This is a genomic window from Microcoleus sp. AT8-A3, assembly GCF_036705675.1.
In the GTDB taxonomy this organism is placed as follows: Bacteria; Cyanobacteriota; Cyanobacteriia; order Cyanobacteriales; family Microcoleaceae; genus Microcoleus.
In genome coordinates this window covers 128,607-186,277 of record NZ_JAUBVD010000005.1, presented here as the reverse complement: position 1 = coordinate 186,277, position 57,671 = coordinate 128,607, and the positions used below count along the sequence as shown (strand labels likewise).

The window sequence follows — 57,671 nt, the reverse complement described above, 5'->3', positions numbered from 1 at the left end:
GCTACTCATAGTCTGTCAGATTATAGTTGTCATGGCTTCATCTGGCGCCATCTATGGATATTACGGAGCAATTTGGTAAAAAAGTTAGACATTTCCGAAAGCTCAGAAATCTTTCCCAAGATCAGCTTGCAGAACTATCTGAATTACATCGCACCTATATTGGTTCAGTTGAACGAGGGGAACGGAATATAACGCTGCTTAATGCCAGCAAAATAGCCAAGGCATTATCCGTTAGTCTAGCTGAACTGGTAACTGCTGATGACTGAAAGAAGACTAGAGCAAATTTTAGCAAGATACCAAAAATCATTTACCGAAAAAATTTATGCAGAAGAGAATGAAGAACACGATATTTTAATGGATGTGTTTGGTATTTCTCCAATAATAAAAAAAGAAAATAGGCAATATTGGGGGCGTGAGTTAGGTATGTGTTGGCAATCGTTAGTTACTGAAACGTGTAAAACATATTGCAGTAGCTTTAAGCCAGCATTGAAAGTTGAAAGCGATGAGCCGTGCGATCTGATTGTTGATGGGTACGCAATAGATACAAAATATCGTATTGGCTCAGGAGATTCTGGAACACTGAAAAAGTTCAAATCTTATGGCGAACTACTTCGTAATCTTAATTACGAGCCCGTCTTTTTAATACTTAGACAAGATAATTTGCCCGCAGCTATTACAGCGTGCCAAAAAGGGACTTGGAAAGTTTACACAGGGGACGATTCGTTTGAGTTTATACAAACAATAAGCGGGTTTGATTTAAAGTCATTTCTTATTGAAAAAGTGGGAGAATTCCCTGTATACCGCTGAAACTATCAAGGCGCTTGTTGATAATCTCTATGTAGTCAGGTACTATTTCAATGCCAACATACCTAATGCCAAATTCTTGCGCCGCCAGCAATGTAGTTCCAGATCCTGCGAAAGGATCGATTAGAATAGAATTTTCCAAACGCGGTACAAATATTTCGACCAGCTTTCTCATGAGAGCGATTGGTTTAACTGTGCAATGGACGTTAAACTCCTCGGTTTTCTCACGCTGTATACCTTCTAAAATATTTGACTGAAAACCACCGAACCGATCTTTAGTATAAAATAGACCAGTACCATACTCCTGTAGAGTTTCCAAGTAATTATTGACCAGTGGTTTTTGAAGTACGCAGATTGCTTCCCATTCGTTCCTCAGACAACTGTGCCAACCATCCCATTTTTCAGAATTTTCATATCCTTTCTTCTCTAACTGTTGTTTGATATTGACACCCTTAGGGATACCGCTCGATCTTTTATAAACAAGAATATCTCTCGCATAGAAACCAGCACTTTCAAGTGCTACTTGTACGTGAGCAACAGTCCGCGTGCTGTTGAAAACTAAAACTGTCGCACCCGGTTTGCAGATCCGAAAAAGCTGCTCACCCCACTCAAAGCACCACTTTTCATAATCCAGAGTGTTGTTACGATTCCTTTGATACCATTTTTCATTTCTGACTCCACCTGCTAAACCACTGCCATAGGGAATGTTTTTGACAAGGGTTTTATTTCCCTTGCCATTGACTCTTTCAATACGCCTTTGAATTTCTGAGTCATCCCATTTATGACCAATAAATTCATAATTATAAGGTGGGTCAGTGATACAGGCAGAAATATAATTTTCTGGCAAGGTCTTCATCACTTCACGACAGTCGCCCACCAAAACTTCATTTGAGGGAGTTTTTTTCATGAGTCAGGCAGTTACTAAAGTGGGAAATCAACTCTTAATTATGCCACATTTGCAGTAGATAGTGAATCTAAATGAGTCGTGAAACACTCTTCTCTTTCCAAACTTCGCGTTCTTTGCGTCTTCGCGGTTCGTAAAAAAAAATCACAACTCATTTACACTCCCTATAGGCAGTCTAAATCATAGATTCATTCCAGCTTGTTTTGCTGCATCCAAACATATAATTAGTAATCCACCAGAAATCCCTCAATCCTGACTACTTCAAATAAACCACCGTCACACCTGCACCTCCTTCTTTTTGACTGGCGAGCTCAAAGCGGGAAACCTGCGGGTGATTCGCGAGGAACTCGTGAACCCCGCGCCGCAACTGTCCCGTACCTTTACCGTGAATTATCCATAGCACTCCGTATTCCACAGCCTTGGAAAGAGCTCTGTCTATTTCGATTTCTGCGTCTGAGACTCTCGCACCCCGTAAGTCGATCGAATTATTAGCAGTGCGAATGGCAATTTCGGGATTGGGTTTTGCAGGTTCCGCCGCTGCTTGCTTGGCTTTAGCCGTAGCGAGTGCTTGGGCTTGGGCTGCAACCTTGGCTAATTGAGCTTTCGTTTCCGGTTTTTGACCGTCGAGGGATTCAATTTCTCCTAGTTTGACAGTCATTTTCATAATCCCAAACCGAACGCTCAACTCTTCGTTAGCGTCGGGGCCGCTGAGGACTTCGGCGGTTTGGCCCAAGCTGGGAATGCGGATGCGATCGCCCACTTTCGGCATAAAACTCGGTTTGGGTTTAGCCGGTTGTTGCCGAGAGGGCAGGTGTTTTTGGGAAATTTGATTTAAGGTTTCTGTCGCTTGTTGGGCATTTTGAGCCGTCTGATTGCCCGACTGCAAGCGACGAATGATTTGAGCAATTTCTGATTTTGCCGACCCTATCGCCTCATTTACTGCCACTTCCTGAGCTATTTTTAGTTCTCGCTCCCGCTCTTGCAAAGCGGCTGCTTTTTGAGAAACTTCTCTGTGCAATTTTTCGGTTTGGTGTAGCAGTTGAGTTGCTTCTCTGGCCTTGGTTTCCTGTTTCCGGCGCTGTGCTTCGAGTCCAGCAATTACTTGATTGACATCTTGAGACGCTCCCCCGACATAGGTTTGAGCTTCATCGACTATGGATGCTAGCAAACCCAGTCTTTTGGCAATGGTGAGGGCGTTGGAACGTCCGGGAATTCCCCACAGCAAGCGATAGGTTGGCTGCATGGAATTGTCGTCAAATTCTACTGAGGCATTTTCAAAGCGGGAGTCTTGATATTTGAGGGCTTTGAGTTCGCCAAAGTGGGTAGTTGCAACTGTTAATAGGGAATGTTGGGCGAGGTATTTCAACAGGGCGATCGCCAATGCACTGCCTTCTGAGGGGTCTGTTCCCGCTCCTACTTCGTCTAACAAAACTAAAGATTTGGGAATTGGTAATTGGGAATTGGTAATTGGGATTTGGGGTTGGGGAATTTGTAATTTAGGTTTGAGAATTGGGAGAGCAGAAACAGTGTTCTGTGTATCTATGACTTCTTCGTCTTGCTGTTGGGAATTAGTAATTGGAAGGTTGGAATTTTCTTCCCCTTCAGCCTGCGATTTATTGTGTAAAACTTCTAAAATGCGGCTGATGCGGCGGATATGGCCGGAGAAAGTAGACAAACTTTGCTGCAAAGATTGTTCGTCACCAATATCAGCCAAAATATTGTCGAACCAAGGCAATTCTACGGGTTCGCGGGCGGCAACAAACATTCCTGCTTTCGCCATTAAAGCTGCCAATCCCAAGGTTTTGAGGGTGACAGTTTTGCCGCCAGTGTTGGGGCCAGTAATGGCGACGACGCGGATGTGCGGCCCGATCGTTAAATCGACCGGCACGACTGGAAACCCTTGCTCGTGCTGTTGCTGCCAAACTAATAACGGATGGCGCAACTGGCGCAGGGTAATTTGCGATCGCAGGTTGCGAATTAATAATTGACTGTTTTCTTCTTTTTCCTCATCTTCTTTTTCCTCATCTTCTTTTTCGGGATTTTTTGGTGCTAATTCTGGCTCTCCCAATTCGATAAATTTCGGCGGATTTGCTTGCAGCCAAAAACTATAACGCGCTTTAGCGACCGCTAAATCTAAAGTTGTAACTACAACCACCAATCTGTCTAAATCGGGTTTTACTGCTGCGACTTGCTCGGTGAGGGCGCGGCGGACTGCTTCTTCTTCGGCTTGTTCTTGCCTGAGAAACTGCCGCATTTGGTTGTTAAGATTGACTGTATTGTGGGGTTCTACGTAGAGTGTCGCGCCACTGGCCGAGGAGTCGTGAACGATGCCCGGTATGGCATCTTTTTGGGGAGCTTTGACGGGAATGACAAAGCGTCCGCTTCTTTGGGTAATTAGCTGTTCTTGTACGGCGTTGGATTGGCGCTGCAAAATCCCCTGCAATATTTGATAAATGCGATCGCGCAACTGTCGCATTTGAACTCTAATTCCTGCTAATTTAGGAGTTGCTCTGTCTGCTACTTGAGCGCGATCGTCTATACAGCGATGGATTTCTTGCTCTAGTTCGGGATAAGTCCGCAATTGGGCTGCTAGTTCTTTGAGCGTCGGCACATCTGCCTGAGAGTCAATTATCCGGCGCAATTGCCTTGCTCCGGCGAGGGTAGTAGCAATTGCCAGCAATTCTTCGCCGCTGAGCAAACCTTGGAGTTCGGCTCGTTGCAGGGAAGTGCCGATGTCTTGGATTCCTTCAAAACTCAAAGCACCGCCAGCGCGGCTCTCTAACTGATAAGCTTCCTGAGTTTGGGCGAGGAGTTCGGCTGTTTGAGCTTGAGTTGCCGGGATTGCGAGGTCAAGGGCGGCGGCGACGCCGAGTTTGGTGGCCGCGAAGGTAGCCAAGTGCTGACACAGGCGCGGCCATTCTAATAGTTCTAGTGTTTCGGCTTGAATCAAAGTTGAGGTGGTGTTGGTAATTGGCATTCTCAGGCGCTGACCGAGAAGGTGAATTTAACGATACTATTAATTAATTTTAAAGTTTTTTATTGTTTCCTGGCGCAATTTGAGAAAGTATCTGCGATCGCCCTCCGCAGTCTTTCGGCCGACAGCTCTGATGTAACATTAATTACGAAGGAGAAAATTTGCATTTTTGCATTACCCGTCTAAAATTATACCTTCTCGTGATACCATTCCCCAAAAAATCTACAACTTTAGGCAAGCTCCCAACTATTATACAGTAAGTCAATCGATTTTAGATTTTAGATTTTAGATTTTAGAATTGAAGCATTGACTTGCGCGAGATAAATACGTTCGGCAAGTTTCTCGGATACAGGTTTTTAATTTCTCCACGGATGAATCACGTGGCGGGTATCCTGGATGTTTTCGGTCATTACCAATTTTTTACTCTAAAATATAAAATCTAAAATGGTATGGGCTATTTTGGGTTTTGAGGGAGCGGGTATGGGCTGTTTTTTGATGTAATTGAACTATTTTGGAATTTTAAATCTGTCAGCGCAATTCTGGCGGTTGTATCCTAAAAAGTAATTTGTGGAGATGATAGAAGTATGGCAAAGATTCTGGCGATCGTCGCGGATACTGTGACTTTTCAAGTTGTGAAAGAGTTACTCAGCCAAGAGGGACATCAGGTGAGAGTCGTTTCCGACGACAAGGAGGGTTTAGACTTGGCGAAGGAATTGTCCCCCGATGCGATAATTTGCGACGGGACTTCGCGTCAAATCAACTTCTTGGAGGTGTGCCGGCTGGTGAAAGCCGAGCGAGAATTGGCGGCAGCCTATTTTATTCTGCTGACAACACCGGAGCAATTTGATGAAGTTCAAGCATTGGATGCGGCCTTTGACGATTTTCTGTTTAAACCGATAGTTAAGCAGGAATTATTGGCGCGGGTGCGCGCGTCTAAGCGATCGCACGAGTTGAGGGCGCGGTTGGAGTTAACCCAGCAAGAATTGGATCTGTCGCGCGATCGAATGCTGCAAAATGAAAAAATGTCTAGTTTGGGCGAATTGGTGTCTGGGATAGCCCACGAAATTAACAACCCCATTACTTTTATTTACAGCAATCTAACTCACGTCCAAAGCTACGCAGCCGATTTAATTGAACTGCTGCGATTGTATCAAAAAGAGCTAGTCAATCCCGGAGCGGAAATTATGCAAAAACAACAAGATATGGATGTGGAATTCGTTCTGGACGATTTATTGAAAATTGTGAGTTCCATGCGTACCGGGAGCGATCGCATCCGCCAAATAATTTTGTCGCTACAGGATTTTTCCCGCAGCGATCGATCGGGCTGGCAGTTATTTGATGTTTCCGACGGTTTAGAAAATACTCTGTTGTTGTTGCAGCACCGCTTGCCGGCTCGCGAGGGAAGGCGAGACATCAAGGTGATCAAACAATTCGGCAATTTGCCACAGATTGAGTGTTATGCAGGTCTGCTAAATCAAGCTTTTCTGAATATCATCAATCACGCGATCGATGCTTTGGAAGAGTCGGCTCAAGAGTTGGAGGAGTTGGAATCAATCAAATTTAAGCCCGTGATTTTGATAACCACTCAGGTAGTCGATGGTCAGCGAATTTCGATTGAGATTGCTGATAACGACATCGCACATAGCAAAGATATCACAGCCCAAATTTCCGATCCATTTTTGGCAGCAAAACCTGCGGAATCACCCATATCATCGGGACTTGCTCTCAGCTATCGGATAATTGTAGAGCAGCACAAAGGAGAGTTCAAGTGTTTTTCCGAACCGGGTAAAGGCACTAAAATTCAGATAGAGATTCCGCTGCGTCACAGTTAATTAGGAATGAGAATTAAATAACTTACAATGCGTGATGGTTCTTGTGGGATGGGCGTCCCGCCCGTCCAGAAAGGGCGAGCTAAGAGTGCCCAACCCCTAGTCCCCACAAACTTGTGTAAATTATTTAATTCGCGATCCTTAATAGTATTTACCGTTGGTGGGGGCGGATTTTTGAGATTGTTGGTTTTAGCCTGAGATTATGGTGAATCCGCCCCTACAATGACTGCTTTTTTTTAAAGGTAAAATTTTGTAGAGGGAATGGCAGAAGTTATCGAGAAGAGACTTGAGTTGATCTTCCAGAGATTTGAAGGAGAGAGGAAGAGAATAGAAATATGAATAATTCCACGGAGAGGGGCAACGACGGGGGGTTGCCCCTACAAAACACGGTTATGTAGATGTTGTGTGTCTAGGAGTGAAATAACTAAAGGGAGACTTGCGCGCCTTGAGTATCGAGGGCGATCGCCCTTACCTCAGCCTTTACCCCAAATTCCATCCAAGCAGCCGCCATCCCTTTCTCAACCGCAACAGCGTTAGCCACATCCGTTAAAGCTAAAAGCGTTGGCCCCGCACCGCTAATTACCATTTCATAGGCCCCTGCATTCAGGGCAGCTTGTTGCACCGCTTCATATCCCTTAATCAGAGATTGGCGGTAAGGTTGGTGAATTTTGTCTTGGAGGGCGCAGCGCAGCCAGTTTTCATTGCCAGTTTCCAAAGCCCGCACTAGCAAACCGAGGTGTGCCGCATTAAAAATCGCGTCAGCCTTGCTGTAATCTGCAGGCAAAACTTTGCGGGCTTCGGCTGTAGACAGTTCAAAATCGGGGATGGCTACCACGGGCACAATATTTGGATGCCAGGGAATATCGCAAATTTCCCAGGAACCCCCCCCCTGCCCCCCCTTGCTAAGGGGGGGTGATTGTGTGAGCCCCCCCTTAGCAAGGGGGGGTGATGGTAGAATTTCCGCATCTAAGGGTGATTGTTCTGTTAGCCCCGCTTCACGGAGAGAGAATTCTTCTCTTAGCCCCCCCTTACTAAGGGGAAGTTGTTCTCTTAGCCCCCCCTTACTAAGGGGGGGTTGGGGGGGTGCATTGCTAGCAGCTTCGGTAAGTGCGGGTGATTGTTCTGTTAGCCCCGCTTCACGGAGAGGGAATTCTTCTGTTAGCCCCCCCTTACTAAGGGGGGGTTGGGGGGGTGCATTGCTAGCAGCGAGGCGACATCCTCCCAGTAAAGCGGGGACAACGTTGTCGGGATGTCCTTCAAGTTCGATCGCCAATTGCATCACTTCCACCTGACTCAAAGGCGCACCGGCTAACTCATTTGCACCGACTAACCCACCGATAATAGCTGTGGCGGAACTTCCTAAACCTCTAGCCAGCGGCACTTGCATATCTATATGTATGGCTACGGGCGGCGGCGATTGGTTCAGGCGATCGTATAACTTTATAAATGCTTGATAAGCGAGATTGCTGTCATCTGTCTTGACTTTGGCGGCTTCAGAGCCTGTAACAGTAATTTTTAGTTTCTCGGTTGCTGAGGGTTCGAGTCGGGAGAATTGGAAGCGGTTGTAGAGGCTTAAAGCGGCGCCGATGCAGTCGAATCCTGGGCCTAAGTTGGCGGTTGTGGCGGGTACGGTGACGGTGACGGTGGAAGTTTCGAGCATTTTTTGAATAGTTAATTTGGAATGTTTAACCGCCGATGAATGCGGATGAACGCAGAGCGAAGGATATTATACTATGTTTTCAAAAGCACTCTATTTTTGCAGCATTTCAAGATGCTTGATGGCATCTTGATAATCGTTGGTATTGCCATCTTTTTGATATAGTTCGGCTGCTTTCTGATAATCAGCGATCGCCCCGTCTTTGTCTTCTAAGAACTCGCGGACTCTGGCGCGGTTGTAGTAGGCATCGCCGTAGTTGGGGTTGATTTCAATTGCGCGATCGAAATCTGCTTTAGCTGCTGGGTAATCTTTGAGATTGCGGCCGTGGATGATGCCGCGTTTGTTGTGGGCTTTGGCGTAGTTGGGGTTGAGGCGGATGGCTTCGGTGTAATCGGCGATCGCCCCTTGAATGTCTCCCGCCTCTGATTTGGCTAAAGCACTATTGAATAAATCTTCAGCAGGATTTTGAACAATCGTTTTTTGAGCTATTAATATTGCTGAGGATTTAGCAGAGACAGCAAGGGATATATTACCAAAGATAGTAAAGATTACTAGAGTAGCAATTAAATTGTAAAATGATGATTTCATAATTTAGGCAAAAATTTGAGCGACAGAACAACTAAAACCGGGCAACAAAGGCGAAGTTAGTTCATCATTGCTCAACAGCGTAGCAATGAGCCTTAAACTTGCTTGTTCCCTGCGATAAACTTCTATTTGCTGCAATTGCCAATTCACAACCCAGTATTCCTGCACTCCTCGCACTGAATAGAGTCTAAGTTTCAAATCTCGATCGCGTCTCTGATTGTCTGCACCGGGGGATAACACTTCAACAATTAACTCGGGTGCGGCGGTTAAATGGCCGGCTTCGTCTAGCAAGATAGCCAAGCGTTCATTACTCGCCCAAACTACATCAGGAATGACGTTATCAGCGTCCGTGAAAATAAGACCCGGATTGATGGCGGCTCGTCCCAAACCAGTAGACATCGACCAAGTATCAAGGCAAGAAAAAAATCTGCCACAAGTCTGTTGATGCCCCCAATGCGGTGCTCTAGTCATAAATAGCTCCCCATCAATAATTTCATAGCGATCGCCGTTATCGGGCAATAGTTCTAAATCGGCGGTAGTCCAGCGTACTTTATCAGATATTGTCTGGTTCATACAAGCACTCTTGATAGGTGATAGAAACATTCTAAACCATCGAGCTTCTTGTCGCTCCACAGCTTGAAACAATCCGGCTACACTGACTTTCGCTTTTTGCAGGCGAGACTCAGAATATTGAAACCCGCCTGGGCGCGGGTTTCGTTTTTGTAGGGGCGATTTCGCATCGCCAAATTGTCCGATCGCCAAATTTAAAATTATTGAAAATTTCAAATCGCGCGATTACTTCAAAATAGTTTTAGAAGCAATCCGAGTTTTCTTGCGATCGGCTTCACTCAATTGTTCGCCAGACTGCAAGCGAGTAGCAGAGGTTTGGAGCACAGTTGCGGCACTTTTATCGCCCATTTGCAGAGCAGTTTTAGCAGCAGTTTGCAGCATTGTTGCCGCGCCGGCGCGATCGCCCTGTTGCAATCGGGTTTCTGCGAGTTGAGTTTGGCGGTATTTAGCCAAAGCTAAAATGTGCTGCTGTACCATCGGGTTAATGGCCGGCTGATAAACTTTCACGACATTAGCGGAAAGTGCAACAGGATCGGAAAGCAAACCTTGGCCGACACTCGGATCGTCGTAGCGAATTTGCAATTGCCCGATCGCCTGTGTACCTTCGGGCAACTGTCCAATATAAATATTAGCCAAAACTACTCGCTCTATATCCTTCATTAAATCTCCCAGGCGTACCATAAAACGATCGCCCTCTTGCTGTACCGGTAATTCGATCGTATCCGGGGCAACTTGGGCGATCGGTTTGAGTTCGGCTAACCGTACTTTTGGCATCAGTGAAAATAGCAAATAAGCATTAGTCAAACCTACACCTTGGATGCGAGTAAATAGTTTGCTAAACTCGTCAACCGCATCTTCGGGACGCTGAATGTGAGCCAGAGCACCGCCACCAGCATCAGCAATCTTTTCCAAAATATCCTGGTTCCAGTTATCGCCAAATCCTAGAGAATTTAAAGTCATGTTGTAGTCGGCAGCCAATTTAGCCAACTTCAAACAGCGGCTGTCGTCGCCGTGTTCGTTTTCGCCGTCAGTCAGCAGAAACGCCTGAGATATAGCTTCTTTTTTGCCTTTGCCCAACTCTTCAATACCTAACTTAATGCCCTCATCAATTGCTGTGCCACCGGCCGATCGCAATTGCTCAATTTGCCGTTTAATACTGCTGGGGTCTCCCACAATTTGATTGGGGACGAGGACTTTGGCTTTATGATCGAAAGCCACCGCGCAAAAGCGATCCCCGGGCTTCAACCTGTCCAGCAACCGTCCGGCGGCTTGTTTGACTGTTTCCAAGGGGCGTCCGCCCATCGAACCGCTGTGGTCGAGAATCAGGCACAGGTTTAAGGGTACGCTGGAGTCGATCGAGCTTGCCGTCGCAGACACCGAAATCGCTAGCTGGCGCTGCGTTGAGGGCGCAGCAGCGTCAAGGTTAGGGTCGTTTAAAACCGGGAGCAAACTAACTTTCATGCGGGATACCTAAAGATTGCGTTAGTATTTCTTTAAGAATAGCTCCATCAGTTCAGGCAACATTTCGGTTATGTCAGGAACCTCAGCCTAAGTGCATGAGGCTTGTAAGAGATTCTTGCGAGCCGTCCTGACCAGCCTAAGACTTTCGAGGTCTACGTTTTTTGAGTCATGACACCCTGGGATGCGAAGCTAGTCCCCTGCCCTGTCATTTGCAGTTAAACAGTTTTAAGGTCACTGAAACAGTGCTGCAAGTTTAACAAGCTCTAAAAACATTGGCGAAGCTAACTTTACCCGTAAGGGAGTTTTGGAGAAGACCACATCTCCACGGAGGGGCAACCATACCCCTCCACCCCAATCCAATGTAAAGCCGTCCTAGAAGGACGGGGTTTCAGACTCATTTTTCTGATGAACACACCCATTAAAGCAGTGCAATCGCCATACTACGGGGAAGGGAACTCTCGGACGCCACCTCCCGATTTGCCATCCCTGTTGCTGAAGGAGCGGATCGTTTATCTGGGGATGCCTCTGGTGCCTGCGGTAACAGAACTGATTATTGCTGAACTGTTGTTCTTGCAGTACGAAGACCCCGAGAAGCCGATCAAAATCTACATCAACTCGACCGGCACTTCTGGTTACAGTGGCGAACCCGTCGGCTTTGAAACAGAAGCCTTCGCTATCTGCGATACGATCAGGTACATTAAGCCGCCCGTACACACTATTTGCCTCGGTTCGGCAATGGGGATGTCTGCGATGCTGTTAGCGGCTGGTACAAAAGGCTTTCGAGCGAGTTTGCCCCACGCTTCCATTGTGTTGCACCAACCCAAGGCTTACACGCGGGGTCAAGCAAGCGACATTCAAATTCGCGCTAAGGAAGTGCTGGCAAATAAAGCGACGATGCTTGATATTTTTGCAAGCTGTACTGGCCAACCGATCGAAAAGATTACTAAAGATATGGATCGGTTGCTGTACCTGACGCCCCAGGAAGCTAAAGAATACGGTTTGATCGATCGCGTTCTTGAAAGTTCTGAAGAATTGCCGAAACCGCTGCCGGCTGGAGTCCTCTAATTCGGTTAGGGGGTATTAGTTATTAGTTATTAGTTATTGGTTAGGGTTTATTGGTCATTATAACCACAAACTAAAAAACCGGAAATAACAACTAACAAATAACTAATAAACCATAACCAATTGCCCGATCACCAATTACCAACTAAACGGAGTTCCGAATTATGCCTATCGGTGTGCCAAAAGTTCCCTACAAGATGCCGGGGGGTTATGATACTCAGTGGATTAATATCTACGATCGCCTCTACCGGGAACGGATTATTTTCTTGGGCAGGGACGTTGACGATGAAATTGCCAATCAAATCATCGCTGTGATGCTCTATCTTGATTCGGAAGATTCAGGTAAGGATATTATTTTATACATCAATTCCCCAGGCGGGATGGTGTCGGCAGGCATGGCTATTTTTGATACCATGCAGCACATTAAATCAGACGTGGTGACGATTTGTGTGGGCTTGGCTGCTTCGATGGGTTCTTTCCTGTTAGCTGCCGGTGCGAAGGGGAAACGGTTAGCTTTGCCTCACTCGCGCATCATGATTCACCAGCCTTCTGGGGGCACGCGGGGACAAGCAACGGATATTCAGATTGAGGCCAAAGAGATTCTGCGACTGCGCCACCAACTCAACGGTATCTATGCTAAGAATACTGGCAAGCCGATCGAGAAAATCGAGAAGGACATGGATCGCGACTATTTCATGTCCGCTGAGGAAGCCAAGGAATACGGCTTGATTGACAGAGTGATCGAAGATCGTCCGTAAGTTATTTTTGCGCTACCGTAGTGCGGGCAAGCCTCGCACTACAACCCAGTTTTTCGGTAAATTTTGGCAGAATCTTTACATTGAAGGATTCTGCCATATTTAATGGTACTATCAACGCTCATTCATGCTAGATGGATATTGCAGATTATTACCGACAGTTAGGGCTGAGGTTAGGTGCGAGTTTATCGCAAGTTAAGACCTCTTATCGGCAGTTAGCGAGACAGTATCACCCCGATGTGAATCCGGGAAACGAACAGGCTAAAAATAAGTTTATTGCTATTACTGAGGCTTATAAGTTCCTGGTGAATGTTGCCCCCCACCATGTTGCGGAGTCGAAAGTTGCCAATTCCACTGTGCCGCCTAGTTCGACACCGCCGGATCGGGGGGTGAAAGCTCAACCGCAGGCAGTTAAGGTGACTCGAAAAGAGGCTGCGGTTCAATCTCATGCGGATCTGTCGGCGGTGGAACAAAAGTTAAAGCAAGATGCTTATGTTGAGTTGCAGCAGTTGCTGAAATATCACAGGTTCCCGCGGGCGATCGCCTTGATTGAGGGTTTGGCCCAGCGGGTTCCCGAAGATTTGGAGGTGCGTCAGTGGCAGGCGATCGCCTATCAGCGCTGGGGACGGCATTTGATCGGAGAAAAGCAGGTTGATAAGGCGAGAATTTATTTGAAAAAGGCTGTGAAAACTGACCCTCACAATCGGGCTTTGTGGGCGGAAGTTGAGCGGGATTTTCGCAGGTTGGAAGAGATTTATTGAAGCGATGTTGCGTCCCCCTTTTGCAGGGGGTCTGCGTCGTGAATTTTTAATTTTTCTAAAATAACTTGGGTATTTTCAGGTCTGTTTTCTGGTAGCGGTTCCATCAATTCGTCGATCGACTCTAGGAGTAACGGGTCAATATCTACAGCCTGGTTCCTCCAATTAATTTTACCAGTTTTTTCATTAACGGGAAAGTCGATCGGCTCTATGCCTGTTAATAAATGTACAAAAGTACGCCCTAGGGCAAAAAAGTCCGATCGCACGCCTGCTGTACCTAGAATTTGTTCGGGTGCGGCGTATCCAGCAGAACCTATGGGTGCGGTATCTATATCTGCTTCTGTGGCGGCGCCGAAGTCAATTAATCTCAATTTCCCATTCGCTTCAACCATCAGGTTGGATGGCTTAATATCCCGATGCAATACATGATATTTGTGGATTTCCTGCAAAATATAAAGCATTTGTTGCAGCCAATCAAGAGCTAGTTTTTGAGAAACGTACTGTTTTTTAGTTAATAATTCTGCCAAGTTTTCTCCGCTAATTTTTTCCATCACCAAACAAGACAATTTCTGGAAGTTCTGGGGGATTTTAATTGGGAAATAACCGTCTGGTTCGACTTGGGGAACAGATCCCTTTCCGGCCAGCCAAATCAAAACTCGCGCTTCTTGCTTGAACAAGCGAACTAAATCGGGGTTGTGGGCGTGTTTCAAGACTTTTAAAATTTTGACAGTGCCCCATTCGTTTTCCCCGGTTCCCAAATCTTCAACTTCAAAGATGTCTGTGGGGCGTGCGGGATTGGGCGATCGCACTGGTTTAAGGATGCGATAGCGATCGGCAATTAACAAATCCGTGCCACAAGCTTGACAATTTTGAGCAGCAGCAGGATTTTCGCGTTGTTCGCATTGAGGATTGATGCAGTAAATCATACCATTTTAGATTTTAGATTTTAGATTTTAGATTGGAAATGACGGACGCTGTATCGGTTTAGAGCTTGGTTTTGCATTTTTTTTTTGGGGAAGTCGTATCACTTTGATTGATAAATTACCATAAAACCCAGCAGTTCTGATCGTCTACAGTTATGTCAGCGCGGGCGCTACAATTTGTCCAATCTTTGGTTGCGGTTACGTCGAAGAGTTTGGTCAAAAATTCAGTCATTTTGCGGATAATCTCTTCGGCTTTGACTTCAACTTTTTTGGACTCTGGCGGCAGTTGTTCGCCTTCTTCGTCTTTGGGGCGGTAAGTACGGGAGATTCCAGAAAGCACAGCGGGCTTCTGGAGTGCTTTTTGAGCTTCTGCGAGTTCTTGGACGGATCGGCTTTTGATGCCTTTTTCGATCGCAATAATCTGATTTAAGCGTGGCATTGTTCGATGTTATTGACGCTGAACTCATATCAAGCCGGGTTAATACTGATAATCGAATTGTTTGTCCTGTGGCTTTTAGGGCTTTGAGGACTCTCCCTCCTCAGTACCAACCTCACGATCGTTCTTTAACCAGACTTGATCGTTATGTAGTATGCCACACTTCAAAGTAAATTACAAGCTTTCTTTTCTAGGCGCGGTGCCAACAGAGCCCGTCGCTACCGTACTCAGCAATTTATCTCTCAAAAACTCGGCAAAATCTCTAGCGTCGCTGCGGATCAAGTGGATGCCATCATTGGTACGCCATTCTCGCTCTTTCGGGGGTGGCAGCCACTCAAAACGATCGGACGGAAACAGCTTTTTAGCCAATTCTTGGACTTGTTTTCTCCTGATTGCAGCGTTAACTCGTGACTCTTGCGGTATGTCAAATAAAACTACTTTTGCCCCGCTATTTTTTTGGATTTCTGCGATTTGAATTTTAATAAACTCAGCTTCTTTTTTTATAGCTTCTGCATCTTGTTCAGACAAAGGTTGACTTTGAATATCTACTATCGTTTGGATAGCTTTTTGGGATAAGTCGGGAGTAAGATATCGACCTTCTAATCTGTCTAGAGCCTCTCGCGTCACTTTTTGACTCGGCTTCGATCGACTTTTAAAAACATCCACAAAAATGCTAATCGGACGGTATTCCTCTCTCATCATTGGTAGATACTGGCGTAACCAATAAAAAAGAGGATGATACAAAGAATCCATTAATTCTGTATCTATTTTCCGAACAATAGTATCGTTAATTTCCACCAAAACAATAGGAGGCTTGGTTTTACTTCTTTTAACTATTTCTAAACCTGTTTGGCTCGCTCCTCCCCCCAAGGCTATGCTCTTTACGCCCTCTCCAATGTCTTTAATATTAAGGTTTGCAGCTAGAGAACTACCTACCATTACCATTTTTAGATCGGAATTATCCTGATATACATACCTTTGAGTTTTAACAATATTATTTTGAAGCAGGCTAACTCCATCGGAAGCAGGCAAAACTCCGCCGCTGACGAGCGCTTGATAAAAACTCATTATAAACAGAAAAATTAGTACCGGGCGCAAAATCGGTCGCAACGGGAATTTGACAAACATAGAACACCTTCTAGAATTGGAAATAAATAAATTGTTTCGAGCTGCCACTGTTGAGGAATATCATTGCTAGCATAATTCCTAAAGCTAAATCTTGATAAACGCTCCAGACTTTTTGGCCGTTTTTATTTGAATCCTGTTTCATCAGATTTTGCCAAGTGGGAAAATGGGGAATGTGATAAATCACTACTGGTAGGGAAAAAATTAGCGTCGGAATAATGTGACTCCAACCGGGCTTGATTTTATAGTTGCGAACTAAAGTAACTGCGAAGTCAACCGCTTCTTCAAATCGAGGCAGTTTGAAAAGCAGCCATCCCACGGAAACAAAAGAGAAAATGCCTAAAACGCTAAGGCTGTCCAATAATAATTGCTGCCAGATTGGTTTGGTTTTTGCTTGATTTGGTTCTGGCAATTTGTTTTTGGATTTGTCGAAGCCAAAAAAGCGTTCTACGGCTAAACCCAAGCCGTGATAAATTCCCCAAACTGCATAACTCCAAGCAGCCCCATGCCATAATCCTCCTAAAGTCATTACTATCATTAAGTTAACATAAGTTCTGATTCTGCCTTTGCGGTTTCCGCCGAGGGGAAAGTATAGATAATCTCGGAGCCAAGTTGAGAGGGAAATGTGCCACCTTCTCCAGAATTCGGAGAGGGAACGAGAGATGTAAGGAAAGTCGAAGTTGTCGGGAATTCTGTAACCCAAAGCGGCTGCAAAACCGATCGCAATTAAGGAGTAACCGGCAAAATCGGCGAAAATTTGGATTGAGTAGCCAAACAGCAGTGTCAGGTTGGTAATCGTTCCAAATCCTTGGTAGTAGGGAAAGCTGATCCAGAAGGTATAGTCTTTTAAGTTGTCGGCGATGACCATTTTTAGGAAGTAGCCGACAACGAGCGAGCGAAAAATGAAATTCCAAGGAATATCTTTAAAGTATTTAGGAACAATCTGGGGATAAAAAGTCTTGGATTTTAAAATCGGGCCTGACAGTAAATTGGGGAAAAAGCTAATAAAAAATGAAGTATTTAGCAGGTGTTGGGTGAAGTTGGGCGAGACGTAAGCGTTTGCTTCGGTTTCGCTTTTGTTTTTTTGAGTCAGTACGTCTACGATTAAACTTATGCCTTCAAATGTGTAGAAAGAAATGCCGATAGGCAGAGGCAATTTTAAGAATAAATAAGCAATGCTGCCTTCGGAGCGAGCAATATTAAAAACATCGGTAACAAAGTTAGTTAGCAAACCAGCGTATTTAAACAAGCTCAAAATTAATACATTGAGAACGACTCCCGATAAAGCCCAAAAAAATCGCTGTTTCTTGCCAGAAATCCGGGCAACTTGAAAGCTGACTGTAGCGTTGATAAGAATGGAGAGTAGCAGGATCAGCAACAGTGCGGGGGCGCTCCAACTGTAAAAAATAAAGCTGGCAATTATCAGGATGGGAACCTGCAATTTTTGCAACGGAGGGAAATAATATATGGCGAAAACAATCGCAAAAAATACTAAAAATTCAATACTGTTAAATAACATAATTTGTGATTTCGCTCTTTTACGTAGCCTGTGACCCACTATATCAACCGCCTGGGACTAATGGCAAGACTAGCCCAGAACCCGATCGCGATCGCGCATCCTACCAAAGTGTAGCAAATATCACTCTTTATGAGCGCTGCGACTACCTCTTGAGATAGATGCGGAAATACCTCCCAGGGCGCGTTGTCATTTCGGGAAACATTTCTTAACATATAGATAACAAAGGGAATCCGAGGAGACACCAAAAATCCTTAAGCCCTTGGGGTGCCCCGGTTAATCAAACTTTTCGCAAACAAGGGCTAAATTAATGAACAAGCAGCAAAACTCCGAAGTTTCAGCATTTTTGCCCATGCTCCAAAAAGGCATTTGGCTGTTTGGGATTCTCTCTTGGATATTCGGGCTGACAGATAGAAGTATTGCACTATTATCTGACGGATATTTGTCGGCGATCGATATTGTCCAGCTATTTACAGCATCCTTTTTCTTCATTAGCTGGCTGTTTTTAAGCCCGTTTTTGGCGATTAACTCCCAGAGTCAGCCGAAGGAAGAAGCATCTCCCTAGTTTTTAAGTTGTAATGTTAGTTTCTCGATCGCTCTTTCTTTCTTCGGGAGCAAAGCGGGCCGGCCAAATGCGATCGCAAAAAAACAAAGTTCCCGCCGTCACGCACAGCGGAATTGCCAACAAATTCAACAGCGGAATGCTCACCAAACCCAAACAAACCAAACCAAAACTCCCGCTGGCGGGCAAACTCGCCCAAATTATCTCCAACTTCTCCTGAAAAGGTCGCCTCCGCCTCTCCAAAGGTGCATCTAAAAAGTCCAAACAGACAATAGTCGCGCCCAAAGCTACGCCACCAAAACTGCTAAGAATAGAGCCGACACCAGGAATAAAATTTAGCAGCAGCAGGGGTATACCGACGCTCAACAAAATTTGTAGTTTTCGCAGTTCAAAGGCGATCGCCCTTTGAATATCGCCAAAACTACTCGCCAAATTCATTGGTGCTTCTGCGGGCAATTGACCGTTCCGCAGCAGTTCCAATTGTTCGGAAAGTTTGCCGTACCAGGGCGAACCTAAAATCACGCCAAACTGCACTAACAAAAATCCAATTATCAGCAAAAGTCCTGACACTAGGAGTACGCGCAGCAGCCAGCCGAAAGCAACTGTTAACACACCGAGAAAGCTCAGCCAAGCTGGAAAACTCGCAATTAGAGCATTAAATCGGACGGACAAATCGGCAACTAAAACATCTATCCCAGCCAAACTGGGAAATAGCAAGCTTAAATAAAGACCAATACCAATTATAAAATTTAGCACCACGGGAACTAATACATAAGTCCACAGCTTGGGAGTTTGCAAAATCAGCGTGAAAGCTCGCAAAGGATAGGTGAAACCTGCCAGGAGTCCAATTGGTGCGGTAATGGCGGCGCGGGCGGGGTTTGAATTTAACTGTTTTGACATATTTTCTGCTTTTGAAGACTCGACTCTATTTTCTATTATCCATTTTCCATTATTATGACTGATGAGGATTTATCGCAGGTAGCCCAAAAGTGAAGCTTTTTATTTACCATACCCCGGAACTTACGCCAGCCGACAAAATGCCGGCTTGCGCGATCGCAGTTGATGTGCTGCGGGCGACTACGACAATGGCAACGGCCCTGAATAATGGGGCGGAAGCTGTCCAAGTTTTCAGCGACTTAGATAAGCTAATGGCAAGCAGCGAAAAATGGCCTGCTGATAAGCGGATTCGCGCTGGAGAGCGCGGCGGCGGGAAAGTTGACGGATTTGACATGGGGAATTCTCCTCTCGACTGCACGCCAGAAAAGGTGAGTGGGAAGCGAATTTTTATCAGCACAACTAATGGTACTCGCGCTCTGGAACGAGTGCAAGCTGCTGCAACTGTGTTAACGGCGGCTTTGATTAACCGCAAATCTGTGGTGCAGTTTTTGTTAAGTAAACGGCCGGAAACTATTTGGATTGTGGGTTCTGGTTGGGAAGGAAGTTATTCGTTGGAAGATACGGTTTGTGCTGGTGCGATCGCCCAAAGTCTCCTAGCAGAAAGCGGTATTCCTGCGAGCGATTTTGCTGGTAACGATGAAGTATTTGGGGCTATTGCTCTTTATCTCCACTGGCAAGATAGGTTGCACGAATTGTTGGAAAGAGCCAGTCACGGTCAGCGCCTCCTCGGTTTAGGTGTTATTGAAGATTTAAAATATTGCGCGCAAACGGATACTTTAGATGTGCTGCCGATGCAGCGAGAACCGGGAGTTTTGGTTAAGTCGGATTTTAAAATTCCTCAAGCTAATTTCTGGGATCAATCTTCGGAACAAACGGCGAATTAAATTTTTCTGCCAGTGGTGTAAGCTGTCGCGCATTTAAATTGTATATTCAGGGCGGGCGGGACGCTAGGGCCCCTACTCCCCACAAGACTTTGATTTTTTTTGACATACAATTTAAAGGCCGCAACAGCTTATTAGTAAGGTGCGCGGCCCTGCACACCTACTCGAACAACCACAATAAAATTGGTTTGCAGCATCGGAATGCAAGTCCTCATAAAAATCAGAGGACTTGCATTCCTCACTACAGACAACGGAAGTTAGTAGTTATATCATGTCCGGTCGATTACCCGGATTCCTGTAGGGGCCCGTGAGCCAATAATATTTGCCAAAAACGGACAATCTCACAAACCCGCCCTGGCTTATGTATTATGGGCGATCCATCGGACATGATATTAGCGAACAAGATTTTTTTAAAGAAAGTAGAATTAAAGATATTTGGTAGGGACAAAACAATGTTTTGTCCCTAGTCTATTGCGGGCAATGGAGAATTGCTGAATTCACCGCCGAAGCGCTGAATTAAACACTCGGCAATTCTGGCTGCTGCACCGGGTTCTCCCATGCGGCGCCAGCCATTTTCAGCGATTAGCTGCAACCTGTCGGGGTCGCGGAGCAAAGACTGCACGGCACCGGCAACTTCGGCGGGATGTTTGACTAAAATTAATGACGGCCCTAACAGGCGACTTTGAGCTTCTGCAAAGGCGAAAGTAAATTGCGGGCCGTTTCCGGGAATGGCGATCGCCGGTTTTCCTAAACCTACAAATTGTTCTGTAGCGGTTCCGGCCATTGCTATTGCTAAATCGGCTTCGTACAAACAATCGTTAAAACTTTGCTGAGTCAAAATCATCGTGGCATTTCTCTGCACAAATGTCAGGGGCAATAGCAAATTAGGAGATTCTTTCCGAATTTCTCGAGCGCTGGAAACAGGAGGTCGCAAAATACTTGCTTCTGGCCGCTGCGTTCTAGTTTCCCCGTCTTGTCGCCAGCCGAAAAATTCTAAACTAGGTCGCAAAGCTTCTAAGTTTAACTCTGGAGAAATGGCTCCGAAAAATAACAATTTGCGATCGGCAAACAGCGATAAAATTCCGGCTACAGCCTCTACTATTAGCAGCCAATTAGCATAGGCTTCCGGCGCTCTAGAACCGGGAAGTAAGGTGATGATGAGCGATCGCTCGATTTCCCGAAACTCTGCGTCAGGGCCGTAAAAACCGGCGGGGTTTTCCGGTTCGAGTCCGTCCATCATCGGGTTTCCGAGATCGTAAGCGGGAATGCCCAGCTTTTGTAAGGTCTCGGCGGTGAGCGCGTCCCTGGCAAAAACGGCTCGACAGCGCGATCGAGTCATCAACCAGCGCTCCCAAGGCAAATAAACCGATCGCGACCAATTCCACCCACCGCTTACCCTGGATTTGCGAGCCAGAGGCCCGTCCTCGTCCCGCAAATAATACTCGGACTTGGCAGTACCGACAAAGGCATAGGGCGCGCCGCTGAGCCAAGCAAACAGCAGCGGTACAATATCCCCGCAGGCTAAAATAACGCCGTCTTGATTCCCAGACTGTTTTTGGGTTCGCACCCAAGCGCGGATGGCTTTAAACTGAGCGATGGTCAACTGCAGCAGGCCGCCTTTGACATCGCGCAAAAATTCCCTTCTGTCCATGTAAATAAAGCCGCCCGAAGGCATTCGCTGCACCGGGCCGATGATGCGGGCGTTTTCTAGTTGAGCGAAAGCTTGCCCTTCACCCACTAGCGGAAACACGGCTAATTCTGGCGGATGCGGGTGCTGTTGCAGTTCCTGCAAGATGCGAAGGGCGATCGCGTCTTCTCCGTGGCCGTTACTGAGGCAAAGTAATTTCAATCCCAACTCTCTCAAAAACTGTCTCTGAATATATAGAAGCAAGATTAGCCCCAGGATGCAAGGTGGTAGAGCCGGATGTTGAAGTGAGTGGAGCGCCGATCGCACGAGTCCGGGACTTTTGGGTAAAATAGCAGATGAAACTCTATTTTATAGGTAAAATTGGATGGTAGAAACCCTGCCAAAATCTTTGACACTCCAAGAGTTTCTGAAGTTGCCAGAAACTCAACCAGCCAGCGAGTACATTGACGGTGAAATCATTCAAAAACCGATGCCTCAAGGCCAACATAGTGTCATTCAAGGCGAGTTGACAAGCGCTGCTAATGCTACTCTCAAACCTCAAAAGGTGGCGCGAGCATTTCCAGAACTACGGTGCATTTTTGGCGGTCGAGCGATCGTTCCCGACGTGACAAGCGAATTTCTTCATGTGGTACCCGCCACGTGATTTATCTCGCGCAAGTCAATCCAAAATCTCAAACTTGTGCGCTCGCGAAGTCGAAGTATCTAAAATCCTTGCGTCCCCCGAATTAATCTCGCGCAAGTCAATCCAAAATCTAAAATCTAAAATCTAAAATCGAATGACTGTATTCACTTGGGAACGCATTCCCCGTAAAGAAAATGGTGGTGTGGCAAATGTGTTTGCGATCGCCCCGGATTGGACAATTGAAATCCTCTCCCCCGACCAAAGCCAAACTAAAGTTACTAAAAATATTTTATATTGTCTCAAACATGGAACTCAAATCGGTTGGTTAATCGATCCAGAGGAGCGATCGGTTTTTGTATATCGGCCGACTCAATCAACGGAGGTGTTTGACGAACCGGAACAGTTATTGCCCGTGCCATCTTTTGCCATGGAATTGCAACTGACAGTAGGAGAATTATTTGGTTGGCTATTAGAGTGAGATCGTGTCCGATCGAGCGATCGCACATGATATAACTACTGACCACTGACCACTGACTACTGACCGAAAGCATCCAGGATACCCACCACGTGATTCATCCGTCCAGAAATAAAAAACCTGTATCCGATAAAGGAGCCGCCGAATTTATCTCGCGCAAGTCAATACTTCAATTCTTTAATCTAAAATCTAAAATCTAAAATCTAAAATCGATTGACTACTGCCTACTGACCATCGATATATTGCTTTAAAATATTCCGAATTTGTTTGAGCTGAAATCCCTTAGCAAGTTGGCGCAGCTTCGAGACAAACGGCATTAAATTAGGTTCTAAACTCTCCAGCTTAGCACTCTCATCAAAAATTTCTTCAATGTCGCCCATAGCTGCGAGTTTCAAAAGTTTTACTACCGACTCAGAAGCCGCAGGTAACAGAGAAGAATAAGCAGGAAAATCAGAGGCTGGTGACAAACTGGGAGGTTTGCGCTTTTTGTTTTCCGAAGATTCCCCATAAATCCATTCTAGTCCCAAACGCACGCGCAACTGTTCCAAAAAGTGATTTGCTTCGATCGGTTTGGGAAGAAAAGCATCGTACCCTGCGAGGATGCTATCTTGCTGCGTAGCCTCGAAAACGCTAGCTGACATAGCGATTAACACAACATCTTTTACTTCCGGCAACTGCCGCAGTCTTCTTGCCGTTTCTAAGCCATCCATTACAGGCATCCGCAAGTCCATTAAAATGACATCCGGTTGAAATTCAACTGTTTTGTAGAGGCATTCTTGGCCGTTTTGGGCTTCTGCCACATCAAATCCTAAACGTCGCAGCAGCCTGGACAACAAATCGCGATTCTGTTGATTGTCATCCACTATTAACACCTTCCGCTTGTTGCCGATAAAACCGACCAGCCAGCGTTTTTCCTGCAAAGGAGACACCTCCAAGTACCGTTTAGCTGCTGGCAATTCTAAATCTACCCAAAAAGTGCTGCCTTTTCCCAAAGTGCTGTGGACGCGAATTTCGGCACCCATTAGTTTCGCTAATTTCTGGCTAATCGAGAGTCCGAGACCTGTACCTTCAACAAATGTATTGCCTCCTACTTGGTGGAATGGCAAAAATATTTCTTCTAACTTGCTTTGCTCTATTCCCGTGCCGGTATCCTCGACTTGAAAGCGGATTTTTAAAGCGTGTTTGGCTGCGATCGGATTGTGGGAAAAGCGCATATAATTTTGTTTTAGTTCCGAGCTCAAAGTCGAGAACTCATAATTGTCTCCTTGCCCTCGACTCCAGGCCTCTGTGCCGACATAGCCGACTTTAAAAGTCACACCGCCGCTGTTAGTAAACTTAACCGCATTGCTGAGTAAATTTATGAGAATTTGGCGCAATCTTTTTGGATCTACACGAACGCAGCTAGGGAGGGGAGAGACTTGTTCGTAATGGAATAAAATTTCTTTTTGCGAAGCTCGCATCTGAAAGAGATCTGCAATGTTTTTCGTGAAATTTAGAAAATTCAACTCTTCCGGGTAGAGTTCCATTTTTCTAGCTTCAATTTTGGAAAGATCTAAAACATCGTCGATTAACATCAGCAGGTGTTGACCGCACTGTTGAATATTGCTGAGACTTTCTTGCTGATCTGAGCTTAAGTCTTTGTCGGTTTTGAGGATTTGAGCGTAACCTAAAACGCCGTTTAAAGGCGTGCGTAGTTCGTGGCTCATATTGGCCAGAAATTCGCTTTTGGCGCGGTTGGCGCTTTCAGCAGCTAATGCAGCTTGTTGGAGGGCAGATTCTGCAAGTTTGCGATCGACAATTTCCGTTTGTGCTTGTTGAAATAGCGTCGATTGCTGAATCGCGATCGCCAATTGCACGCACAATTGCCGGAGAGATTCTATTTCTGAGGAATCCCAGGGACGGGGGCCCCTGCAATCCTGGGCTATCAGCAGTCCCCAGAGCTGATTTTCTGCCGTCGGTTGGGTCTGGGAAATGCTTTCTCGTGCTTTTAAAATTGGTACTATTAAGTTAGCTTTTACTTCAATTTTTTCGAGAAATTTCATGTGGCATTCCGTCAAATTTTCCCGGTAAATATCTTCCATTGATCTAATACCGCCTTGCTGATAAACTTCAACAAATTTCTCTTTAAAACAGCCATCAATATTGTTAAAATTTAGCAGCGAAATTCTATCTTTTGCCACGGATTCCACAACAACAAAGCCGCTCCAGTCGGGATTAAAGCGGTAAATAACTGTGCGGTCTGTTTGCAAAAATTGCCGCACTTGTTTGACAGCAGTTGTCAGGACTTCTTCTAAATTTAGGGAGGAGCGAATGCGATCGAGCATAGCAACTACTAGCCGTTCTCGCCTTAATTGCTGCTGCAGTGCCATCTCCGCTTGTTTGCGTTCGGTGATGTCGGTAATTACTCCCACTAACCCGATTAAATGACCAGTTTCATCTTTAATGCCGTCGGCGCGAAATAAAGTTGTTACCAGTTCGTTGTTTTTAGTGTTGATTTTGAGTTCGCCTTGCCAAGATTTGCCTTTACGGAGCGTTTTAAACATTTCTAGCAGCACTTTAGTTTGAGGATAAATTGCTGTTAATCCGCCTGCTGTGTTTAGTTCTTCTGCTGTGTAGCCGTACTGTTGAACAAAGGCTTGATTGTGGTAGAGCGATCGCCCTGTCAAGTCAGCAATGCCGATCGCATCGCTGGTGCTTTCCACCGCTTGAGTAACTCGCAGCAAATCTAATTCTGCTTGTTTGCGATCGCTAATATCAGTAATAGTGCCGATATAGCCTTTAATTTCCTGCTTGTCTCCGATTTCTGCAATTGCCTGACCGATCACCCAAATTACCCGACCGTCTGGACGCTGAAATCGGTATTCTGATTTAAAAGGAATTGTATCAATAATTGAGCTATGCCATTCATTTTTTACCCGATCCACATCATCGGGATGTATGGCATTCATCCAGCCAATTTCTGCTGCTAATTCTGCGTTTAATCCCGTAATTTCGCTCCACCGTTGATTCACATAAAGACAATTTCCAAATGTGTCAGTGTGAAATATGCAAACTGGCGATGCTTCTGCTAAAGTTTGGTAGCGGCGCTGGCTCGATCGCAGGGCTGATTCTACCTGTTTTCTATTAGTTATATCGCGGACTATAGAAATAATTTCGCCACCGACAAGCATTGTCAGCGACAATTCTTGAGGAAACTTAGTACCGTCACTGCGCTGACCGATTGCTTCTATATTGCAGTACCCTTTTTGCAGAAGCATCGGCATTATTTGTAATTCAAAAAATATATTTTCTGCTTTGCTGTAGAGCATTTTCCATTTCTTCCCATACATTTCGCTAGGGCTAGCCAAGCCGTACATTTTGAGATAAGCGTCGTTGGAATAAATACATTCTTTATTATTATTAAAAATCGCGATTCCGTCATAAGCAGCGGCCATTGCTACTGCTTGGCGCTGGAGTTGAGACTCTGCTTGTTTACGAGACGTAATGTCGTGGCCGACTGAGTAGATTAAACCTTCTTCGCTAAATGGCGATGCCGTCCACAGGAAGCATTTGTAAGAACCGTCTTTGCAGATGTAGCGGTTTTCAAAGGAGATACTGGACGTACCTGCTATTAGTTTTGCTCCTTCGGCTGCGGTAGCTTTTCGATCGTCTGGATGAACAAATTCGATCATTGGCTTGGCAAACAATTCACTAATACTGTAGCCTAAAGCTGTTGACCAAGCTGGGTTTAAACGTTTAAAATGACCGTCAAAACCTACAATACAAAGCAAGTCTAAGGAGATGGTGAAAAACAGATCGCGCTCTATTTGTGCCTGCTTTAATTCAGTGATATCCATCACTAAACCGTCCCAGAGAATATCGCCTTCGCTGCCAGATTTGCTCTCATTATTGAGCCTTTCTGGTCTCGCAGCTCCTTGCAGCCACTTAACTTTTCCAGATGGTAAAGTCTGCCGCCACTGCTGCTGCCAAGGTTCCAGCGTAGTGGCTGAAATTGCCATTGATGCTTTTAAATCTAAGAGGTCGTCTGGGTGAATTCCATTGGAAATCAGTTCCGCATTTTGCTCTATTGCTTCTGCCTCTAATTCGTAGAGTTGGCTACTGCCTGAAGAAATGTAAGGGAAAGACATTTTTCCAGTTGCTGACATTCGTAATTGATAAATTATTCCCGGCAGGTTAGCTACCAATTTTTGAAAGCGAGCTTCGCTTTGTTCCAGGGCTTTTTGTTGCTGTCTGTATTCGGTAAAATCTCTAATTGTACCCACTATTACTTTACTGCCGTCTGCTATTTGGAAGACGCTTTTTTTGGTAGAAATTATGTGTTCTTTTCCGGCAGAGTCTGTGAAGCTTTCTTCGGTTTCCAAGCAGATACCCGTTGTCAATACTTCTTCATCTTTTGTCCAAAAAACAGCAGCTTCTGATGGGGGGAAAAAGTCATAATCTGATTTGCCGAGCAGTTCTTGCCGCGATTTGCCGACCAACTGACAAAAAGCATCATTTAATATCATCCAGCGGTGTTGCTCGTCTTTGACAAAAATTGGGTCTGGCGTAGCATTTATGGTGTGGTTTAAAAATTCTTCTGATGCTCTCAGTTTGGCTTCGTAGCGGTAGCGATCGCTCACGTCCAACACTACTTCTATTATCCGGTCGATAGACCTGTCCAGGCGGCGGATGCAGCGCAGGGAAACTCGCGTGTGAACTATTTCGCCATTTTTTCTGAGCAACCTTTTGTCTAAGATGTAACCGTCGCTCCTACCTGCTAACATCTGAGAAAAATTTTCACAATTAGCCTCCAAATCTTCTGGATGAGTCAACTCTAGCCAATTATTTTGCACGAGTTCGTAGCGCTCATAGCCCAGCAAATTGCACAGGGCATCGTTAACTTCTATCCAGTGGCAATTTAGAGGAATTTCGCTGTCAATAATTGGAGCGATGATGGCAATGCCGATCAGGGAATTTTCCACCACCGAGCGATATTTTTCTTCACTTTTTCGCAAAGCATCTTGACTGTTTTGGCGTTCTATGGCGTAGCGGAGCGATCGAATTAACAGTTCGCTGTCGATTTTTCTTTTTACCAAATAATCCTGTACGCCGACAGAAATCAACCGCAGGGCAAGTTCTTCGTCGTTTTGGGCGGTCAGAACTACGATCGGCACATTTACCCCGTACTCTTGTACCCGAGCAACCGTCTCGATTCCCCGACTATCTGGCAATGAAAGGTCTAATAAAATTATGTCAAAAGTTTCTTGATTCAATCGCTGCTGCGCTTCGCTGAGGCGCTCTACTTTCGTCAGCACTATACGCTGCGCGCCGCCTATTTCTGACAGCAAATCTTCAATCAGCTCAGCTTCATGAGGGTTGTCTTCTACTAACAGAACTTTAAAGCAGATAGGAGGCAAAGCTAAGTTAAAAACTGCTTTCATAATATTTGTTAATCAAGAAAATATTAAAATAACTGGAATTTTACCTTTTATTTTCCGGGCAGTCATTCAATTCCACGTACACATACATCGATCGTCAGATTCGGGGAGGGTAAGCAATCTTTACAAATAATATGTTTAATAAGTAAAATTATATCACGCACCAACTAGACTGTCAACGGAAAAGAAGTTTTATTCTAAATTGCCATTTATACCAATTAAAACAATGAATGCAACTGTAGCCCATATCCCCACCCCGATACTCACACTCCTTACCAACAATTATTTAATGTTTTTATCTCCCCCTATTGTTTTTTTTGACTTCTACATTATATATTCGATGTAACACATTTTAAGGATAGAGAAAGTGATTAATTTTGCCAAGATTATAGCTTATACATTGGCGAAACTATACCTCAATTAAGCGAGAGTAAAGTAAAAAATTGAACCTTGCTCCGGTTCCGATTCCACCCAGATAGATCCGCCGTGAAGTTCCACAATTTTTTGACAAATTGCTAAACCAATACCAGTCCCAGAATATTCTCTTTGAGTGTGCAAGCGCTGAAAAATTTGAAAGATACGTGTTTGATGCTGTGGAGCAATCCCAATTCCATTATCTGAGACAGAAATTAACCAGTTTTCCTCCTGTTTGCAAGCGGTAATATGAACCACAGGCGTTGCATCGTGGCGATATTTAATCGCATTGCTGACTAAATTTTGAAATAGTTGTACGAGTTGAGAAATATCCCCCATTACCGCGGGTAATTCACTGTAGGTGACAACGGCTTTAGTCTCGCGGATCGCCCCTTGCAGGTTCGCGAGTGCTTGCTCGACTGCATGATTGCAATCTGTCAGTTGAAAAGGTTTCCGACTCCTGCCAACGCGGGAATATTCGAGTAAATCGTCAATTAAAGTTTGCATTCTGGTGCAGCCCTGAACGATATTGCCGATAAACTTACTACCTTGGCTGTCGAGTTGGTCTTTGTAGCGTTTTTCTAAAAGTTGAGCGTAACTAGCAATGGTTGCTAAAGGCGCTTGCAAGTCATGAGAAGCCACATAAGCAAATTGTTCTAGTTCTGCATTTGAACGCGCCAATTCTTGGTTAGATTTTAATAGAGCAGATTCGGCGCGCTGGCGGTGGGATATCTCTTGCTGGAGTACCAAATTTTGCTCTTGCAGAGCTTTTTCAACGGCGCGACGGGTGCTGATTTCTTGTTGCAAAATTTGGTTTTTCTCCTGAAGAGTTTTTTCCACTGCTAATCGGCTCGTAATTTCTTCTTGCAGCAGCATATTTTGTTCTTTTAGCTGCTTTTGTAAATTCCGCAGGCTGAGGTGACTTTCGATGCGGGCCAGCACTTCTTCAAACTGAAATGGCTTGCTGATATAGTCAACAGCTCCCACAGCAAATGCGTTTACTTTGTCAAATACTTCATCTTTAGCGCTGATAAAAATTACCGGAATTTCGCGAGTTTTAGGTTCTAATTTCAAATGCTGACAAACTTCGTAACCGTTCATTTCCGGCATCATTATGTCGAGCAAAATCAAATCTGGTGGATTAGAATTGCACGCTCTCAAAGCCATTTTTCCGTTAATCACGCAGCGGGGGGTGTATCCTCTCTGAGTCAACATCGTAGACAACAGACGCAGGTTTTCTGCTGTATCGTCTACTACTAAAATGTTTCCTAGTGGCGTCTCTGGTTGCTGATTGTTCATTGATTATTTCCCTGTTCCTGTTTTCTTCACAAAAATGTGGGCAGCTATTTTATTTAGGATTTACGGAAAACACCCGGTTTCTAGTAGGAATATCGAGAAAGAAAATGAGGAACCCGCTCCTAAACCGGGTGTTTAGCCGTTTGTGCACAAGCAAGTCCTGTTATTGTTCGTTTAGCAATCCTCAAATCCCCAGCAGCAGAGTCAGAGCATTATTGTCCCAAGTCAATCCTTTATCTAAAACCTTAAATCCCGCGACTTCGCACATAGCTTCTAAAGCATTAGCTGTAGGTAGCCACCAGCACGCCGCAAAATTGTCCATGTCAAAAACTGCTTTTTCAGTTATCCCTATAAGTGCGTTGTTGTTGATGTATGGCCGCCAATAAGCTGTTAAAATAGCTCGTTCAGCGTCGTCCAAAGCTGGAATAAACATTACTCCAGAAGGCGGAAGTTCATAGCGTCCTAACTCATTCTCTATAACTTCTTGGGTAATAGCTGAAGTGAAAATTAAATGCTCGCGAGTTATCTGACGCAAGGCAACTAAAATCTGCAACGGATGGGGGTGATGGTACAAAACTCCTGCACAGTGAACTACATCGTAAGGTTCGCCAATGTCTGCAAGTTGAATCTGAGTGATATCTTGATTGATACAGTGATAATTAGCAATATTTAAACTTGTCATGCGATCGTGAAAATCTTGCCACCAGTGGAGGGATGCCGGCATGGCATCAATCATTGTCAGAGAAACTGCACCGTATTTGCTAGCTACAGATACTTTTTCGCTGACAGTTCCCCACAAGCCGCCGACTTCTGCAAAAGTCTTGCCTTTGACTACTCTGGCAATGTAGCGATCGCGAATATCCTTAGCCTCTAACTCTAATAATAGAGTAGATTCCCCTGTTTGACGCTGTTTTTCTAAAATCTCCTCTAATTTTTGGGATATTTCTGGATCTTTGGGTCTAATTTCTAATGCCATCAAGTACAACATTATGGCTTCGTTAAGCCGATCGCTCTCAGCAAACTTTTGGGCTATTTCGCAGTAAAATTCAGGAGCGTGCAGCGGCTGCATTTCGTGGTGATAGTAGCTAGTTGCTACATCTGAATCTACCGGAGTTCTTTTAGTTAGAGCCTCACCTAATTTTATGTAAATTTTCGGGAGGGACGGCTCGATTTGAAGCGCACAAAGGTAGGCGGAAACAGCATCGTTCCATGCGTGATTTCCACTCAAAGCATCGCCTAAATTGTAATAAGACCAAGAAATAGTGGGATTAAGTTCAATAGCACGTTGGTAAGCGGTAGCTGCGGCTTTCCACTGTTGGGTTTTTAACAGCGCTGCTCCTAAATTGTGGTAAGTCCAAGAGAATTCTGGATTGAGTGCGATCGCCCGCCGATAAGCGAGTGTTGCGGCTTCAAACTTTTGAAGTTGAACTAAAGTCAAAGCTAAGTTATAATGAGACCAAAATAAATCCGCATTTAGTGCGATCGCCTGTTCGTATGCAGCCTCAGCTTCCGACAATTTTTCTAGTTTAACAAGAGCATCTCCTAACTGGTGAAAAGCTGCAAAAAAATTCGGATCTAATTCAGTAGCGCGCTGGTAAGCTGCGGCGGATTCCGACCATTCTTCTAATCGATCGCAAGCTACACCGATGCTGTAGTAAGACCAAGAATAATCCGGGTTAATTTCCACCGCCGTGCGGTAGGCGATCGCAGCTTCTTGCCATTTTTCTAAATTGAGCAGCACGCTGCCTAAGTTGTAGTATGACAAAAAAGAATTGGGATTTAAATCAATACTTTTTCGGTAGGCTGCCTCCGCTTCGCGCCAGAGTTCCTTAGCTTGCAAAACATTGCCTAATTTGTAATGAAAATCAGAAATCTCCGGCTGGAGTTGAATAGCTTTGCGGTAGTTAACAATAGCTTCGTCCCACTGCTTTAGCTCGCTAGCAGCTTCTGCTAATTGGCAGTAAGCTTCGCAAAAGCTGGGGTTTAAATAAATCGTGCGGTGGTAACAAGTCAGCGCTTTTTCTGGCTTGTTTTGCGCCAACAAAGTATTACCTAAATCGAGATATTCTTCTGCTATCTCTATCGGTTCCACCATGAGTGCTTGATACCAACAATCTGCTGCTTCTTCAGCTTGACCGACTTGGGTAAATATCCGGCTCAAATTACGGTAAAATCCTGCAAAGTTTGGTTGCAGGGAGATGGCTTTTTGGTAACAGGCGATCGCCTCTTGCCACTGTTCCCAAGTAGCACAGAGAGTGCCTAGGTTAGCAAAAGCTTCGGCAAAATCGGGTTGCAGGGCGATCGCAACTTTATACCAATACCTTGCGTCTTCTAGTTTACCCTGAGCTTGCAGCGCCTTTCCCAAGGTCTTGCAAGTCTCTGCTGAATTGGGTTCAGATGCCAAAATTTGTTGGCAAAGTGCGATCGCCCGATCGAAGTTCCCTGTAGCCAAATAAATTTCTGCCTGCTGCTGGAAATTCACTTGCACTGTTTCTGAATTCATTTTTTATTTTCCTTTTGAGTTGTCATTCCATGTAAAATTATATGCTACACTTTGCCAAAATTCAAGTTTTTGTAATTAGATCAACCGAACACAGAATAATGATGAAAATCCGCCAAATTAATCTAAACTATATAATCATAGGTTAACAGCGAGCTAAATAATGTCAACAGCTACTCAAACACCGCAAGTAAGCGTAATTATACCTGTATATAATGGATCTCGCTACATCGTACAAGCCGTGGAAAGCGCCCTAGGTCAAACTTTTACTAATTTGGAGATTATAGTTGTAGATGACGGTTCGACAGATAGCACGCAGCAAGTATTGCAGCCTTATTGTGACAGAATTCGCTACATATACCAGGAAAATCAAGGAGTAGCAGCAGCCAGAAATATTGCTTGCCAACTAGCGCAAGGCGAGTTTTTAGCCTTTCTCGATGCCGATGACTATTTCCTACCATCCAAGCTAGAGAAACAACTAGCTTGCTTTGACGCTAACCCCACCTTAGATATGGTGCAAACAGGTTGGGTAATCGTCGATGAAACCGGGCGAGAGATTTCTGCTGTCAAGCCTTGGCAACAAGCGTCTAAATTAAATTTAGAAAGCTTTATTCTATATAAATGCGTGCGACCCAGTGCGATGATGCTGCGCCGAAACTGGTGGGAAAAATTGGCCGGTTTCGATTCTCAGTTGCCACTAGCAGAAGATTTAGACTTTGCCTTGCGTTTAGCTTTAAAAGGGTGCAAAGCAGTTTGGTTAGAAGAAAAACTTACCTGTTATCGCCAGCACAATTCTAATCTCATGTCAATCGGTTTTCGCGTAATGAAGAATATAGAAATTGTGATGAAAAAATTCTTCGCTCGACCCGATTTGCCCCAGTCAATCCGGCAGTTAAAAAACCCAGAACGCTATCAATGCTTAAAGTGGCTGGCATGGCGGATGTATCGCGACGGCCATCTAACAGAGATGGCCCAGTGTTTAGAAGAGTCATTGCAATATACGCCTTTTTCGCCCACACAAACAGTGTTGAATTGGCTGGAAAGTTTTCAGATGGCTTCTGAAGAATATGGTGAAAATTTTGACGCTTATTCGCTGAGTAAGTTAGCCCAATGGCAAGAGATAATTCAGATGGTGATGACTAATCCACCCCAATCTCAACAGAGTTCTATTCCCACACCTTCAAAAGCGCAAGCCCACATTCTACTCTACAACACGGACGATCCGGGCGTGGGAGGATTAGCGCAGTACAATCATGCCATTCTCTGTGAGTTAGCCTTGTTAGGCTATCGAGTCACCTGCGTGCAAACCAAACATTCTAGCCCCTTGCTTGAGCGAGAACGAGAGTTAGGTATAGAACACTTGTGGCTGGATTTTAGCGGGCATAAAGATTTACAGCGGGTGTTAAGAAATACTCAGGATGCACGAGAGCTTTTTGCTAGCAATCAACCGGATATGATTATTTTTAGCGATGGTTGGCCATTTTCCAATTTTGCAGCTAAACAGGTAGTGATGCAAATGGGAATACCATACATGATGGTGATTGGGTTAGTTATGCCAGAACACGCCACTTTTGCCTGCGGAGATGTAGTGCCTTATGTAGAAGGAGTGCTCTACCACTGCCTGCAAGCTAGAGCCTTGATTGTTGGCGCTTACGAACATTTGAATTTATTGTGCCAACATTTCAAGTTGCCAAAAGAGCGAGGACAAGTGATTTACTTGGGGCGTTCTTCTGAATATTTTGCACATCCTAATGCTGCAGCTCGTCAACGCCTGCGGCAAGAAATAGGAATTCCTGAAGAGGCGATTGTCTGTTTCACATCTGCTCGATTGGCATCGATTAAAGGGCATCAATATCAGATTGAAGCAATCAAGCAGTTGCAGCAGTCTCCTGTGTGGTCTAAACTGTATTTTGTGTGGGCAGGAACGGGTGAGGGAAGCGCTGATAATGTAGAAATAGAATTGAGGGAAACTATTAAAGAGTTAGGCGTGAGCGATCGCGTGAAGGCGATCGGACAACGCTGGGATATCCTAGATTGGCTGGATGCTAGCGACATATTCATTTTGACTTCTGTGGCAGATGCAGCGCCTTCTCTTGCAGTTATGGAAGCGATGGCTAAGGGATTGCCGGTAGTTGCAACGGCTGTGGGCGGGATTCCTGAAGGGCTTGGCGATACTGGGAAATTGTTGCCCGATCCGAATACCGATCCAGAGGGAACCGCGAGGGAATTGGCGGAAACTGTAGAAGCTTGGGCGATGAATCCAGAATTGCGACATCAAATCGGTCAAGCTTGCAAGCAGCGGGCAGAGCAAGTGTTTAAAGAGGAACGGATGTTGGCAGAGTCGATGGAGGCGATCGAAAAAGCTTTACTTTGCGATCGTCAAACAGATCCATTTGTTACTCAAAAAAAGGTGCAGAGGTCAATGGCGAAGATAGAAAACCGGGTGCACTACAGCTCTTTAGTGTGGAATGCTTGGCAGGCTTACTGTCAAGAAGATCTAAGCGGAATGCAGAAGTGGCTTCAAGAATCTTTGAAGTACACACCTTTTTTGAGTACAGAAACGCTGTTAAACTGGGTAGAATATTTTGGCAATTTTTCGTCAGCTAAAGGGCATAGTTTAGATACATATTCTCTAATTAATTCAGTAGAATGGCAACAATTAGTCGAGGAAGTACAGGGTATTGAATCTGTATTTTATGCACGTTAAAATACCAAATTTACATTTCAAATTCGGATTGCTCTCAACAGTAGAATTGCATCTGCCTTCTGCCTGACATCCGTTACATCCGTTACATCCGTTACAGAATCCGTTGCCGAACCCTTCCTTATCACCGATAAAATTCATGTCAATAGCAAATCCGACACCGCGAGTAAGTGTAATTATTCCAGCATATAATGGATATCGCTACATCGCGCAAGCGGTAGAAAGCGTCATCAGCCAAACCTATAAAAACTGGGAAATTATCGTCGTAGACGACGGCTCAACCGACGACACCCGCCAAGCATTGCAGCCTTATGTTGAAAAAATTCGCTATGTTTATCAGGAAAACCAAGGAGTAGCTGCCGCTCGCAACCGAGGAATTCAGGAATCCCGATGTGAATTAATTGCTTTTTTAGATCAAGATGACTTTTTCTTGTCCGATAAGTTAGCTGGACAAGTTGCGTTATTTGACGCTCAGCCATCACTAGGAATTGTTAATAGTGGCTGGCGAATGGTTAAAGAGCAAGGCGAAAGTATTTTCGATGTCACACCCTGGGAATACTTGCCTCAGCTAGACTTAAAAACCTGGATTGTTTATATGCCCCTACTTCCCAGCGCCATGATGTTTTCGCGGCAGTGGCTGGAACGAGTCGGTGGCTTTGATTCTCAGTATGATTCAGTAGATGATGCCGACTTAATTGTGCGTTTAGCACTATCTGGTTGCGAAGCTGCTTGGTTGCCTCAAGTGACAGTATGCTACCGCCAGCACGGGCAAAATGTGTCCATCCAGAGAGCGATAAAACAGGCAAACCTTTGTATTAAATTAAAGCAAAATTTCTTCAGTAGAGCAGACTTACCAGAGGATATCCGCCAATTAGAAAAGCTTGCTTTTTATGAGGCTCTGACATGGATGGCGTGGCAACTGTACTACAGTGGCCATCCGGCAGAAATGACTGACTATTTGCAAAAATCTTTGGATTATACCCCGTACTCCCTGACAGCAACTATAGCAGATTGGGTAAAGCGCATCACTAAAATTTCTAACACCTACGGCTGCAATATCGATGCAAATTATCTCATAAACTTACCAGAATGGAAACAGTTAATGGCTAATATCATTCCTTCAAAAAAATCGCGCGTCAGTGTCATCATCCCGGCTTACAACTGCGATCGCTACATTGTCAGAGCCGTAGAGAGTGTTCTTGACCAGACTTATCAAAACTGGGAAATTATCGTCGTAGACGACGGCTCAACTGACAACACTCGCCAAGTTTTAGCACCTTACCTCGATTTAATTCAATACATCTATCAAGATAACCAAGGAGCAGCAATTGCTCGGAATCGTGCTTGCAAATTAGCAAAAGGGGAATTTTTAGCTTTTCTAGATGCTGACGACTTCTTCTTACCAGAAAAACTAGAAAAACAAGTAGCTTGCTTTGACGCTGACCCTACATTAGATATGGTGCAGACAGGTTGGGTTATCGTTGACAAAAACGAGGAAGGCATCTATGGAGTAAAGCCTTGGGAAGAAGAACCAAAATTAGATTTAGAAGCCTTTGTTTTCTACAAATCAGTGCGTCCTAGCGCCATGATGCTGCGGCGAGAGTGGTGGGAACGCTTGGGCGGTTTCGAGCATCGCTTGCCGCCAACCGAAGATTTAGATTTTGTGCTACGTTTAGGTTTAAAAGGCTGCAAGTCAGTTTGGTTAAAAGAGATATTAACCTGCTATCGTCAGCACGACAGCAATATCATGTCTAACGGCTGCAAATTAATGAAAAATACGGAAATTTTGATGGAGCAATTTTTCGCGCGGCCAGATTTGCCTCAGCACATCCGCGACTTGAAACGGGCGGAACGTTACAAGTGTTTCGTATGGATAGCATGGCGGATGTACCGCGACGGATATTTGCCAGAAATGGTCGAATGTCTGGAAAAATCTCTGTATTACACTCATTTGACAGGCACTGAAACTGTTTTTAATTGGCTGGAAACTTTTAAGGGGGTTTCGGAACAGTACGGCTACAACTTTGATGCCTATGCCTTAACCAATTTACAGGAATGGCAAGACATAGTGGCGATCGCAGCTAACAATCCTTACCAGTTTCAATCGGCTCCCCGTTCGACTTCTCGGCAGCCAAGACAGCACGTACTCCTGTACACAGAAGACTCAGGAGTCGGCGGATTGGCTCAGTTCAACCACTCGCTGATGTGTAAATTAGCGGCGGATGGCTACCGAGTAACCAGCGTTCAAAGTCAAGCTTCTAATCCTTTAATTACCGAACAAAAACAGCTAGGTATCGAACATATTTGGCTAGAGTTCGACACGATGAAAGAGTTTTTGCGAATAGCTTACAATTTGGATGATGCTCAAAAGATTTACGCCCAAGCTAGACCGGATTTAATTATATTTAGTGACGGCTGGCCGATGGCTAACTTTGCAGCTAAACAAGTTGCGATCGAGCAAAATATACCGTACATCATCAGTCTGGGTTATATCAATCGCAATTATGAAACCTTCGATCGCGGCGATCAAATCCCCTATTTCGATGCAGTTGCCTACCAGTACATTGTAGCCAAAGCAGCAGTAGCAGTTTCCCACGAGAATTTAAACTTGTTCCAAAGTCTATTTAAAGCGCGTCTAGAACGGGGAAAAGTAATCTATTATGGCAGACCAAATAGTTATTTTGAGTCACCGAATCTTTCCACTCGCCAACGCCTGCGTCAAGAACAAGGAATCCCTGAAAATGCTGTCGTTTGTTTTACGGCGGCGAGATTGACTCCAATTAAAGGATATCAGTATCAATTGCAGGCGATCGCCCAATTGAAAAATCGTCCAATTTGGCCCCAAATTTACTTTGTTTGGGCCGGGCCGGGGTCTACTACTCACGACAATATGGAACCTGAATTAAGAGCAACTGTGAGCAAATTGGGAGTAGAAGAACAGGTTAAATTTTTAGGACAGCGCTGGGATATTGCCGATTGGCTCGACGCCAGCGACATCTTTATTTTATCTTCCCAAGCAGAAGGAATGCCGCTAGCAATTATGGAAGCAATGGCGAAAGGATTGCCCGTAATTGCCACAGCAGTCAGCGGGATTCCTGAAGAATTGGGAGATACGGGAAAGTTGCTGCCCGATCCTACAATCGACCCAGAAGGAACAGTAAAAGAGTTGGTAGAAACGGTGGAAATATGGGCAGAAAATCCCGAATCGCGTAGACTTGCAGGACAAGCGTGCAAAGCGCGAGCCGAAGAACTATTCCAAGAAGAACGGATGCTTCGGGAATATGGAGAAATAATTGAACAGGCATTGGTAAGTGACGATGAGAGCGACAGTTTCTCTATTAGTCCGAAACTCAAAAAGCAGCTACAGCAAGTGGATAGCCTGCTGAAATACTATTATTTAGTGTGGAAAGCTTGGGAGGCTTACGATCGGGGAGATATGTCCGAGATGGTGAATAATTTGCAATCTGCTTGGGCCTGCACACCTTATTTTACCACGGAAACTATCTTTGATTGGGTGAAAAACTTTGGTATTTTCGCAGCCGAAAAAGGCGTTACGTTCGATACCCACGAGCTGATCAACTCCCGGTCGTGGCAACAAGTGATAGAATCAATACAGGGTTTTGAAGTGTTTTCATCGGTTCGTTAAAACAGAGCTCTTGTAGCATTCTTAGGAACGGGATATCCGGCCCATTCCACAAAACATCAACCAAAGAAAAGATATGCAATTTACATTCAAGTTCCCACGGATTAATAAACTGCTGCCAATTTGTTTAGCTATTGTCACTGTTCTGTTAATAGCCTATTTGGGACAGCAACCAACTGTTGCCCAACTGCGATCGAACGTTACAGTAGATTTTGGACAGCCAGCCACCGGTACAATTTCCATGAGTGGCATCCTGCACGGAATTGATACTAGCCAGCCGCCGGATAGTTCTATTAAACCCTTGCAGCCCAAACTTTGGCGGGCGGGGAGACTCGATATTTACGATCGCATAATCGCCAGCGGAGCCGAGTTTCAGTTAGTAGTCAGCGACTTGTGGGGCTACGGTAGCAATCCCAATGGCTGGCCCTATCAAAACTACCCCGCGTGGGAAGCATTCGTGCGGCAATTAGCCCAGCAAAATAAAGGCAAAAAAATTATTTGGGATGTATGGAATGAGCCAGATTGGAAAGATCCATTTTGGAACGGAAGCAGAGAACAATTCTTTGAAACTTACAAAAGAGCTTACAAAATTTTGCGGGAAGAATTGGGGCCGTCAGCAATGATTGGCGGGCCCAGCCTCGGCCGCTACAGCAAAGAATATCTCGCCGCTTTTTTGGATTACTGCAAGGCTAACAAACTTGAAGTAAATTTCCTCTCGTGGCACGAACTTAACGACACGATGATCTTATTTGTTGACGATCACGTAATTGAGGCTAAACGCAATTTTCAGCAAAGTCCCTCTTACAAGGAACTGAAATTGCAAAAAATTTACGTCAACGAAATTGTCGGCAACTTAGCGCAGTACCAGCCGGGGGAAATCTTAGGTTATTTGTATAACTTAGAGTATGCAAAAGCTGACGGTGCTTGCAGAGCTTGTTGGGATACTAAAGGGCCAAATAAAGTTAGCAATTGCTTCAACAATACGCTGAGTGGGATGGTCACGCCTAATACTTTTGAGCCGAGAGCTGCTTGGTGGACTTACAAAGCTTATGCTGACGGAGTTAATTCGCGGGTGCGGAGTTGGTCAAATAACAATCGCCTTGTCGCTTTAGCCAGCAAGTCCAATCCTGAAGGTAAAGCACAGATACTTTTAGGTTATTTCGACCCCAATTTTTCCTCAGCAACAACGGTAACATTAACCATCGGCAATTTGGAGCAGCTAGGTATTCAAAGGGGTCAGAAAATCACTCTAAAATTAGAAAAGATTCCCAACAATCAAGAAGGAGCCGTGCCACAGCTTGTCACAGTTAAAGAAGAAAGTTTTTCGGTTGGTAGCGGCAGCTTGGCTTATGTTATCCCTAATTTCAACGTCCACGAAGGCTACTTATTGACGGTTAGCAAGTGAGCTAGCAATCCTATTAGATTGTGAACAAATTGTAGGGACACGGCACTGCCTTTCGTCGTGTCAACTTAACGTTAAACCGATAGTCCGACAGGGGTTGAAACCCCTGCCTCAAAGCTGAAGTCCTCTAAAAGAGGACTAATGAATTATTCAGTCCTCTTTTAGAGGACTTTGACTATTAGACAGGGAATTCATTCCCTGGCGGACTGGCGGGTAGGCGCGAGGACTAGCGGACGAAAAGCTTAATTTGACACGCATTGGGCACTGCCGTGTCCTTACAAATATATAGACAAATTGTGGGACAGGGCACTGCCGCGTCCTTACAAATATATAAAGTTTAGCTGGGATTATTCAAAGATTTTTGCACAGATTCCAACCATTCTCTGACTGTTTGATTTTCGGATTGGGGGTCGTAGTAACACCCTAATTCATCGAGGATAAATGCTTCTAAATCGGCGGGGGCGATCGGCATTTCGAGCAGTTTGCTGAGCTCTTGCGATGCAGCTTCAACACTTGCGGGCGGTTCGCTGCTGCGGTAGTTGTTCACTACATCGCTGGGAGTGTCAGCTTCTAACTGCCAGTCTTGGTGAAAGTAGGAACTGAAAAATTGGGTTAAATGAGGAAATTGATCGATCATTGGGGATAGGCTGTGAGAATAAAGTATCCGGGAGGTAATTTGGCGCTGCGCTGGAGGACGATTCTCAGGCGAGATGTTGAAGTTGCTTTGGATGCGCGGCGACGCAGAGTAATACCAATGATTCTGTTGGCATTGTAGTCGATCGTATAACGATTACCTCGACTTTTCACCCAGGAGTCGATCGCACTTTGATTTCTGTTCATTGCTTCTGCAATAGCCGCTTCGGCGACGGAACGATCGATAAAAGAAGATGCAGCAGAAATTCTCGTTTCGCTTGCGAGTCGCTGTGCTAGTTGTGCTTCTGTTTTACCAACGTGTCTCTCTAAAGTGTGTCCTCCTGCTGATTCGTGAAATTCTAATCCCCCGCCCGGTATGTTGGGTACAAAAGCTACGGTGGTTTCTGGTATGGTTGAGATTTTCGGTGCAACAACCGTGGCGTAAACACCAGGTATAGCCCATTGGAATAATATAATTATGGAGGCGATCGCACAGAGGATACCTAAAAAATTTTTTAGGCGATCGAGTTGATTTTTCATTGCTGCTTAATCTCTTTCTTATATTTAGTATAGGTGTTTGCTGTTTTTTTGTCTATTTCCTAATCTACCATTCCTAAGTTAGAAATTGCGCGCTGTATTCAAATATACTGTCCGCAGTACCCACCCTACTGTTAGTTAGAAATTGCGCGCAGCATTTAAATACATGGTGTGCACGGAACACCCTAGGATTATTACTAAATACACGGTGTCCACGGATCACCCTACGATTATTTATAATAATTCGTGATTTCTGGGGTTGACAAAGCTTCACTCACTATGAGAAAAAGTTAATAATTCTTTGAATAAATCCCTGATTATTGATGATAAATTAATTGATCATCTTTTAAAAATAAAAAAAATGCAAGTAGTTATCCTAGCAGGTGGTCTCGGTACTCGTCTCAGAGAAGAAACAGAATTTCGTCCCAAACCCTTAGTGGAGGTGGGGGGACATCCAATTATTTGGCACATCATGAAGATATATGCACACTTCGGTTTCCAAAACTTTATTGTGTGCTTGGGCTATCGCGGCAACATGATTAAAGAATATTTCCTTAATTATGAAGCCATGAACAATGACTTTACTATCTGTCTGGGACGGCAAAATACGATCACTTATCACGAGGAACATCTCGAACAAGATTTTCAGGTGACACTGGCTGAAACTGGCGCGGAAAGCATGACAGGAGGGCGGGTCAAACGGATAGAAAAATATATAGATCGCGAGAATTTCATGGTGACATACGGCGATGGAGTAGCTGATGTCAATATTGAGGCTTTAGTCGATTTCCACAAGTCTCATGGTAAGCTGGCAACTGTCACCACATTCCGTCCGATTTCTCGCTTTGGAATTTTGGATGTAGACAGCGATAGCCGCGTAGTACAGTTTTCTGAAAAACCTCAAATAGATGGCTGGATCAGTGTTGGATATATGATATTTAACCGCCGGGTATTTGAGTATTTGGGGGGAGATGATTGTATTTTAGAACAGGAGCCGATGCAGCGTTTAGCAGCAGACGGACAGTTGATGGCTTACCGTCATGATGGCTTCTTCTTTGCGATGGATACTTATCGAGAATACAAGTATTTAAACGAACTTTGGGATGAAGGAAAGGCTCCTTGGAAAATGTGGAAATAAATTAGTTTTGGGTATTCTCAGTAAGCCTTTTATGAACGGGCTATCCTGCCCGTTCCACAACAAATTTACTTTTTGTGGAACAGGCCGGAGAGCCTGTTCTAGAGACTGGTGCAAAATGTGAGTAAATAAGTTAGTTTGAGGGCAGATTTTTAGGCTGGTTCACAATGATTTAGAGAAAAACAGCTATAAAATAATTATATAAAATGGATTCCCCATATATTCTCAACAGCACAGAAAGTTACCTGCAAAAGTGCGTTTCACCCCACGCGGAAATTATCGACAGCGACTCGGAAGCGCTAGAAACAGCATTTGCGGGATTGGAAGATCGATCGCTCTTAGCATTGCGAGTTCCCCAAAAATGGGGCGGTGCCGAAATTGCACCCGAGATTTTTTACAAATATCAGGAATTGACGGCTCGATATTCCGGCGCTTTGTCTTTCCTGCAAACTCAGCACCACAGCGCAACTGGGATGATTGCCAACAGCGACAATGAAATGCTAAAAAGCAGATACTTGCCCGCGATCGCCCAAAAAGAGTTACGCTTGGGTATTGGGTTTTCGCATTTAAGGCGATCGGGCAATCCGGCAGTCACCGCAACTCCCACAAAAGCGGGCTATTTACTGTCAGGAAAAGTTCCTTGGGTAACAGGTTTTTGCTTGTTTCAAAAGTTTATTGTAGCGGCGGTACTTCCTGACGAACGCGCTGTTTTCGGTTTAGTGCCTTTTGCCAATATTGAAGGCGAATATGGTAAAATAGCTTGTAGCGAAATCATGCAGTTAATCGCCATGAACTCGACTAATACTGTGACAGCAAATCTCGATAATTGGTTGCTGCATGAATCGGAAATAATTTCAATTAAACCTGTCGGCTGGATTGCGGAAAACGACACCAAAAATATACTGAATTTTGTTCCGGCTACTTTTGGCTGTATTCGAGCGGGATTGGATGTAATTGCAGCAGCCGGGGCTGCTAAGAATTCACCTTTTATAACGGCGGCTTGCCAAAAACTAGAGCAAAAGCTCGATCGGCTAAAACAGAATTTCCCACAATCTCAACATAGCTCGAAAGCAGAACAATTAGCGCTGCGAGCTCAAGCCATTGATTTAGCCGTGCGTTGCGGACACGCTGCGGTAGCAGTTTCTAGCGGTGCTGCTAACGGTGCGGTACACCCGGCGGGGAGAGTTTATCGAGAAGCTTTGGTGTATACTGTTTCCGGGCAAACAAAGGATGTGATGGAAGCAACCCTCGATCGACTAATCGAATTTTAGATTTTAGATTTTAGATTTTAGATTGAGAGTGCAGACGGTCAATCGATTTTAGATTTTAGATTTTAGATTTTAGATTTTAGATTTTAGAATTGAATAAACTGTGTTTAATAAATAATAGATATATTTTACCTGATGACAGACCAATTAAACTCCAATAATCTCAAAACGATCGCCTATAGCACAATTGTAGACTTAACCCATTCAATTCACCCAAATATTCCCATTTGGCCAGGAGATCCAGCGACAGAAATTGCCACAGTATCTCAAATAGAAACAGACGGGTATTTCCTGCGAAAATTTTCGATGGGCGAACACAGCGGCACTCACATTAACGCACCCAACAGCTTTTATGCAGGAGGCGCCAGCATTGATAATTATTCCCCGCAGTCGCTCGTTGTGCCGGCAATTGCGATCGACATCCGAGAGCAAAGTCTTGCCAATCCCGACTACACTTTAACAATTGATGATATATTGACTTGGGAACGGCAGCACAAACTTATAGAACCGGGAAATCTAGTTTTATTGTATACTGGCTGGCAAGAAAAATGGGATGACGAGAAAGCATTTTTCAACCGAGACGATCGCGGAATTTGCCACTTTCCGGGATTTGGCAAAGCAGCAACTCAATTTTTGCTAGAAGAACGCTCTATCGCGGGAATTGGCACCGACACCCACGGAGTCGATACCGGGCGAGATGAAAGTTTTGCGGTTAACAAATTGGTATTGGAAAAGCAACGAATAGTGCTGGAAAATCTAGCAAATCTCGACTTGTTACCTGCGGCTGAAATCACTTTAGTTATCGGAATATTGCGTCTTTTGGGAGGTTCCGGTTCGCCTGTATCGGTGTTAGCTTTTGTTGCTTAATGCGGTAAAACTTACATCTTGTACTATGCTCAAGAACGGGCAAGATGCCCGTTCCACAAGAAAATTCACTCTTTGTGGAACAGGCCGAAAAGCCTGTTCCTAAACAAGTAATTGAAAATGGTGCAATATCTCAGGTAAAATTAGATTGAGAGAAGTCGAGTAAAAACAATTAAATTAATGACAGAACTGCCCAAGGATCTCAACGAGGCGATCGCCCAATCCCGCATTGCCACCGCCGCTGCCCTCTCGGACGGCAAAACTCTACTGCAAGTCGAATTAGTATTTCCAGAAATCGCCCTGCAAGCACAGTCTATCACCCTACAATTTCTCCCAGAATTTGAGGAAATATACCCCGGAGTAAAAGTCTTTTTTCCCGACACCGGTGCGGCAGCCCTCGCGCGCCGCGACTGGGGAGAAACACCGTTTAAAGTCACTGATTTGGGTAGCAGTCGCACCCCTGTTGAAGATAAAATATCACCGGAAGATCAACTTTTCATTTTGATCAATCCAGCAGCCGTAGAAGTTGCCCAAGTCGAAAAAATTTATATAGCTGCGGCCGGTCGCCCCGTAATTCTACTCAACCCGCGTCTGGAAGATGTTGCCACCATAGGTATAGGCTATGCGGGCCGCCAATTGCGCGATCGATTCCTCAGCAAAATTGAATCCTGCTACTATATCAGACCCCTCGACACTGCTGCTTTATTCCGCTGCTACCCCCAATCGTGGCAAGTCTGGCTGGAAACAAACGACGAATACCAACTAATTTCTGAAACCGCCCAAAAACCTGTCGGAGACGATTTAGAGCGGATTTTAGCCGGTTCTCTCCCAAGCGCCGATCCTGATTCCACCGCACCTGCCAAACCCTTAAAAAAGAAAGGTTTTTTGGCAGAACTCCAGACATTCCTCAAAGCTTTGACTCAGTGACAATCGTTAAGGCTCGATCGTATTTTACGGTGTGTCAGCTAGGATTATTTTCGACTTAATCCGTCGGCTAATCGCTGATGCACCCTAAAGCGTGAAATAACTCAAAGCTTTGCCTCAGTAACAGCAGTTGCAGAAGCAGAATTAGCAGCTTGCCTGTGTTTATATCAGTAGCTACGCAAACAGGTACTGGTGAGCTTTACAGAATCTTTATAAAAAGCACTATAATGGGTGACACCCCTCCACCGTAAAAGAGGGGAGGCAAATAACAGCAAAATCAGATGCTATAAGCTAGAGATGGGGCTTTTGAGTCAGGGAAGCGGATAAACACAATGGAGCATCGGCGCATTGTTATCGGGGACGTACACGGGCATTACGACGGGTTAATGACCCTGCTAGAGGCACTTGCCCCCGGCTTGGACGATCGCGTCTATTTTTTAGGAGACTTAATCGATCGTGGCCCCAAAAGCGCTCAGGTATTAGATTTTGTGCAGCAAAGCCCCTACCACACTCTGTTGGGCAACCACGAACAACTGATGCTGGAGGCTTTGTCGGGAACGCCGATGGATATGCGAGCGTGGCAATCTTGGCTATACAGTGGTGGCGATGCGACAGTAGCGAGCTACAGAGATACAGGGATGATGCCGTATAAACACTTAGAGTGGCTGCGATCGCTCCCCACGCACCTGGACTTAGGGGACATCTGGCTGGTTCACGCCGGCGTTGACCCCCATCTGTCGCTCGATGAACAGTCGATCGAACAACTGTGTTGGATTCGCAGGGAATTTCACACCATGTCGAAACCCTATTTTCCCAATAAATTAATTATCACCGGTCACACGATCACCTTTACCTTTCATGGGGTCAGACCGGGCGAATTAGTCAGGGGCGAAGGGTGGTTGGATATTGACACGGGTGCTTATCATCCCAAAAGCGGCTGGCTGACAGGATTTGACCTCAGCTACCGCAGAGTTTATCAAGTAAATGTATTTAACAATCAAGTCCGAATTTTGCCCTTTGACGAAGTTGTCCGGCAATTGAAGCCGCAGCCGATTCCACCCCCCCAAGCTGCGATCGATTATGTTGTTCCACAGGAGTGTTAAATCAATTTGTAGTTTTAGGGTGCGTCAGTTTAAGTTCGATCAATTAAATCGAAATTAACCTGCTTCTGACGTACCCTAGTAATATCATGTCCGGTGGAGGAACCGCGATTTTTGTAGGGGCCCGTGAGCCAACAATACGTGCCAATAATTGACAATCTCAAAAACCCGCCCCGACCGGGCTATTATGGTTAATCCATGGGACATGATATAACTGGATTTATTTTTTAACGAACCGCGAAGGCGCGAAGAGCGCGAAGTAAGAAAAGAGAAGAAAAGAGAAGAGAAAACAATAGAGCCCCTGACAGATTGAGAATTTCTACGAACCTAAAAGCCTGCGGATTTCTAGCCTGTAATCCTCATTATTCAAACCTTCACCGCTAGCAAGATCCGGATCTATCGCCTGTGAAATAGCAGCAATACGATCGCCAGTTGCCGGGTGAGTGCTCAAAATGCTAGGAGGAGAAGGCTTGTTGAGCAACTTTTTCATAAAATCAACCATCCCAGATTGAGCGTAGCCTGCTCGCCCCATAGTTTGCAATCCCAACTGATCGGCTTCATACTCAGCTTGGCGACTGTGGGGACGGCGCAAAGCCAATTCCACCCCAATCTGAACCGCCTGAGATCGATCGAGCCCAGTGGCGGAAGCTACGCCTGAAGCGATGGCCATTTGACGCATTTGTTGAATCGCGTGGCGAGCATTAATGTGAGCGATTTCGTGGGCGATCACACTTGCCAATTCTGCCTCATTGTCCGCCGCTGTCATCAAGCCTTTATTCACATAAACAAAACCGCCCATAGTTGCAAAAGCATTAATCGCGTCGTCGTCAATCACTTGAAAAGTATAAGGAATATTGGGGCGAGTGCTTTCTTGAGCGAGTCGTTGACCGATACGGTTAATATATTCTGTAGTGTCCCGATCGCGGTCAATCTTAAACTGGCTCCTGGTTAACTGCTGATTAATTTGTCGGCCAATAGTCACCTCTTGGCGATCGGACATATTCGACAATTGAATAACTTGAATGCCTCGAAAAATAAGTTCGGGCAAAGAAAATGCTTGAGTCGGTTCCGGGGAAACCACCCAGATACCCGCAGCCACCATCAGGGACAGAAACAGATAAATCCCCCGGCCACAAGTACGCCGGCAAGTCAACCAAAAACTTTTTAACATGATTGATACGTGGGAGAAGTTAGATAAAATTTGAGGAAAAACTCGAAAAGTCACTCAATAGGCAGACGTAATTTGAGGCTGCTTAGTTGCTATTCTAGCTTTTTGTCAATTTTTAACCGCGCCACCAGCTTCTGGGCGATCGACCCACGGCCAACCAACCGCCGTCAACGGCCTTCCGGGTTAAGTGGCCCAGTCATGCGGATTTGGGGCGATCGTTGTGGTAATATCTTTTAGCTTCAGGACTTACGCATCAATAAAGTATGTCATTGCCAGCGGTAGCCAAGCAATCACAGCATCTGTTTTTCATCGATTTCTGTGTAAGTCCTGAGCTTGTAAACATACTCCTGTCGCTATCAGTATAATAGGCGATTTATGAAAATTTTAGATTCTCAAGGCCGACTGTTCGGCAAACTCAGCATTCTAGACGTAGCTGCCGCTCTGATCGTACTGCTAGTTGCAGTCGGAATCTTTTTCTTTCCCGGCACTTCTGGCGGTTCCGTCGCCCAAGTCGGCACCAGTATCAAACCTGTAGAGATTGATGCAATTGCGATCGGTCTCAAAGGAACAAACGTTCCAGAGTTGTTCAAAACAGGTGATAAAATCAATGTGGTGATCCGCAATCAACCGTCCGGTCAGATTACCATCAAATCGGTCAAAACTCTCACCAGAACCCTAGCAGTTCCTCAGCCCAACGGCACTCTGAAAGCTCTCCCCGATCCCAGAGAAGAAGAAGCCTTCAGCAGAAATATGATGTTTACCTTAGAGGGAAAAGGTCAACTTACTGAAAATGGCCCGGTTTTAGGTAATACGAAAGTCAAAATTGGCACTACGCTAGAGCTTGAAGGCAACAAGTACATTTTCAACGCCAGCGTTATCGACGTGCGAGTAAAAGAATAATTAGTAGTCAGTAGTCATTAGTCATTAGTCATTGGTGTCAAATTCAGACTAAAATTCATGAGAAATCTCGCTTCTAGCAGAGTATAGATCCCCCCTAGCCCCCCTTAAGAAAGGGGGGGGCAAGATTATTGTCAAAGTCCCCCTTATTAAGGGGGATTTAGGGGGATCTAGACTTGGATATAAACGAGAGATACAGCCGTCTTTAGGATTAAGTTGACATCTATGGGTTGTGGGGAATTAATCTTCCTTCTTCCCTCGATCCAGGAACCTCTATCCGTGACATCCGTTACATCCGTTACAAAATCCGTTGCCGAACTTCTTTACCCTTCCGAAAGCAATTTTAAGTATTGCCTAATTAAGCCAATCGTGACAGCGGGAATTTCTAACTGCGGAGTCAAACCTACGTTTTCCAGAGGTTGAAAAACTTTGATTGCTTCGGGGTTGAGGTTTGCCAACCGCTGGCCGATATCGGGCCCGGTAAACTGCGATTTTTCTCCCCAAATAATCGCTGTCGGCGTTGTTAGCTGAGTGATGTACAGCGACAAGTCAAAGCACAAATCTCCCCGCACAAAAGACAGGGCGGCATATTCTGCATTGGGTTCCAAAGCAGATTGGAGGTAAGCATCAACAATTTCTTGGTAAACGCGACGCGAGTCGGCAAATTGGCGTTGTTCTAGGAAGCTACGGATGCCGCCGTCGGTGGCGATTCCGGTACTGTAGAGCAAGCGATCTAAAATCGGCGTGTTGACTAGCTTAGCGAAGAAACTGCTGCCGTAATCTTGTCCGAAATCCGACAAACCGCTGGGTATGGTCAAAATCAGGGATTTGAAGAGATCCGGCCGTGCGATCGCAGCTCGAATCGCGATCGCCCCTGTTAGCGAAGAAGCAATCACCTCTGTCGGACTGCCGCAAGTTTTTTCGAGAAATTCGATCAAAGTTGTGATATAATCTTCCACCTGATAATTTCTTGCCGGATGTTCCGATCGCCCCCAACCGATTAAATCCGGTGCTAAAATTCGATATTCTGCGGCAAAAGCCGGATAAACTTTTGACCATTCGTAGGCACTCGACCCGCCGCCAAAACCGTGAAAAAATACTAAGTTCGGCTTATTTTCCGAAGTTGAGGTCGGCAACCCCATCCAAGGCATTTTTTCAGCAGTGTAGTAAACCATTCTGCCGAGAGAAGTAACTATTGATCGCTGACCGAAGCCGAGGGGTACAAGCATAAACTAACCTTAATCGCTGTTATATTTTAGATTCTTTTCCGTCGCCCCGTCTTTGTTTAAAAAACTTGCAAAGCTGGTGGCGTTTTTGTAAAGATTGAGTAATGATTTAAATCTATTTTAGTACAGGTGAAGCGTGAAACTACAGACAGCAAGTAAGTTTTGCGATTTGGGCAATTCGGCTGTGTAGTTATCCTTACTGTTGCAAACTACCGCCGATCGGAGATAATAGCAAAATGATGGGTGAGACCCCTCAACAAAATAGAGTCTGTTCGCTAACCCCGAAAGCAGGCGCTCGGAAAGGAGGACTATTAGAACTCGCTTTCAGGCAGGCGGCAGGTTGGCCGACGCTCGCCAATCACAAATCATTAATCACGATATTTTGCGGAGCAGTGGCTTTTGAGGTCGAAAGTCTTTGTTGGAGGGCGGGCAATGGGGTTTCGATTCCTAATTGCAGGTTTGGCAATCACGGGCCTCGCCGTTATCAATTCCAAAACACAAGAAATAACTAATCTCAGGGAGGTCTACTAAAATGCAACTGCTCAGAAAAAGGGATCGCGAGGGTTTTATGGTTGATGCGAAAAGTCTTCAATCTGACGGGTTGGCAGAGTTTGACACAGCCTGTCGAAGCATGGATTTAAACGGCAAAAAGTCTGTTGTCGCCACTCCAGAACGCTCAGGCGCAGGGTCAGAGGTGCGATCGCGCGCCACGGTACCTGCGATCGTCCGGGTAGCTTTAGAAGACTTGAAATGCTTTGAAGTAGTAGAACACCAGTTTGCACATTGGGGGGTGACTTTTAGCAATGCCGTCGCCATCCAACCTTCAAACCCAGCATTTTTCACAGGTTCTGGGGCAACAGTGTTAATGGGGGCCCCCAAAAGCGGACTGATAGAAGTAACTTTTAAGTATCCAGTTCGCTGGGTGTCAGGGCTTGTCACCAGTTCGCGACGAACTGTTTTATCTGCTTGTGACATTGACGGCAACCCAATAGTTCAGGATGAAATGCCGGCGCCCAATCTGGTGGGGTCTAATTCTCCGATCGACCCTAGGACTCCCCTGCGCGTAAAAGCTCCGAATATTCATAAAATTACTTTTTACGCTTTTGACGGTCAGCTAATAGTCGATGACTTGATGTTTGGATTGTGAACTACCAGACGCTGACCACTTAAGGGGTACAGCGCTGGCTTCCTGATTCAACGGGGCGGGGCGTCCAATAAAACCGAAGTTTTACCAGATCGACTTACATCCTCTCCACAGGCAGAAGCGCTAGTTCCTAACGCCAAAATCCGCAAGGCTTCATTTCTAATATTGGTTGCCGCGTTTACATCACGGTCATGGTGAGTACCACAACGCTGACAACTCCATGCTCTAACATCAAGAGTGAGATTATCAACTCGATTTAGGCATAAATGGCAAGTCTTAGAGCTAGGAAACCATCGATCAATCTCGACATATTGTTTTCCTTCACTCTCGGACTTGTACTTAAGCATCGTGCAGAACATACCCCAGCCAACATCACTAATTGATGAAGCTAAATTATGATTCTTGACCATGCCTTTGATATTGAGATTTTCCACTGCAATAACTTGGTTTTCGTTAACTATCTTGCGGGATAGCTTCTGTAGAAAATCTTCACGGCATCTAGCAATTTTGGAGTGAACTTTTGCCACTACCAGTCTTGCCTTTTTTCGGTTTTGACTACCTTTCTTTTTGCGATAAAGCTTTTGCTGCTTACGTTTTAGGTTGCGTTGACGCTTGATAAAATGTTTGGGATTGCCAAACTTAGAACCATCACTGGTGATCGCAAAATGAGTTAACCCTACATCAATGCCAATAGCTTTATCTGCTGGGACTAACTCAGGCTTTTCTTTCCCATCGTCAATCAAAACAGAAATAAAATGTTTGCCGTCCGGGTTGCGAGACACAGTAACGGTCTTGATGTCGCCCTCAAAATCACGATGTCGCCGACAGAAAACTAAACCAATCTTAGGTAGGTTGATATAGTCACCGTCGAATTTGACATTTTGAGGGTAGCCGATCGACTGCCTGTCGTGCTTGGCTTTGAATTTGGGTGGCATCGCCCTCTTGTCAAAGAAGTTTTTGTAGGCAGTAGATAAATTCAATGCCACCACCTGCAAGCATTGAGAATAGGGTTCTTTTAGCCATTCGTATTCTTTTTTGAGTGGAGGGAGCAAGCCTTGTATGTATGCCCTAGATAGTCCTTTGCCAGTATTTTTGTAAGTTTCTTGACATAGATTTAAAGCATAGTTCCAAAACCATCTCGCACAACCAAAAGACTTTGCAAGCAAGGTTTCTTGCTCACTTGTGGGATAGATTCTGTACTTGTAGGCTTTATACATTTATCAAGATTGCAGAATACCGATAAGATGAGCGTAGCACACAAAAACTATATTGATTCGCTGTCGCTCAATTTATTTTCACCGCGAGCTTTCATCCCGACGCTCACCTTCGGTAGAGCGCGGGACTTCCCATTCGCATTAGTTAAAGCCATGCCATAAGTAGCGTCCCAAGTCTGCAAACCTTCGAGAAGGGCATTGCGGACTAAAGCTTCTGGTTCCCGACTCAGCATCAGGCGAAAGCACTCGGCAGCGCGGGAACGGGCGATGGAACTTTTGACAGAGCTCACAGGGCCAAACCCACCCTGATTCACCAAATCGGTCATTTGCCGCACAGCAATCAAACGCTTCACGGGGTCAGCATCAGTCAAATCCGCCAAGATGCGATCGATCGCATCTTCATCTTTTGCTGCCCCCAGACTCAACCCTTGCCGCAGCAACACCCCTGCAATCGCGATCGTACCCAAATTCTGCAAAATTAGGCTCAAAGCCATCCAGTGGCTCTCAGAGTCCGCCCAAATCGCCAAACTCATGTAAGCGCCCAAGGTAGCAATGCCGCCGGTGCCGACGGCTAAAACGAATCGGCGGTTCGGGCCCTCCCAAAATTGCTCGCCTTTTGCCCGCAGCAATTGCCAGTCCCACGACTGCCCTCGGTAAACCACCATCATCGCTGCTATCCCCAGGCCTGTGGAAAACAGTAATTCACTGTTCCACCACCCCCAAACTGCTGCCAGGGTGATAACTGCCAGCCAACCTTTGGATCGAGTCAAACTCTCTAGCAGCCATTTGAGAAACGCAGTAGAAACCACAGGCGATCGGGCCCAGGAGGTCTTACCATCTACCCTCCGGCGTCTTGTTTCGGCAGTCCGGCCTGTGGCTGTTGGGGTTGCCGACGGGCGATCGTCCGAACTCAATTCTCTCAAAGCTTGACCATCAGTTATTTCTAAAGACAGGTCGCTCAAGGGAAGATTACCGAGTTCCAAAGTGCGATCGGACACTTTCACCGGCGATCTATTCAGCTTGGTTGTAGTTTTTTTAACTTGATTCATACTGACTTTTTTGAAAAATAACTTAAAGTTATCCAGGCTTTTTTAGCACTGATTTAGATTCTCGGCAAATAAGACTCTAAGCTTCTATGATACCGGAAATTCAAACCCGTGGCGAGTACCGCAAATGCGCCGAATTCCGAGAAATCCTTACCAAAAATAGAGCGATTGAAGATTGTTGAGAAAAGCACCACAGGTTAACAGGGAATATTTCTGCATCGCTCTTGAGACAGAATGGCGATCGGAGTTGGCATGATAGCCAAAAAGCGAAATTTTTTAATTTCCGAAAATAGGGGAATTTTGAGTGATTCAATTCGTCCGCCAAGAAATGCACGACGAAAATTTAGCCTTTTGCCCGCAGGCCCGGACTCTCGCTGCTACCCGGTGTCAGATGAGGCTGGGTTCAGCTTGACCGCTAGCGGGACGAACCGCAGCGGGCCGAGCATCCAGACAGTATTGGTTGATAATTAATAGCAGGAGCATTCCTAAACTGCTAAGATTTTTGAATTAATGGGAGTTGAGTTAATTAAACCGGGTTCTGCTAAAAAGGAGTCCCGGATGCTCATGGGCAGGGGTTAAATGGCGGGAGCATCTCAAGTCGGGTAAATTAACCGTCATTCTTGTAGCGGCGCGTTCACGCCCGATCGCCAATATCGGCCAGATATCGGCGTAAAACAGCCCCGCCACCTGCATATTATGGTCGATCGACCGGACTAGATAGCAGGAAAGCCATCATCCGGGTTCAAACCGGTAAAGCAGCAAGGCAAGCAACCGACCGCGCAATCCGGTTCGGCAATTGCAGAGGCTGGAGAAACAGCGGCTTTTGACCAAACTCAGACAGAACTACTGCCCCAAAGTGTGTCTGCGGAGGTTAGGCTAGTGAAGAGACGAAAAGAATAGTTACGATCGAGACTTCCAACGTCTACTTTGTAATTTATTGCTCAGTTGTCAAGCCCAACAGTTTTGCATTCTCGCGATGAGCGAGACTCTTGGCAGTTCCCACAAGTGGGGAACTCGACCGTCAAAGAACTTGGGTTTGATGGTAAAGCCCTTAGTAATATGTAAACACCTTATCGATAACTCGCCGGAACAATCTTGCAAGAAAACCCATGTCTAGTATGCACAACCAATTCACGGTTCACTTCTGGGGCGTTAGAGGTAGCATAGCGTCTCCCGGGGCAGAAACAGTACGTTACGGGGGCAACACGCCCTGTGTAGAAATGCGAGTGGGTGAGAGTCGCCTAATTTTCGATGGCGGTACTGGATTGCGGGTTTTGGGACAAACTCTCCTGTCCCAGATGCCCGTAAAAGCTCATATGTTTTTTACTCACTCTCACTGGGATCACATTCAAGGATTCCCATTTTTTGTCCCAGCTTTTATTCCTGGGAACTGCTTTCACATCTATGGGGCTATTGCTCCTAATAAGGCTACTATCCAGCAGCGCCTCCACGACCAGATGCTGCACCCCAATTTTCCGGTACCCCTGCAAATTATGGGGGCAGACCTGAAATTTAACGATATAGAAGTGGGCAAACCGCTGGAAATCGGAGAGATTAAGGTGGAAACTGCTTTGCTGAACCATCCGGGCGAAGCTATAGGCTACCGCGTAAACTGGCGGGGGTATTCGGCTGCTTACGTGACTGATACCGAACATTTTCCCGATCGTTTAGACGAAAATGTGCTGTATTTGGCTCAGGATGCTGAGGTGCTGATCTACGACGCTACTTATACCGATGAGGAGTATTATGCGGAGAAAAGCAGCAAGGTCGGCTGGGGACATTCGACTTGGCAGGAAGCGGTGAAGGTGGCAAAGGCTGCTAATGTCAAAAAGTTGGTGATTTTTCACCACGACCCGCTGCACAATGACGAGTTTTTAGACAAGGTGGGAGAACAAGTGGCTCAAAGATTCCCGAACAGTTTGATGGCGCGGGAAGGTTTGTCGTTACAATTGCTGCCTCCTGATAACAATTTGTCTGAAGTGTCGGTGCAAGCGCCTCAAGTGCCTGTCTGATGGATTTGAGATTGCCCGATGGTTCTGAAATCTTGAGGTCAGAAATCTCAAATTTAAGTTAGGGCTGACCTCAGAGACGGATACAAGCCCCCGGCTTAAGTGGTGGAAAACCAAAAAGTTTAGACCAAAGTTCAACCTTCCAGATTTATCTGTGGAGTAAAATCTAAAATCTAAAATCTAAAATCTAAAATCGACTGGCGATCGCACTAAGTATGTCAAAATTTTAAGCGTGTGGGTAACTTCTTCTTCTACCGCTGCTCTGACTCCAACTTCTGTTGCCTTGGGAAACTTTGATGGTTTGCACCTAGGGCATCGACAAGTCGTGCAGCCAATTTTAAATCGATCGCCTGGGCCAAATTCTGCGACGGTTTTTGCGTCGGGGCAAAACTTGCGCTCAAACGTTGGCACAGATCAAAATTGGGAAAGCGAACATCCGGCGACCTGCGAAAATGACTCAGCAGCACCGCCGGATCGAGCCGACAGCCACCATAACTTCGAGGGTTTGATAGGCCCTAGGGCCGAGGGCAACAGCCTCTCTAGTCGCGATTCTGATGGGGTCGATCGACTTTACAGCACTGTGGTGACATTCGATCCGCACCCGCAAGAATTTTTTACGGGTCAACCGAAAAAACTGCTGACACCTCTGGCAGAAAAGGTAGAATTGCTCGCAGCCATGGGCGTCGAGCAACTTGTGCTGCTGCCGTTCGATCGAGAATTAGCGGCTTTGACTGCTTGTGAGTTTGTCGAGGAAATTTTGGTGCGGCAACTAAAAGCGAGTCGAATTAGTGTGGGGGTTGATTTTCGGTTTGGGCGGGGACGCGCTGGGACGGCTGTGGATTTGCAGTCGATCGCCTCTGGTTACGGTATTGATGTTGCTCTTGTACCGCTGCACAATTGCGGTGAGGGCGATCGGATCAGCAGTTCTGCAATCCGCGAAGGTCTGGCATCCGGCGACCTCAGAAGAGCGAATCAGTTGCTGGGGCGACCTTACAGTTTAGTCGGAACTGTGGTTGGGGGACAGCGGCTGGGTAGGACGATCGGATTTCCTACTGCTAATATCGAACTGCCGCCGGAAAAATTTTTGCCACGTTTTGGCGTGTATGCAGTGCGAGTCTCGCTGAAGCATGGATGGGAAAATATGAAAGAGGAAAGTTCTTCCTATCAGCGGGAAAACCCCAAATCTGTAATCCCCGGCACAGCATCCAATTTATCTTTTGTCAATGGGGTGATGAATGTTGGCTGCCGCCCGACGGTAGACGGTCTGCAACCCACTGTGGAAGTTCACCTGTTAGATTGGTCTGGGGATTTGTACGGTCAAACCTTGAGTGCGAGTTTGGTAGAGTTTTTGCGACCCGAACAAAAATTCGCTTCTCTGGATGCTCTCAAAACTCAAATTCAGGCAGATTGCGATATTGCTAGAAGCCTCTTAACTGCTAAAGTCTAATAATTATGTGATCTAGAACAGGCGATCGCTTTTAAAAATGGTGCAAGATGAGTCAGACTAAATTCTAGTTGTACAAATACGAAGTCCGCAAGGCAAAGACTCAAGAATTTGGCAATCTTGATATCTTTTCAACAATTAGCAATTAGCAATTCGCAATTAACAATTAGAAATCAGGGATATGAGACAACATATTGAGCGGCTCAAACAAAATCTAGGCAAAACTATGGTTGGCAAAGCGGATGCTATTCGCTTGGTGCTGGTAGCCGTGTTTTCGGGCGGACACGCGCTGCTGGAAGACGTGCCTGGTGTGGGAAAAACGCTGCTGGCGAAGTCTTTGGCGCGATCGATCGATGGGAAGTTTCAGCGGATTCAGTGCACTCCCGATTTGTTACCGACGGATGTCACCGGTACTAATATTTGGAATCCGCGCAGCGGAGAGTTTGAGTTTTTGCCCGGCCCAGTTTTTGCTAATGTTTTGCTTGCTGATGAAATCAATCGGGCGACGCCGCGAACTCAGTCAGCTTTGCTGGAAGTGATGGAAGAAAAGCAGGTGACAGTAGACGGAGTTTCTCGAAATGTTCCGACGCCGTTTTTTGTGATTGCGACTCAGAACCCGATCGAATATCAAGGCACTTTTCCGTTACCGGAAGCGCAAATGGATCGGTTTACTTTGTCTTTGACTTTGGGCTATCCCGCTGCGTTGGAAGAGTTGCAAATGTTGGAACGGCTTTCTGATAGTTTTGCTGTTGAAGATTTGCAGCCTTGTATTTCTTTGGCAGAAGTGCAGGAATTGCGTCGTTTGTGCGCTGGTGTGAAGGTGGAAGGCTCTTTGAAACAGTATATTGTAGATTTGGTGCGATCGACGCGGGAGGATGAGGAGATTACTCTGGGGGTGAGTCCCCGGGGCGCGGTGGCTTTGCACCGGGCGTCGCAGGCTTTGGCGTTTATTTCGGGGCGGGATTTTGCTACCCCGGATGATGTGAAGGATTTGGCGCCGCACGTACTGTCTCACCGGTTGATTCCGGCGGGGGGAAGAAGGGCTAAGACGATTGTTGACAAGTTGTTGCGGTCTGTTCCTATTCCTTAAAAAGTTTGTAAGTAGGTTGCTTTAATTATAGGAACAGGCAAGATGCCTGTTCCACAAAGAATTACAGCTTAATTAAAGGAACAGGCAAGATGCCTGTTCCACAAACAATAAAGAATTACAGCTTAATTCAAGGAACAGGCAAGATGCCTGTT

42 protein-coding genes and 2 pseudogenes are annotated in these 57,671 nt (G+C 45.4%); 23 read left to right on the top strand and 21 right to left on the bottom strand.

Translation table 11 applies throughout. From position 1 onward, the window contains the following. Positions 1–53 precede the first annotated feature (53 nt). Positions 54–266, top strand: a complete 213-nt coding sequence (locus tag QUB51_RS05135) for a helix-turn-helix transcriptional regulator (protein WP_333044298.1) — start codon at positions 54–56, stop codon at positions 264–266. Further along, positions 259–807 carry a hypothetical protein gene (locus QUB51_RS05130; RefSeq protein ID WP_333055707.1) on the top strand — a complete coding sequence of 183 codons (549 nt, stop codon included), beginning with the start codon at positions 259–261 and terminating at the stop codon, positions 805–807. Before QUB51_RS05135 ends, QUB51_RS05130 begins: the two co-directional genes overlap by 8 nt. Here the strand turns inward: QUB51_RS05130 and QUB51_RS05125 are convergent. Next, a complete protein-coding gene (locus tag QUB51_RS05125; protein ID WP_333055706.1) occupies positions 770–1,711 on the bottom strand; it encodes a site-specific DNA-methyltransferase in 942 nt (313 codons plus the stop codon). The two genes, QUB51_RS05130 and QUB51_RS05125, sit on opposite strands and share 38 nt — an antisense overlap. Before the next feature lie 253 nt (positions 1,712–1,964). Next, positions 1,965–4,658, bottom strand: a complete 2,694-nt coding sequence (locus QUB51_RS05120) for an endonuclease MutS2 (RefSeq protein ID WP_333260726.1) — start codon at positions 4,656–4,658, stop codon at positions 1,965–1,967. 608 nt (positions 4,659–5,266) lie between these two features. On the opposite strand from QUB51_RS05120, the gene QUB51_RS05115 reads away from it, so the two are divergent. Then, positions 5,267–6,514, top strand: a complete 1,248-nt coding sequence (locus QUB51_RS05115; protein WP_333055705.1) for a response regulator — start codon at positions 5,267–5,269, stop codon at positions 6,512–6,514. 421 nt (positions 6,515–6,935) lie between these two features. On the opposite strand, the gene QUB51_RS05110 is transcribed toward QUB51_RS05115, so the two are convergent. The 4 genes from QUB51_RS05110 to QUB51_RS05095 form a co-directional block, all read right to left on the bottom strand. Beyond that, a complete protein-coding gene (locus QUB51_RS05110; protein ID WP_333260715.1) occupies positions 6,936–8,171 on the bottom strand; it encodes a homoserine kinase in 1,236 nt (411 codons plus the stop codon). Between the two features lie 90 nt (positions 8,172–8,261). Continuing rightward, positions 8,262–8,756 carry a tetratricopeptide repeat protein gene (locus QUB51_RS05105; RefSeq protein ID WP_333055703.1) on the bottom strand — a complete coding sequence of 165 codons (495 nt, stop codon included), beginning with the start codon at positions 8,754–8,756 and terminating at the stop codon, positions 8,262–8,264. 3 nt (positions 8,757–8,759) lie between these two features. Further along, on the bottom strand, positions 8,760–9,326 hold the full coding sequence (locus QUB51_RS05100) for a Uma2 family endonuclease (RefSeq protein WP_333055702.1): 567 nt from the start codon (positions 9,324–9,326) through the stop codon (positions 8,760–8,762). 222 nt (positions 9,327–9,548) lie between these two features. Continuing rightward, a complete protein-coding gene (locus QUB51_RS05095; protein ID WP_333207677.1) occupies positions 9,549–10,784 on the bottom strand; it encodes a VWA domain-containing protein in 1,236 nt (411 codons plus the stop codon). A 405-nt stretch (positions 10,785–11,189) separates the two neighbouring features. Here QUB51_RS05095 and QUB51_RS05090 point away from each other — a divergent pair, with 405 nt between their 5' ends. From QUB51_RS05090 to QUB51_RS05080, 3 genes are all read left to right on the top strand, one after another. Beyond that, positions 11,190–11,849 (top strand): ATP-dependent Clp protease proteolytic subunit, encoded by a 660-nt coding sequence (locus QUB51_RS05090; protein ID WP_333055700.1) that lies wholly within the window; start codon positions 11,190–11,192, stop codon positions 11,847–11,849. A gap of 161 nt (positions 11,850–12,010) precedes the next feature. Then, a complete protein-coding gene (locus tag QUB51_RS05085; protein ID WP_333055699.1) occupies positions 12,011–12,604 on the top strand; it encodes an ATP-dependent Clp protease proteolytic subunit in 594 nt (197 codons plus the stop codon). A gap of 131 nt (positions 12,605–12,735) precedes the next feature. Beyond that, the gene (locus QUB51_RS05080) at positions 12,736–13,362 is read left to right on the top strand and encodes a DnaJ domain-containing protein (protein ID WP_333055698.1); all 627 of its coding nucleotides are present in this window, start codon (positions 12,736–12,738) and stop codon (positions 13,360–13,362) included. On the opposite strand, the gene QUB51_RS05075 is transcribed toward QUB51_RS05080, so the two are convergent. The 4 genes from QUB51_RS05075 to QUB51_RS05060 form a co-directional block, all read right to left on the bottom strand. Continuing rightward, positions 13,356–14,285, bottom strand: coding sequence for a serine/threonine-protein kinase (locus QUB51_RS05075; protein ID WP_333260711.1), 930 nt, complete (start codon positions 14,283–14,285; stop codon positions 13,356–13,358). The genes QUB51_RS05080 and QUB51_RS05075 overlap by 7 nt on opposite strands. Positions 14,286–14,400: 115 nt before the next feature. Further along, positions 14,401–14,721, bottom strand: coding sequence for a DUF7873 family protein (locus QUB51_RS05070; protein ID WP_333055696.1), 321 nt, complete (start codon positions 14,719–14,721; stop codon positions 14,401–14,403). Positions 14,722–14,892: 171 nt separating this feature from the next. Next, the gene (locus tag QUB51_RS05065) at positions 14,893–15,846 is read right to left on the bottom strand and encodes a hypothetical protein (RefSeq protein ID WP_333055695.1); all 954 of its coding nucleotides are present in this window, start codon (positions 15,844–15,846) and stop codon (positions 14,893–14,895) included. 10 nt (positions 15,847–15,856) lie between these two features. Next, on the bottom strand, positions 15,857–17,362 hold the full coding sequence (locus tag QUB51_RS05060) for an MBOAT family O-acyltransferase (protein WP_333055694.1): 1,506 nt from the start codon (positions 17,360–17,362) through the stop codon (positions 15,857–15,859). A 307-nt stretch (positions 17,363–17,669) separates the two neighbouring features. On the opposite strand from QUB51_RS05060, the gene QUB51_RS05055 reads away from it, so the two are divergent. Further along, entirely contained in the window at positions 17,670–17,924 is a 255-nt protein-coding gene (locus QUB51_RS05055; RefSeq protein ID WP_333055693.1) for a hypothetical protein, read from the top strand. A 3-nt stretch (positions 17,925–17,927) separates the two neighbouring features. On the opposite strand, the gene QUB51_RS05050 is transcribed toward QUB51_RS05055, so the two are convergent. After that, on the bottom strand, positions 17,928–18,821 hold the full coding sequence (locus tag QUB51_RS05050; RefSeq protein WP_333260707.1) for an EI24 domain-containing protein: 894 nt from the start codon (positions 18,819–18,821) through the stop codon (positions 17,928–17,930). 89 nt (positions 18,822–18,910) lie between these two features. On the opposite strand from QUB51_RS05050, the gene QUB51_RS05045 reads away from it, so the two are divergent. Next, complete coding sequence (locus QUB51_RS05045) at positions 18,911–19,702, top strand: 2-phosphosulfolactate phosphatase family protein (protein ID WP_333055691.1); 792 nt, start codon at positions 18,911–18,913, stop codon at positions 19,700–19,702. A gap of 460 nt (positions 19,703–20,162) precedes the next feature. Here the strand turns inward: QUB51_RS05045 and QUB51_RS05040 are convergent, their stop codons facing one another. After that, positions 20,163–21,590: a lipid-A-disaccharide synthase-related protein gene (locus tag QUB51_RS05040; protein ID WP_333055690.1), complete on the bottom strand. Its 1,428-nt coding sequence runs from the start codon at positions 21,588–21,590 to the stop codon at positions 20,163–20,165. A gap of 121 nt (positions 21,591–21,711) precedes the next feature. On the opposite strand from QUB51_RS05040, the pseudogene QUB51_RS05035 reads away from it, so the two are divergent. Then, positions 21,712–21,954, top strand: a pseudogene (locus QUB51_RS05035) (Uma2 family endonuclease); the annotation flags it as partial. Positions 21,955–22,123: 169 nt separating this feature from the next. Then, positions 22,124–22,447 (top strand): annotated as a pseudogene (locus tag QUB51_RS05030) (Uma2 family endonuclease); the annotation flags it as partial. A gap of 221 nt (positions 22,448–22,668) precedes the next feature. On the opposite strand, the gene QUB51_RS05025 reads toward QUB51_RS05030, so the two are convergent. The 3 genes from QUB51_RS05025 to QUB51_RS05015 all read right to left on the bottom strand — a co-directional run bounded on the left by QUB51_RS05025 (position 22,669) and on the right by QUB51_RS05015 (position 32,074). Further along, complete coding sequence (locus QUB51_RS05025; RefSeq protein ID WP_333260704.1) at positions 22,669–27,864, bottom strand: PAS domain S-box protein; 5,196 nt, start codon at positions 27,862–27,864, stop codon at positions 22,669–22,671. Positions 27,865–28,281: 417 nt separating this feature from the next. After that, on the bottom strand, positions 28,282–29,574 hold the full coding sequence (locus QUB51_RS05020) for an ATP-binding protein (RefSeq protein ID WP_333055688.1): 1,293 nt from the start codon (positions 29,572–29,574) through the stop codon (positions 28,282–28,284). Positions 29,575–29,755: 181 nt separating this feature from the next. After that, positions 29,756–32,074: a tetratricopeptide repeat protein gene (locus tag QUB51_RS05015; protein WP_333233799.1), complete on the bottom strand. Its 2,319-nt coding sequence runs from the start codon at positions 32,072–32,074 to the stop codon at positions 29,756–29,758. 160 nt (positions 32,075–32,234) lie between these two features. On the opposite strand from QUB51_RS05015, the gene QUB51_RS05010 reads away from it, so the two are divergent. From QUB51_RS05010 to QUB51_RS05000, 3 genes are all read left to right on the top strand, one after another. Next, entirely contained in the window at positions 32,235–34,778 is a 2,544-nt protein-coding gene (locus QUB51_RS05010; RefSeq protein ID WP_333207671.1) for a glycosyltransferase, read from the top strand. 136 nt (positions 34,779–34,914) lie between these two features. Continuing rightward, entirely contained in the window at positions 34,915–38,421 is a 3,507-nt protein-coding gene (locus QUB51_RS05005) for a glycosyltransferase (RefSeq protein ID WP_333207670.1), read from the top strand. 73 nt (positions 38,422–38,494) lie between these two features. After that, positions 38,495–39,823 (top strand): GH39 family glycosyl hydrolase, encoded by a 1,329-nt coding sequence (locus tag QUB51_RS05000; RefSeq protein ID WP_333055684.1) that lies wholly within the window; start codon positions 38,495–38,497, stop codon positions 39,821–39,823. A 334-nt stretch (positions 39,824–40,157) separates the two neighbouring features. Here QUB51_RS05000 and QUB51_RS04995 read toward each other — a convergent pair whose 3' ends face one another. Together QUB51_RS04995 and QUB51_RS04990 are read right to left on the bottom strand one after the other, a co-directional pair. Next, positions 40,158–40,457 (bottom strand): contact-dependent growth inhibition system immunity protein, encoded by a 300-nt coding sequence (locus QUB51_RS04995; protein WP_333055683.1) that lies wholly within the window; start codon positions 40,455–40,457, stop codon positions 40,158–40,160. Next, a complete protein-coding gene (locus QUB51_RS04990) occupies positions 40,454–40,993 on the bottom strand; it encodes an RNase A-like domain-containing protein (RefSeq protein WP_333055682.1) in 540 nt (179 codons plus the stop codon). Before QUB51_RS04990 ends, QUB51_RS04995 begins: the two co-directional genes overlap by 4 nt. Before the next feature lie 358 nt (positions 40,994–41,351). Between QUB51_RS04990 and rfbF the strand changes: the two genes are divergently transcribed. The 5 genes from rfbF (at position 41,352) to QUB51_RS04965 (ending at position 46,284) form a co-directional block, all read left to right on the top strand. Next, the gene (gene rfbF, locus QUB51_RS04985) at positions 41,352–42,128 is read left to right on the top strand and encodes a glucose-1-phosphate cytidylyltransferase (protein ID WP_333055681.1); all 777 of its coding nucleotides are present in this window, start codon (positions 41,352–41,354) and stop codon (positions 42,126–42,128) included. 203 nt (positions 42,129–42,331) lie between these two features. Continuing rightward, entirely contained in the window at positions 42,332–43,396 is a 1,065-nt protein-coding gene (locus QUB51_RS04980) for an acyl-CoA dehydrogenase family protein (protein WP_333260700.1), read from the top strand. A gap of 132 nt (positions 43,397–43,528) precedes the next feature. After that, on the top strand, positions 43,529–44,260 hold the full coding sequence (locus QUB51_RS04975) for a cyclase family protein (RefSeq protein WP_333055679.1): 732 nt from the start codon (positions 43,529–43,531) through the stop codon (positions 44,258–44,260). 177 nt (positions 44,261–44,437) lie between these two features. Beyond that, positions 44,438–45,184 (top strand): DUF1995 family protein, encoded by a 747-nt coding sequence (locus tag QUB51_RS04970; RefSeq protein ID WP_333055678.1) that lies wholly within the window; start codon positions 44,438–44,440, stop codon positions 45,182–45,184. Between the two features lie 329 nt (positions 45,185–45,513). After that, complete coding sequence (locus QUB51_RS04965; RefSeq protein ID WP_333055677.1) at positions 45,514–46,284, top strand: metallophosphoesterase family protein; 771 nt, start codon at positions 45,514–45,516, stop codon at positions 46,282–46,284. 316 nt (positions 46,285–46,600) lie between these two features. On the opposite strand, the gene QUB51_RS04960 is transcribed toward QUB51_RS04965, so the two are convergent. Then, entirely contained in the window at positions 46,601–47,452 is an 852-nt protein-coding gene (locus QUB51_RS04960) for a M48 family metallopeptidase (RefSeq protein ID WP_333055676.1), read from the bottom strand. Between the two features lie 372 nt (positions 47,453–47,824). Here QUB51_RS04960 and QUB51_RS04955 point away from each other — a divergent pair, with 372 nt between their 5' ends. Next, positions 47,825–48,349 carry a DUF4330 domain-containing protein gene (locus QUB51_RS04955; RefSeq protein ID WP_333055675.1) on the top strand — a complete coding sequence of 175 codons (525 nt, stop codon included), beginning with the start codon at positions 47,825–47,827 and terminating at the stop codon, positions 48,347–48,349. 320 nt (positions 48,350–48,669) lie between these two features. On the opposite strand, the gene QUB51_RS04950 is transcribed toward QUB51_RS04955, so the two are convergent. Then, complete coding sequence (locus QUB51_RS04950) at positions 48,670–49,575, bottom strand: alpha/beta hydrolase (RefSeq protein WP_333207669.1); 906 nt, start codon at positions 49,573–49,575, stop codon at positions 48,670–48,672. A 529-nt stretch (positions 49,576–50,104) separates the two neighbouring features. Here QUB51_RS04950 and QUB51_RS04945 point away from each other — a divergent pair. Further along, on the top strand, positions 50,105–50,719 hold the full coding sequence (locus QUB51_RS04945) for a hypothetical protein (protein WP_333260697.1): 615 nt from the start codon (positions 50,105–50,107) through the stop codon (positions 50,717–50,719). 47 nt (positions 50,720–50,766) lie between these two features. On the opposite strand, the gene QUB51_RS04940 is transcribed toward QUB51_RS04945, so the two are convergent. Beyond that, a complete protein-coding gene (locus tag QUB51_RS04940; RefSeq protein WP_333207667.1) occupies positions 50,767–51,933 on the bottom strand; it encodes an RNA-guided endonuclease TnpB family protein in 1,167 nt (388 codons plus the stop codon). A 47-nt stretch (positions 51,934–51,980) separates the two neighbouring features. Further along, positions 51,981–52,979, bottom strand: coding sequence for a hypothetical protein (locus QUB51_RS04935; RefSeq protein WP_333207666.1), 999 nt, complete (start codon positions 52,977–52,979; stop codon positions 51,981–51,983). Positions 52,980–54,085: 1,106 nt separating this feature from the next. Here QUB51_RS04935 and QUB51_RS04930 point away from each other — a divergent pair. The 3 genes from QUB51_RS04930 (at position 54,086) to QUB51_RS04920 (ending at position 57,519) form a co-directional block, all read left to right on the top strand. Then, a complete protein-coding gene (locus QUB51_RS04930; RefSeq protein WP_333057201.1) occupies positions 54,086–54,988 on the top strand; it encodes an MBL fold metallo-hydrolase in 903 nt (300 codons plus the stop codon). A 229-nt stretch (positions 54,989–55,217) separates the two neighbouring features. Beyond that, on the top strand, positions 55,218–56,432 hold the full coding sequence (locus QUB51_RS04925) for a bifunctional riboflavin kinase/FAD synthetase (RefSeq protein ID WP_333260694.1): 1,215 nt from the start codon (positions 55,218–55,220) through the stop codon (positions 56,430–56,432). A gap of 178 nt (positions 56,433–56,610) precedes the next feature. After that, on the top strand, positions 56,611–57,519 hold the full coding sequence (locus tag QUB51_RS04920) for a MoxR family ATPase (protein WP_333057199.1): 909 nt from the start codon (positions 56,611–56,613) through the stop codon (positions 57,517–57,519). Positions 57,520–57,671: the final 152 nt, after the last annotated feature.

Excerpts from the sequence above, each read along its gene's own strand:
- QUB51_RS05135 (WP_333044298.1), top strand. The coding sequence starts at position 54 with ATGGATATTACGGAGCAATTTGGTAAAAAAGTTAGACATTTCCGAAAG.
- QUB51_RS05130 (WP_333055707.1), top strand. The coding sequence starts at position 259 with ATGACTGAAAGAAGACTAGAGCAAATTTTAGCAAGATACCAAAAATCA.
- QUB51_RS05125 (WP_333055706.1), bottom strand. The coding sequence starts at position 1,711 with ATGAAAAAAACTCCCTCAAATGAAGTTTTGGTGGGCGACTGTCGTGAA.
- QUB51_RS05115 (WP_333055705.1), top strand. The coding sequence starts at position 5,267 with ATGGCAAAGATTCTGGCGATCGTCGCGGATACTGTGACTTTTCAAGTT.
- QUB51_RS05110 (WP_333260715.1), bottom strand. The coding sequence starts at position 8,171 with ATGCTCGAAACTTCCACCGTCACCGTCACCGTACCCGCCACAACCGCC.
- QUB51_RS05105 (WP_333055703.1), bottom strand. The coding sequence starts at position 8,756 with ATGAAATCATCATTTTACAATTTAATTGCTACTCTAGTAATCTTTACT.
- QUB51_RS05100 (WP_333055702.1), bottom strand. The coding sequence starts at position 9,326 with ATGAACCAGACAATATCTGATAAAGTACGCTGGACTACCGCCGATTTA.
- QUB51_RS05095 (WP_333207677.1), bottom strand. The coding sequence starts at position 10,784 with ATGAAAGTTAGTTTGCTCCCGGTTTTAAACGACCCTAACCTTGACGCT.
- QUB51_RS05090 (WP_333055700.1), top strand. The coding sequence starts at position 11,190 with ATGAACACACCCATTAAAGCAGTGCAATCGCCATACTACGGGGAAGGG.
- QUB51_RS05085 (WP_333055699.1), top strand. The coding sequence starts at position 12,011 with ATGCCTATCGGTGTGCCAAAAGTTCCCTACAAGATGCCGGGGGGTTAT.
- QUB51_RS05080 (WP_333055698.1), top strand. The coding sequence starts at position 12,736 with ATGGATATTGCAGATTATTACCGACAGTTAGGGCTGAGGTTAGGTGCG.
- QUB51_RS05075 (WP_333260711.1), bottom strand. The coding sequence starts at position 14,285 with ATGATTTACTGCATCAATCCTCAATGCGAACAACGCGAAAATCCTGCT.
- QUB51_RS05070 (WP_333055696.1), bottom strand. The coding sequence starts at position 14,721 with ATGCCACGCTTAAATCAGATTATTGCGATCGAAAAAGGCATCAAAAGC.
- QUB51_RS05065 (WP_333055695.1), bottom strand. The coding sequence starts at position 15,846 with ATGTTTGTCAAATTCCCGTTGCGACCGATTTTGCGCCCGGTACTAATT.
- QUB51_RS05060 (WP_333055694.1), bottom strand. The coding sequence starts at position 17,362 with ATGTTATTTAACAGTATTGAATTTTTAGTATTTTTTGCGATTGTTTTC.
- QUB51_RS05055 (WP_333055693.1), top strand. The coding sequence starts at position 17,670 with ATGAACAAGCAGCAAAACTCCGAAGTTTCAGCATTTTTGCCCATGCTC.
- QUB51_RS05050 (WP_333260707.1), bottom strand. The coding sequence starts at position 18,821 with ATGTCAAAACAGTTAAATTCAAACCCCGCCCGCGCCGCCATTACCGCA.
- QUB51_RS05025 (WP_333260704.1), bottom strand. The coding sequence starts at position 27,864 with ATGAAAGCAGTTTTTAACTTAGCTTTGCCTCCTATCTGCTTTAAAGTT.
- QUB51_RS05020 (WP_333055688.1), bottom strand. The coding sequence starts at position 29,574 with ATGAACAATCAGCAACCAGAGACGCCACTAGGAAACATTTTAGTAGTA.
- QUB51_RS05015 (WP_333233799.1), bottom strand. The coding sequence starts at position 32,074 with ATGAATTCAGAAACAGTGCAAGTGAATTTCCAGCAGCAGGCAGAAATT.
- QUB51_RS05010 (WP_333207671.1), top strand. The coding sequence starts at position 32,235 with ATGTCAACAGCTACTCAAACACCGCAAGTAAGCGTAATTATACCTGTA.
- QUB51_RS05005 (WP_333207670.1), top strand. The coding sequence starts at position 34,915 with ATGTCAATAGCAAATCCGACACCGCGAGTAAGTGTAATTATTCCAGCA.
- QUB51_RS05000 (WP_333055684.1), top strand. The coding sequence starts at position 38,495 with ATGCAATTTACATTCAAGTTCCCACGGATTAATAAACTGCTGCCAATT.
- QUB51_RS04995 (WP_333055683.1), bottom strand. The coding sequence starts at position 40,457 with ATGATCGATCAATTTCCTCATTTAACCCAATTTTTCAGTTCCTACTTT.
- QUB51_RS04990 (WP_333055682.1), bottom strand. The coding sequence starts at position 40,993 with ATGAAAAATCAACTCGATCGCCTAAAAAATTTTTTAGGTATCCTCTGT.
- rfbF (WP_333055681.1), top strand. The coding sequence starts at position 41,352 with ATGCAAGTAGTTATCCTAGCAGGTGGTCTCGGTACTCGTCTCAGAGAA.
- QUB51_RS04980 (WP_333260700.1), top strand. The coding sequence starts at position 42,332 with ATGGATTCCCCATATATTCTCAACAGCACAGAAAGTTACCTGCAAAAG.
- QUB51_RS04975 (WP_333055679.1), top strand. The coding sequence starts at position 43,529 with ATGACAGACCAATTAAACTCCAATAATCTCAAAACGATCGCCTATAGC.
- QUB51_RS04970 (WP_333055678.1), top strand. The coding sequence starts at position 44,438 with ATGACAGAACTGCCCAAGGATCTCAACGAGGCGATCGCCCAATCCCGC.
- QUB51_RS04965 (WP_333055677.1), top strand. The coding sequence starts at position 45,514 with ATGGAGCATCGGCGCATTGTTATCGGGGACGTACACGGGCATTACGAC.
- QUB51_RS04960 (WP_333055676.1), bottom strand. The coding sequence starts at position 47,452 with ATGTTAAAAAGTTTTTGGTTGACTTGCCGGCGTACTTGTGGCCGGGGG.
- QUB51_RS04955 (WP_333055675.1), top strand. The coding sequence starts at position 47,825 with ATGAAAATTTTAGATTCTCAAGGCCGACTGTTCGGCAAACTCAGCATT.
- QUB51_RS04950 (WP_333207669.1), bottom strand. The coding sequence starts at position 49,575 with ATGCTTGTACCCCTCGGCTTCGGTCAGCGATCAATAGTTACTTCTCTC.
- QUB51_RS04945 (WP_333260697.1), top strand. The coding sequence starts at position 50,105 with ATGCAACTGCTCAGAAAAAGGGATCGCGAGGGTTTTATGGTTGATGCG.
- QUB51_RS04940 (WP_333207667.1), bottom strand. The coding sequence starts at position 51,933 with ATGTATAAAGCCTACAAGTACAGAATCTATCCCACAAGTGAGCAAGAA.
- QUB51_RS04935 (WP_333207666.1), bottom strand. The coding sequence starts at position 52,979 with ATGAATCAAGTTAAAAAAACTACAACCAAGCTGAATAGATCGCCGGTG.
- QUB51_RS04930 (WP_333057201.1), top strand. The coding sequence starts at position 54,086 with ATGTCTAGTATGCACAACCAATTCACGGTTCACTTCTGGGGCGTTAGA.
- QUB51_RS04920 (WP_333057199.1), top strand. The coding sequence starts at position 56,611 with ATGAGACAACATATTGAGCGGCTCAAACAAAATCTAGGCAAAACTATG.